Source organism: Bradyrhizobium sp. LMG 9283, from assembly GCF_045571415.1.
Classification (GTDB): domain Bacteria; phylum Pseudomonadota; class Alphaproteobacteria; order Rhizobiales; family Xanthobacteraceae; genus Bradyrhizobium.
The window spans coordinates 3,971,141-4,026,086 of record NZ_CP120691.1 but is presented as its reverse complement, the minus strand read 5'-3'; the positions used below and the strand labels follow the sequence as shown (position 1 = coordinate 4,026,086).

Below are 54,946 nucleotides of genomic sequence, written 5' to 3'. Positions count from 1 at the left end.
GCGCGCCCTGCTCGACAGCCGTGTCCATTACGACAGCGCCATCGCCTCGCTCTCGGTCATCCTCGGCACCGACGCCTCCGGCTTCGATCCCGACGGCCCTCTCCCCGAAATTCCCGAGACCAATGCCAGCAAGAGCGGCCGCCAGCGCATGGTCGATCTCGCTGCCCGCGAAAAGCTCACCGTACGCCAGCTCGCCCAGCGCGTCGGCGGCTATGGCGGGCTGTCCTTCGTCGGCACCGCCAAAACCATAGCCGACCAGATGGAGGAATGGCTGGTCGGACGCGGCTCCGACGGTTTCAACATCATGTTCCCGTTCCTCCCGGCCGGCCTCGACGATTTCGTCGACAAGGTCGTCCCGGAGCTGCAGCGGCGCGGGATTTTCCGCAAAGAGTATGAAGGGGCCACTTTGAGGGAGAATCTGGGCCTGCCGCGGCCGAAAAACCGCTTCTTCGAGGCCTAATGGGCCCGATTTGAGCGGTTTTCCGGGCCTAAATCCTTGACTTCCAGCCGTTTCTGGCTAGGTTGCCGGCCAACGCGGGCCGTTTGGCCGGCTCCAGATTCCCCAATTCTCTGAGGTTCAGAACATGGCCAAAGCGGTCACCATCAAGGTCAAGCTCGTGTCCTCGGCCGACACCGGCTTCTACTACGTCGCCAAGAAGAATTCGCGCACCATGACCGACAAGCTGGTCAAGAAGAAGTACGATCCGGTCGCGCGCAAGCACGTCGAATTCCGCGAAGCCAAAATCAAGTAAGATCGGCGAAGCGTCGAAGAGTTTTGCGGGGCCCTCACGGGCCCCGTTTTTTTGCCCCTCCTCTCGTGTCCCGGACGTGCAGCAGCGTGCAACGCTGCTGCACCGAGCCGGGACCCATAAAGCGACACGACACGCTGCGGAGAAACATGGGCCCCGGCTCTGCAGCGCACCGCTGAAGGAGCGCTGCGCTGCGTCCGCGGCATGAGACTGGGATTGACGCGCTAATCTTTCCCCACACCGTCCTTGCGAGGAGCTCTTGTTACGAAGCATCCAGAGTCGTTCCACAGAGACACTTTGAATTGCTTCGCGAAGCTGTCATCAAGCCGCGCTTTGCGCGACCCCGGTGGCTCGCAACAACAGAGCGTGGGTGACAGCCCTTCTCGTGTCCCGGACGCTGCGTGCTCTGGCCGCCACGTCGATGGCGCGCTTATGGGCAATACCATCGCAACCCTCGGTTGCACAATCCGGAACATGTTACCGTGCACTTACCGGCACGGCTTTTCCGTCCCGGATTTGGAAGGACATGGTCATGAGATCGTCACCGAGCCTTGTCGTGCCTTCAGTCACCGCCGCCTTGTCAATAGTCTTGTTCTGCGCCCCGGCAGCATCGCAAATCCCAACAGGCTCCGCCGCCACGCTTCCCCCTGTCACGGTCGATGCGCCGAAACAGGTGGCAAAACCGCACGTGTCGGAGCGGGAAGCAAACACAGCGGCGCCGCGTCGGACTGCGTCAACCGCTCGAACGTCAACCGCGCGCGCGCCTTCGTATGCGCCAGGTTCTGTGATGGGGCGGATTGCCAGCCTGGAGAGAGTCGCCAGCAGCTGCAACGGGGGCTGTGCATCAAGCTTCCCACACGGCAAAGAGCCCTGGGTTGGGTGCAGCGAGTCGGGCGGCGGTCTGAACTATGGACCTCTCTCGCCAACGTGCCGAGACACCATCACCCATGCATCCTACGAGAATTGCGTCGAGACGAAGGTGTTCCTGGGCGAGTTTCGAAACAGAGCCCACTGGTTTTGCAGCAGCCTGCAGGCCGGCAACAGGTTTAAGGTCGCCGATCTCAAGCGGTCAAAACGTCCGCAATAAAGCATGAGCCGACCCCGAAGGGCCGTGCCAGCGCAAAGTCCGAAGCCGTTTTCCGAAAAGATCTGCGCGTACAACAACCTGAAGCGCGATGGCGATTGATCCAAATCTCATCGCGCTTTGGTCTATCCGGCTAGGGTTTGCCGAGATGCCGGTCGCCCTTCAAGACCTCTCCCCGCGGTACATTGCGGGACGAGCGGCCTCAGGTCGGGCGAACCGGCAGCGCGGAAAATGCTCTCTCCGACCACCGCTACGGCGTACCGCCTCCAGGTTTAGCTATGAAGTTGCGAGTTGAGGCCGTCCCAATTTGCTGCGCGCCTGCTTGCTTCAAGAGCACCGCTCTGGGAGTTGCGTCGAAATAAGAGCCCCTTTTGACCCGAGAGTTCTCTCGCTTTCACCACTCGACCATCTTCCAAAAGAATGCGGGCGCCTGCAGTGACATAGCAGCCTGCTTCGACCACACAATCGTCACCCAGTGAAATGCCAATGCCGGCGTTGGCTCCGATCAAGCAGCGCTCGCCGACCGTAATCCTCTCTTTCCCTCCTCCTGACAGCATCCCCATGATCGACGCTCCGCCCCCAACGTCGCTGCCGCTACCCACAACCACACCGGCACTTATCCGACCTTCGACCATGCAATGACCAAGCGTGCCTGCGTTAAAATTGCAAAAGCCTTCGTGCATAACGGTTGTGCCGGGTGCCAAGTAGGCTCCCAGCCTCACACGATCCGCATCTGCAATTCTCACGTCCGCGAGCGTCACATAGTCGGTCATGCGCGGAAATTTATCCACGCCGGTCACCTCGAAAGTCAGGCCGCGCTTTCGTGCCTCCATTCGCGCTTCTGGCACACGAGTGCATTCGCACGGACCGAGAGTGGTCCAGGCAACGCTGGGTAATAGGCCAAAAATTCCTTCAAGATTCAGGCGATTCGGCTCGACAAGCCGATGGCTAAGCAGGTGAAGCCGAAGGTATGCGTCGTGCACGTCAACGGGCGCGGACGTTAGGGACCCGATTTCGGTACGGATCGGAACGATGTCGACGTTGCGAATATCGTCGTGCCGCGCATATCCCGCTGCCGGCTCGCCCAATAGTTTTTCGATCTCCCGTTCCATCAACCGCGTCGTTGCCGGCCCATCAGCCTCCGCACTTAAGCGCAGCTGAAGAAACCAGCAATCCAGGACGCGGCCGTCAGTCGAGATGGTCGCAAATCCCTCGCCTTTCGCCCCACTCTGCTCCATCGCCATTTGATTGCTCGCGCTTTGATCCACCGAATACTGACAGTCTAAGAAATGTCGCGGATGCTGACTAGCGCGGTCTCGAGCGATTTTCGGTCGGTGGTCGTGTCACGCATTAGGACGCGGACGCATAACGCGCGGCCAGCCATAACCGGATAGATGCGAGTTGGACGAAGGCAAGATAGTTGGCGGCGAGCCTGTCATAGCAACGCTTCCGGGCGGGCCCCCTACTGGACGCATTCGTCGGCCTCGTCCAAAAGCCATGCAACGAATGCCTTCACCCGAGCATCACTTGCCAAGACCGCGGGCCAGCGCACGAGGTGTACCTTCGTCGACGGCATGTCCCAGGTCTCAGGCAGCACGCGCACAAGGCGGCCGTCGATGAGCGCGTCGCGCGCGAGGAGTGAGCGCGTTAGCACGACGCCGTTGCCTTGAAGTGCGGCACCGATCGCTGTCGCCATGTTGGCGTAACGTAGTCCAACCGGCGGCGGCGCGTTGAGGCCAAGTCGCGCGAACCACGTCGACCAGGACCACTCGGTTCCCGCGTTCGCGTCTGCGCCGGCCCCCTTATGGATCAGCGGCAGGGCGGCGATGCGCGTCGGGTCGTCGAGCGGCGCGGACGGCAATAGTCGCGCGTGGCAAACGGGGAAGACCTGCTCGCGGAACAACACGCGCTGCGTTGAGGTCTCGCGTGCCTCCCCCTCGAGGAGCCAATGGATCGTGATGTCGAGATCGAGGTGGATCGCTTGCGCCGTGCTCTCGACGATGATCAGTTCGATCGGCGTCGATGGGACCTTGAACATCGGCAGGCGCGCGACAAGCCAATAGTCCGCAAGCGCCGCGCTGACGCCGACGCGCAGTGGGCCATTGCTGGCCGCAGCGCGGCATCGCGCGCGTAGCTCTCCGAGGCCGGTGAGGAGTTCCGCGAGGCCGGATGCAAGCGCTTCACCGGCGGGCGTCGGCCGCATGCCGCCCGAAGTCCGCGTCAGCAGTGGCAAACCCATAAAGTCTTCCAGCCGGCGCAACCGGTGGCTCACTGCGCTCTGCGTCACGCCGAGGTCGCTTGCTGCGGCGGTGACGCTGCCGAGACGGTGCACGGCTTCGAAGGCAATCAGGGCATCGAATGGAGGTTGGGCGGTCATGCCGGCATTATGAAGGAGATTCATGCTGAGTTGAACACTCGGCATACGCCACGAGCGCAAACCGATGATAACTAGCGGGCATCGCAGCGCTTCTGCGCGGCACTTTCCCAGTACGGCAGAGGATTTGTGAAGACGGCACCCTCCCTATGCGCTCGTGACCTTTCCGTTGCTTTGACACTCGGCCTCGGTGCGTTCTTCACGAATCTCGACGTCACCGCCGTCGTCGTCGCGCTGCCTGCGATGGAGCGTACTCTCAACTTCGGCATGGCCGCGACGGCGTGGGTGATCGATGCGTATTCGCTCGCTTTCACGGGCATGCTGCTGGGGGCTGGGGCAATCGCCGACCGCTTCGGTCGCCGCCGCGCTTTGCTGACCGGCAATGTGATCTTCCTTGTCGCTTCCCTTGCCTGCGGCCTTGCCTGGGACGGTCCGTCGTTGTGGCTCGCCCGTGGTCTGCAAGGCGTTGGCGCAGCGTTCGTCGTCACAGGCGCCTTGGCGCTCGTCGCCAGCGCGTTCCCGGATGCGGCCGTCAGAGCGCGTGTGTTCGCCTTGATGGGCGTCGTCTCCGGTGTTGGGATGGCCGTGGGGCCGACGCTCGGTGGTGTGATCACGGCTTGGATCGGGTGGCGCTGGATCTTCTTCATCAACGTGCCGTTCTGCGTGGCTCTGATCATTGCGGTGCCGCAGTTCGTCGCCGAGAGCCAAGCCGCGGAGAAGCGCTCGCTCGATATTGTCGGCGTCGCCCTGTTGACGATGGCACTCGCGCTACTGATTGACGCGACGTTGCGCGTACGTGCCGACATGATCGGTGCCGCGAGCCTCGGCGGCGCGGCGCTTCTGCTGATGGCAGGCTTCGCCCTTCAACAGCGTCGGCGCGCTGTGCCGCTCCTGGACCGTACCGTGTTCGGGACACCCGCGATGATCGGTGTCGGTCTGCTGCTGATTGCGGTCTCCGTCAGCTACTGGGCCATCCTTGTCTATCTGCCGCCAGCGATGCAGAGCGCATTCGGGTGGCACGCCAATCGTACTGGCCTCGCGCTGCTCGCTGCAACGGCGCCGATGCTAATCGTGCCGCCAATTGGCGGCCACCTCGTAATGCGCATCGGTTGGCGCTGGCACTTCGCGCATTCTCTCGCGATACTCGCGGTCGGTAATCTCCTTTTACTTGCATCCCTCGGGCGTACAGACACGGCCGAGACCCTCGGCCTTATGCTCGCGGGCATGGCAGTGATCGGCAGCGGCGCGGCGCTCGCCCACCCGCAACTTTCGGGTGCCCTGCTTGCGCTCGCCCCGCCAGACCGTTCCGGCATGGCCTCTGCCATGACGATCGTGGCGCGGCAGGGTGGCTTCGCGCTTGGGATCGCTGCGCTGGCCGTAGTTGGTGGCGGGCAGGCCTTCGAGGCCATTTTTGCTGCCGCTGCGTCAACAGCAGTCTTGGGCATTCTTGCAGCAATTTTCCTGCTTCCCGCCGATCGGTGAGCGCATGAAATGTGGGTCTGGTTTGGCCCGCGACCGTCGGCGATCGGGCTGCCGCGCTCGTAGACGCCCAGAGATGACATGCTTTCCGGCTCAATGTCCCGAACCTATGCGTCGCCTCTTGTATCCGATGCGTTTGCGGATCGGTAGCTTCTTGCATTATTTTGACTGTTAGCTGCCTTGATCTGCGCTGCCGCACGTACTTGGTGGCTATTGGAACAAAGCGGACCTAGTCACCAGTTACGTGACGCGGCTGGGTTTATAGGTACACGGTCTAGCGCGGCCTCAAGTGATTTTCGGTCGATGGTCGTGTCACGCATTAGTTGAAAAGTACAATTATCGACGTAAACCTCCTGGGCGGATGCGGACATCAGTCCGATGGGTCACAAGCGGCCCATCACGGACCAACCAACGCGGCGTCCGCTCGAAGCTCGCAAGCTGACGATAGCAAGCGCACGCTCGCCTTACGCCGTCCGCAATACCGGCGGCTGCGACGGCCTGACAAGCGCGAACGCCACCTGCACGATGCCGCCGGCAAGGCCGAGCGCGACGCCGATGCGCCAGGCCATGGTGTAGGAGCCGAGCGCGTCGTAGAGCAGCCCGCCTCCATAGGCGCCGAGGAAGCTGCCGATCTGATGGCTCATGAAGGCGAGGCCCTGGATCATCGCCTGCCAGCGCAGCCCGAACATCTCGGCCACCGCGCCCGCGACCAGCGGGCCGACGCCCATCCACAAAAAGCCCATGATCGCGCCGAACAGCAGCGTCGAGAAGGGCGTGGCCGGCAGCATGAAGTACCAGGCGAGCGCGAGCGAGCGCAGGATGTAGATCGCGCCCAAGAGCGCCAGCTTGTTCCAGCGCTGGCCGGCCCAGCCGAAGAACAGCGAGCCCAGCACGTTGAAGCCGCCGATCATGCCGAGCGTCTGCGCGCTCAGCATCGGATCGAGGCCGCAGATTGCAAGGTATGACGGCAGATGCGTGGTGAGAAACACGAGCTGCATGCCGCAGACGAGATAGGCGCAGGTCATCACCACGAAGGACACGTTGCCGAACGCGGTCTTCGCAGCCTTCGCGGCCGTAGCGTCGTCGATCTCGTCAGCCGACGGCTTGGGCAGCGGGATCTTGTCAACGCGGCCGGCGTACCAGGCGGCGGGGATCATCAGCGCCGACATGATGACGAAGCCGGCAAGCCCGATGCGCCAGCCAAAGCCCTCGTTGAGCATCTGCCCGATCGGCGCCGACAGCAGCGCGCCGAGCGAGCCCGCACCGGAGACGATGCCGAGCACGGTGGAGCGCACCGTCCCGGGGACCGCGCGCGCCGCCACCGACATCGCGATCGCCGCTGCGGTGCAGGCGAGCGAGGTGCCGATCAGCACGCCGGCGCCGATCATGATGCTGATCATGCCGTTTGCGGTCGCCATCAGCGCGAGCCCCGCGATGTACATCAGCGCGCCGGCGATCATGATCGGGCGGAAACCGTAGCGCACCGTCAGCGCGCCGGCGGGCGGCTGGAGGAAGCCCCAGGCGAGGTTTTGCACGGCCAGCGCCAGCGTGAAATCCGAGATCGAAATGTGAATGTCATGCGTCAGCGGCTGCATGAAGATGCCGAGCGACTGCCGCAGCCCCATGCTCAGCGTCAGCATGATCGAGGCGCCGATCAGGATCGGCAATGTCGGACGCAGGACCTGCAACAGGGGCATTCTTCTTCTCCCTTTTGGGCGCGGCACACGTGCCGATTTCTGCTTTTGCCGTTGATTTTGGGTACACAGACCTGTGTACTTAGGCTATAGATAGCCGCAGCTGTCAAGCGAACAGGACGCGCGCTATCGCATGGCTCCCCCGCCCAACCCACAGACGATGAAAGAGCGGATCCTTCAGACCGCCGACAAGCTGTTCTATCTGCAAGGCATTCGCGCGATCGGCGTCGACACCATCGCGGCCGAGATCGGCATCAGTAAGCGCACGCTCTACAACCACTTCCCGTCCAAGGACGCACTGATCGCGGCTTACCTCGAGCGCCGCTTCGTAAGCGCCCGCCCCTCGGACAAGCCGCCGGCCGAGCAGATCCTCGCCACCTTCGATTCGCTGGAGCGCCGCTTTGCGGCCAAGGATTTTCGCGGCTGCCCGTTCGTGAATGCGGTCGCTGAGCTCGGACCTTCCGACCGCGCCGTGAAGAAGATCGCAATCGCCTTCAAGGAAAGCCGCCGCATCTGGTTTCGCGACCGCCTGACCGAGCTCGGCGTTGCGAATGCGGATGCGCTGGCGACGCAGCTTGTGCTGCTGGTCGACGGCTCGATCGCGCAGGACCTCGTCCGCGACGATCCTGCGATGGCCCGCGCTGCGAAGGAAGCGGCGAAGGTGTTGTTGCGCAATGCGGGGGTGGATGTGGATGGAGTTGCAGAGCAGCCGGCGAAGGAGCGCAAGCCCGTGCCGCGATAACCGAGCGCACGCCGATCCGGGCCCCCTAGCCATAGTGAGACGTTAGGCGAAGACTCGTGGTGACCCGCTTTCATCAGTGTCAGTGACATTGTCAATGACACTAGCGCGCCGATCTCAAGTTCAAGTGTTGCAGAGGTCAACCGTATGGAGCCTAGGATCGGCCGCGCGCGGGAGGGCGATCGAGCAAGCTCTCGGCCAGAATCTTCCTGGAAACTACCCGGTCATTGATAGCTACGTGAACGGTGTCGCAACTAGTATTAAGAGCATTGATCTCAATGCAGCTACTTACCAGAATGCAATGGCTCTAACGAACACACTGAATGGATATGCAAACTCGATCGCGAACTTCATCCCAGTGAACTGGGGGGCGGCACAACTCGCTGGCTCCCCGATCACTGCAAGAATACTTACATTAGCCAATGCCATCTGCGGGAACAGCAGCACGGCAGAATGCCATAGGCCAAGTTATTCAATCCGCGGCTACGCGCGGCGTCATCGTCAATCCAGTGATATTCCCGTGAGGCACGCTTGAGGAAAGTTGCTGCCTACCTGAGGCGAAACAAAGTCATCATTTGTCCAGTCTCGGAAACCACGAACGGAGTGGGAGTGGTTTCCGCGCCCGTTTTCCGTCTCGACGCGAACGACGTGTCGGGTCTAGGGAAGATCACACTAGAAGCGTTGCAGCTTTCAAAAAAGGGGATTCCACATCCAGCCCCCGGGGAATGGAATAGACTATTTGAGCCTGTTCTAGAGGCCGCGGGAGTCAGATCGTGGAATACGTTCGTTCGATCCGCAAAGGATGTTATCGTTGAGTTTGAAACAAACCGCGTAGTGTACACTCCCACTAGAAACCTTGGTCCGAGGGATGGTTTCGTTCCCCTTCCGGAAAGGGAACGATCGAGTGCTCCGACGGTCGCAGAAGTTGGACCGGCTCTGCTGGCTGCCTTCGGCGACGCTGAATAGCGAGTCAGTTGAGTTACGGCGACAGTACTGGACTGCACCCCTGAAGTGAGACACGATAATTGCAGTGACAGTTCGCAGGGACGACAGCAGAGTATGTGGCGAGAGCGACGGCACCTGACTACTCGTCAGGACCAATTCGCGATCCTACCAACATGCTCCTGTTTTGCCCGACGAGTCAAACGACGCTGCCTCCCACGCAAGCCATCTCGCCACCCGCATAAGCCATTGATCCGGCTCGCGCCGGCTACTGTGCATGGGGTTGTTTTCGCAACTTTTGTGTCGCGGCAGCCTCACGCCGCCTGCGACACCACGCGATTCCGGCCGTCGTGCTTGGCCCGGTAGAGCGCGGTGTCGGCGCGCTTGAGGACGTCGGCGACCGCCTCGCCCTTTCTCTCCAACGTGGTGAGGCCAATCGAGATCGTGACCTCGATGCGCTTTGTCCCTTTGTGGATCGCGAACGGCTCGCCCGCGATCGCGCGGCGCAGGCGCTCGGCGACCATGCCGGCGACGTGGAGATCGGTCTCCGGCATCACGATGACGAACTCCTCGCCGCCATAACGGCAGGCAAGGTCAATGCCGCGGATCGACTTGCGCACGCGCACCGCGAACTCGCGCAGCACGTCGTCGCCGGCATCGTGACCGTAATTGTCGTTGATCGACTTGAAGTAGTCGATGTCCAGGATCATCAGCGCCAGTGGCTTGCCGCGTATCGCGGCCTGCTCGGCCAGGGTCGCCAGGTGGCTCTCCATGTAGCGGCGATTGTGCAGACCGGTGAGCGCATCGGTGATCGCCATCTCGATCGAGTTCTGCACATTGTCGCGCAGATGATCGGTGTAGCGGCGGCGGCGGATCTGGGTGCGGGCGCGCGCCAGGAGCTCGGTCTTGTCGATCGGGCGCAGCAGATAATCGTTGACGCCGATCTCGAGGCCGCGCAGCAGCCGCGTCGAGTTTTCGGGGTCGGCGATCGCCAGGATCGGCACGTGGCGCGTGCGCTCCAGCGAGCGCGCCTGGCTGCACAGGCGGAGGCCGTCGAAATTGTTGAGGTCGAGCGAGACGATGAGGAGGTCGTAATTGCCCTCGGCGGCGTGGAACAGCGCCTCCGTCGGATTCGGCTCGACGTCGATGGTGTGCTCGGCGGCGAGGATCGTCGCCAGCCGCTCATAGGAGGACTCGCGGTCATCGACCAGAAGGATGCGGCCGCCCTTGCCGGTATCGGCCACGGCGCTGCGTTCGGGCGCCTGCATGCCGATCTCGAGCGAAGTGATGGCGCGCATGCGCAGCTCATCCGTCATCATCTTCAGCCGCGTCAGCGAGCGCACCCGCGCGATCAGCACGACATCGGAGACGGGTTTGGTGAGGAAATCGTCGGCGCCGGCTTCCAGCCCGCGATTGCGATCGGCGGGGCTGTCCAGCGCCGTCACCATGACGACGGGAATGTGATGCGTGGCCGGATCGGTCTTGAGGCGGCGGCAAACCTCGAAACCGTCCATGTCCGGCATCATCACGTCGAGCAGGATGATGTCGCATTCGGCGCGACGACAGATCGCCAGCGCCTCGGTGCCGTTCGAAGCGGTCATCACGTCGAAATATTCGGCGGACAGGCGGGCCTCGAGGAGCTTGACGTTGGCGGGGACGTCGTCGACGACCAGGATACGCGCGGACACTGTGAACTCACTTCCTATCCGATGAAACGCCGGACCGTCTCAATGAATTTTCCGACCGAGATCGGCTTGGACAAATAGGCCTCGCAGCCGCCCTCGCGGATGCGCTCTTCGTCGCCCTTCATCGCGAACGCCGTGACCGCGACGACGGGAATGCTGCGCAGCTCCGGATCGTCCTTGATCCAGCGCGTCACCTCGAGCCCGGAGACCTGCGGCAATTGGATGTCCATCAGCACGAGGTCGGGCCGCATCTTGCGCACGAGGTCGAGCGCCTCGTAGCCGTTGCTGGTGCCGGAGGTCTGGTAGCCGTGCGCCTCCAACAGGTCGCGGAAGAGCTTCATGTTGAGCTCGTTGTCTTCCACGATCAGGACGGTCTTAGCCATCCCGCCCTCCTGATTGGTCCGCAGACCGGTACATGTGACGCCTCAGACGCCGCTTCCCGGCGTTTCGAAAACTGGATTCAAACTAGCCTCAGATTCGCTTGAGTTTCGTTAAACCCGAGGGTCGACTTTCGGCGGTGTGGTTTCCAGTTGCTTGCCTGGGGCCGGAAGACTTGAGGCCGAGACTCGGGCATGATGATTCCAAATTAGAGACCGAAAGTTAACGGAAAGGCAAACCGACTCCGTGAAAAAGCCTGTTCACAACCCCCGCGAAGTCGCTGAAATCGTTGCGATTCAAGCCCTGTCCTTCGTCGCCGGCGAGCCCGAGCGGCTGGGCCTGTTCCTGGCCGAGACGGGGGTCGGTCCGGAGACCCTCCGCAATGCCGCCGCGGACCCGAACTTCCTGCTGAGCGTGCTCGATTTCGTGCTGCGCGATGATGCCACGGTGAAGGCTTTTGCCAGCTCCGCGGAATTGCATCCGACCAACGTTGCCGCAGCGCGGCAAGTCCTCGGCGACGCGCTCGGCGACCCCTCCTGGGAGCGCGACGTGCCGTGAGCACCCCTGAGGCGGCCGGGCCCCGCTGCTTCTGCCGGGATTGTCTGGCCGACCTGGATATGGGGGTGCGGCGCTGTTCCGCCTGCGGATCCCCTCGCCTCGTCCGCCACCGCGCACTGGCAGGCCTAACCATCGCCCATATCGACTGCGACGCCTTCTACGCAACGGTCGAGAAGCGGGACAACCCTGACATCGCCGACAAGCCCGTCATCATCGGCGGAGGCAAGCGCGGCGTGGTGTCGGCCGCCTGCTACATCGCACGCACCTATGGCGTGCGCTCGGCCATGCCGATGTTCAGGGCGTTGGAGGCCTGCCCGCATGCGACCGTGATCCGCCCGGACATGGCGAAGTATGTCCGGGTCGGCCGCGAGGTGCGGCAGGCCATGCAGGCGCTGACGCCGCTGGTCGAGCCGCTCTCGATCGACGAGGCCTTCCTCGATCTCTCCGGCACCGAGCGCGTGCACGGCATGATGCCCGCAAAGGTGCTGGCGCGCTTTGCCCGCGACGTCGAGCGCGACATCGGCATCACCGTCTCAGTCGGCCTGTCCTGTAACAAGTTTTTGGCCAAGATCGCCTCGGACCTCGACAAGCCGCGCGGCTTTGCCGCGCTCGATCAGGACGAAGCGCGTTCGATGCTGGCGGAAAAGCCGGTCGGCTTCATCTTCGGCGTCGGCCCCGCCACGCAGGAGCGCCTCATGCAGCGCGGCTTCCGCGTCATCGCCGACCTGCAGAAGGCCGACGAGATCGAGATGATGCGGCAGTTTCCGAGCGACGGCCGCAGACTGTGGCGGCTCGCGCGCGGCATCGACGACCGCCGCGTAGAGCCTGATCGCGGCGCCAAGACCATTTCCAGCGAGACCACGTTCGAGACCGACATCCGCGATTTCGCAACGCTGGAGAAGATCTTGTGGCGGCTGTGCGAGAAGACGTCGTCGCGGCTCAAGAACAGCGAGCTTGCGGGCTCGACCGTCACGCTGAAGCTGAAGACCGCCGATTTCCGCCAGCGCACCCGCTCGCAATCGATCGCAGGCCCGACGCAGCTTGCCGCAAAGATCTTCTCGATTTGCCGCGAGATGCTGGCGAAAGAGATCGACGGCACCGCCTTCCGCCTGATGGGCGCTGGCGTCAGCGCGCTGCGCGAGGGATCAGCGAGCGACGACACCGACATGCTCGACCGCCGCGCCGCGCACGCCGAACGTGCTGTCGACAGCCTGCGCAAGAAGTTCGGCAGCGCCGCGGTGATCCGCGGCATTGCGTATGAGGGGCCGGAGAAGGCGCAGGAGTGAACTAGTCCTGCTCTATTCAGTCGCGTTCGAAGATCCGTGCACCCGGATAGGCGCGTCGGGCATACTGAACGACCAGCTGCCGATCCTGAGTTTCCAGGAACGGCGTTCGGATATGACAAGACCCGACGACGAGGTGCCACAAGCCGTTGAGCTTCCGAATGACGACGTTCATTTGAGCCTCTTCGCAGTGACCCGAGCGGACTCGAATTGTAAGAATCTGCCGCCGCCGCTCAATTGTACCAGCGTTAGGTCAGCACATGAGAAGGATTAGAGGAGATATACGAAGGTATGTTGGTTGTGACTTCAACAGCCGGCGCCGATAGCTTCGCAGGCGCTCAAACCATGTTACCGATTCGGGAACTGACACCGTGACAGGCGAGCGCGATCTCGACGCGTTGCTGAGCAGTATGAAGCCGGAGATCGTGGATGGCATCTTCGTGTTTTGCACGCTTGCATACGATGAGCCCATGCCCGCTGCCATCTGCCCACTGCTGGCGTTCCGCGAGCGTGAAGGCACGACACTCGTGACGCGGCGTGAAGAGGCCGAAGCGGCCGGCCTACGCTACGAATTCGCCTCGCGTCTGATCACTCTGACTGTTCACTCCGCACTCGATGCGATCGGCTTTCTGGCGGCGATCACGGCGCGCCTAGCCGGAGCCGGCATCAGCGTGAATGCCGTTTCGGCCTTCTACCACGATCATCTCTTCGTGCCGGCGGATAGAGCCGATGAAGCGCTGGTGCTGCTACAAGAGATGTCAGAGGCGAAGCACCTGTAGCCCGGATGGAGCGCAGCGCAATCCGGGACAGTGCCTCCGTAGCGACAGGCTTCCCGGATTACGCTTGCGCTCCATCCGGGCTACAGGAAAACCTCAATCCGCGACAGCCACCGCCTCGATCTCAATCAGCCATTCCGGCGCGGCGAGCGCGGAGACGCCGACGAGCGTCGATGCCGGCGGCTCCATGCCTTCGAAGAAGGCCGAGCGGGCCTTGCCGATGATCGGACGCAGCTCCGGCTTGTAGTTCACCACGAAAGTCGTGATCTTGACGATATTGGAATAGCTCGCGCCGGCCGCCTTCAGCGCCAGGCCGAGATTCTGCATCACCTGCGTCGTCTGCGCCGCGATGTCGCCTTCGCCGACGATCCGCCCCTCCTCGTCCACCGACACCTGGCCGGAGATGTAGATCGTGCGCGCACCCGTGGCAGTGACGACGTGGGAATAGGCGGGATTGTGATGCAGACCGCTGGGGCGGAGATGGTCGAGCTTGGGCATTGGGTTTCCTCCCTGAGTTTGTGGTTGGGAGGAGCGTAGCTGGAGAGCGCGCGGAGAGCCAGCCCCGTCATTGCGAGGAGCTCTTGCGACGATGCAATCCAGACTGCTCCGCGGAGGGATTCTGGATTGCTTCGCTACGCTCGCAATGACGGAAGAGAGACTGCCCCTCAATTACAGGGCTTGCTGTCCTTGACGTCGAACTTGCCCATCGCGCCGGAGATGACGAAATCGTTGTAATCCAACACGAGCTGGCGCGAGACGCCGTTCTCGTAGAGCTCGAACGACATCGCGTAGACCGGGGTCTGCTCGCCCTCCTTCTGCTGGGCGTCGCGATCGAAATAGCTGACGGTGACAGGCCAGCGCTTCAGCGATTTCATATGCTCGTCCGAGATCGACGGATCGGACGGGGTGACGCGGTCGGCGGGGATCGGCTGGCCGATCACGGTCAGCGTGTTGTAGACCTTCTGGCCGTCGTCGGAGCCGTCATAGACGGAGAGCTCGAGCAGCGACTTGCCCTCCTTGGCTGCGGCGATGATGCGCTGGATCTGCTCGGTCGGGAACACGATCTTGCCGTCGAGGGTGAAGGTCTTCGGCGCCGGCAGCTTCAGCTTGACGTTGATGTGGTCGCCGTCGCGCTCGGCCGAGCCGTCGACGCGTCCGGCATCCGCCTCGTTCATACGCGTCTCGATCTTAAAGTGGTAGCTCTTGCCGGCGGCATCCTCCCAGGAATTGGAGCGAAGGTCGCTAAGCGTGACCTTTCCTTCGCCGCTGTCGAGCTCGGAGACCTGACGGAACTCGGAAGTGTAGCCCTCGCAGGCGCTGCCGGTGAAGTTGTAAAGGATGCGGCCACGCGCGCTGTTGACCGAATTGGAGCGCGATTTGACCAGGCTGAGGTCATAGAGCGCCTGGTGCGCGAGAAACGGACCGTTGGCGGCCTGAGCCCCGCCACCAAGGCCGACACTGGCCGCGGCGAGCGCCATCACACCGAGCGAAGTCCGGAAAAGGTGCACCATGTCTGGTCCTTGAGGAATGCGCAGATTCGACATTTTAATGACCGTTCCATTGCGTCGCAACTGAGGCCGTTTCACGTAAAGTTGCGGCACTCGCGCTGAACCTGCTGCTTCGCCTCAACAAAACGCGGCCCCGGTTTGGTCCGCCTGGGTTGCTTGCATGTGGCGGCACGATGGGCGAAACAGGGCGCGCCCGGCCTTCGAGCGGACGTGCCGGGGCGAATGATTTTTGGACAACGAGGTCGGACATGGCGGGCACGGTCGAACAGAAACTGGCGGAACAGGGCATCAAGCTGCATGAGGCCCCCACCCCCGTCGCCAATTACGTGCCGTTCGTGCGCACCGGCAATTTGCTGTTCGTCTCCGGCCAGGTCTGCTTCGATCCCGCCGGCAAGCTGATCGCCAAGGGCAAGCTCGGCGCCGGCGTCTCGATCGAGGACGGCGCCGCCGCCGCGCGCGGCTGCGCCGTCAATCTGCTGGCCCAGGTCAAGGCGGCGCTCGGCGATCTCGACAAGGTCGTGCGCGTGGTGCGCCTCGGCGGCTTCATCAACTCGGCGCCGGATTTCCTGGACGGGCCGAAGGTGCTCAACGGCGCCTCCGACCTGATGGTTGCCGCCTTCGGTGACAAGGGTCGCCATGCCCGCACCACCGTCGGGGTGGCCTCGCTGCCCGCGGATGCGGCGGTCGAGGTCGAAGGCGTGTTCGAGGTCGCCTGACGCGCATGCGCGCTCCCGATTGGCTGACAGCCCGGCCGGTCGCCCATCGCGGCCTGCATGACATTTCGCGCGGCATCATCGAGAACATGCCGGGCGCGGTGCAGGCTGCGATTGCGGGCAATTTCTCCATCGAGGTCGATATCCAGCTCTCGGCCGACGGCGAGGCCATGGTGCATCATGATCATGCCCTCGGCCGCCTTACCGAGGCCTCCGGTGACGTGATCTCAAAAACCGCGGCGGAGCTGAAGACAATCAAGTTCAAGGACACGGACGAGCGAATGATGTCGCTGTCCGACCTCTGCGCCCTCGTCGCCGGCCGCGTGCCGCTGGTGATCGAGGTGAAGAGCCATTTTGGCGGCGACCGCAAGCTGGTGAAGCGAATGGCGGAGGTGCTAGCGTCCTATGATGGCCCGGCGGTCGGCATGTCCTTCGATCCCGACCAGGTGCTGGCGCTGCGCGAATTGCTCCCCTCCCGTCCGCGCGGCATCGTCGCGCAGCGGACCTATGAGGACGAGTACTGGGCCAAGCTCACCAAGGAGCAGCGCGACAGCATGCTCTACCTGCGCCACGGCTTGCAGACCCAGCCACATTTCGTCGCCTTCAAGATCGACCACCTTCCGGCCCCCGCCCCCTGGATCGCCCGCAATGTGTTTGGCTGCGCCCTGCTCGGCTGGACCATCCGCACACCGGAGCAGCGGACCCGGGTCGGGCAATATGCGGACCAGATGATCTTCGAGGGGTTCGTGCCGTAAGGGACAGTGGCATTCGTGTGTCCCGACGCGCTGCAGCGCGTAAGCGTTGCTGCGCAGAGCCGGGACCCAGAAGGCGGCACGCTCGGCAGCGAGATAGGCCCCGGCTCTGCAGCGCACCGCACCGGATAATGCTTCACATCGTCGGGAGCGCTGCGCTGCGTCCGGGGCACGAGAGCCTGCCGTGTTCCCGCCCCTTGAAGTCGCTGCCGCAATGCACGATCTTGGGCGCGATGGCATCATCCGAAATTACGCTCGAGGCCGTACCATCCATTGGCGAAATCTCGCCCGAGGATTGGGACGCCTGCGCCAATCCCGGCAAGACCTTTGACGAGAAGGCTTGCAACGGTCATGGCGCGGGAACCTCATCCGCCCCTCCAGGCGATTCTCTCGGGCTCTCAAGACCCACCTATAACCCGTTCGTCTCGCATGCGTTTCTTTCCGCCGCCGAGAAATCGGGGTCGGCAACAATCCGCACCGGATGGGGGCCGCGTCACCTAGTGGCCAAGCTCGACGGCCGCGTCGCCGGCGTCGTGCCCTGCTATCTGAAATCGCACTCTCAGGGCGAATACGTTTTTGACCGCGGCTGGGCGGACGCCTATGAGCGCGCCGGCGGACGCTACTATCCGAAGCTCCAGGTCTCGGTCCCCTTCACTCCGGCCACCGGACCGCGGCTGCTGGTTCGCGACGGTGTCGACCGCGACCGCATCACAGAGGCGCTGGCGAGCGGGCTGGTGGCGCTGTGCGGCGTCAGCAAGGCGTCCTCGGTCCACGTCACCTTCGCGCGCGAGGACGAGTGGAAGCTGCTCGCCGAGCACGGCTTCCTCCAGCGCACCGACCAGCAGTTCCACTGGCACAACGAGGGTTTTGCGAGTTTCGACGAATTCCTGGCGACGCTGAACTCCCGCCACCGCAAATCGATCAAGCGCGAGCGGCGCGATGCGCTGGCCGCCGGCATCACTATCCACTGGCTTACGGGAAAAGACATCAGCGAGGATGCCTGGGATGCCTTCTTCGAATTCTACATGGAGACCGGCTCGCGCAAATGGGGGCGGCCGTACCTCACGCGCGAATTCTTTTCGCTGATCGGCGAGACCATGAGCGAGGACGTGCTGCTGGTGATGGCCCGCCGCAACAATCGCTGGATCGCGGGCGCCATTAACTTCATCGGCTCGGACACGCTGTTCGGCCGCAACTGGGGCGCGGTCGAACATCATCCGTTCCTACATTTCGAGGTCTGCTACTATCAGGCGATCGACTTCGCGATCAAACACGGCCTCAAGCATGTCGAGGCCGGCGCGCAGGGCGAGCACAAGATCGCGCGCGGTTACCTGCCGCGTACCACCCATTCCGCCCACTTCATCGCCGATCCCGGCCTGCGCCGCGCCATCGATGATTACCTCAAGCGCGAACGCGCCTATGTCGCGGAGGCCGGGCGGGAGCTCGCCGAGCTCGGCCCGTTCCGCAAAGGCGCCGACGAGGCGCCTTGACGCCTCGCCGTTGCTGGTGACAGTAAGCGCAAAACTCTTGAGGAGCCGCCGAGGAGTTATCATGACCGCCTACGACACCAACAACATTTTCGCAAAGATCCTGCGCGGTGAGCTGCCCTGCAACAAGGTGTACGAGGACGAGCACGTCTTCGCCTTCCTCGACATCATGCCGCGCGTGCCCGGCCACACGCTGGTGATCCCGAAGGCCCCTGCCCGCAACATCCTCGACATCAAGCCCGACGACTACGCCCATGTCGCCCGCGGCGCACACAAGATCGCAGCGGCCGCGATGAAGGCGTTCGAGGCCGACGGCATCACCGTGCAGCAGTTCAACGAGCCCGCCGGCGGACAGGTCGTGTTTCATCTGCACATGCACGTGATGCCGCGCCACGACGGCGTCGCCATGCTGCCGCCGGCGAGCCGCAAGGAAGACGCCAAGGTGCTGGAAGAGCACGCGGCGAAGCTGATCGCGGCGTTGAAGGCGGGGTAGCGCCACACACTGCGTCATTGCGAGCGAAGCGAAGCAATCCAGAATTTCTCCGCGGAGGCAGTCTGGATTGCTCACATGGGGATTTGATGTGTCAAGATTGATGGTCAGCTCTTTGTTCGATTGCAGGCCAGCTCTTCGTCCCGACCGCGGAACTTTTCGGATGGCGCGCGCAGATCAGGTCAAGACCGGCCCGTGAGGGCCGCCGCGAAGCGGCTTGGTCTTGACCTGAGCGAGCACGCCTTCAGGCTCGTTAGGTCGGGAAGTGCGGCGTGAACTACTCCTATGGTTGGCGATCCAAGGGTCGAGCCGGTTTTGGCAATCTGGTTTGCATGCCAGATCAAACTCACATTCGGTCGTTGCGCGGTGGCGACTGCACCAACATTCCGCTTGCGGCGGGCAGGCTCGAGAGGACGAGACCCTTCTTCGTTACGGCGTTTGAAGCCATGCAATCCATCGGTTCGTCCACCCGGATCGGCCGAGGCTGATCAACCTCGGCGGATTGGTTTTGAGGCTGAGAGGCGTGGTGTCAGGCGCCGGGCTTCACCACGGCTCCCTCGATCACGACGCCGGCGGTCACGTATTTCCACAGGGCCACGAGCAGCTTGCGCGCCAGCGCCACGATTGTGCGCTTGCGGCCGCGCTGGCTGTTGGCCTTGAACCACTGGGTCAGAGCCGATTGAGGCTGGTGACGTATCCACAGCCAGGCGAGCTGGATCATCGTGGTTCTCAGGCGCGGATTGCCGGCCTTCGACACGCCCTGCTCACGCTCAATGCCGCCACTGCGCCATGGCGTGGCCGCAAGACCGGCATAGGACGCAACCTGGCGGCGGTTGGTGAACTGACGGTGGAAGGCCTCCGACCAGAGAATGGCAGCAAAGTTCGGGCCCAGGCCCTTCAAGTCGAGCAGCATCGCGACCGGGTTCGATGCAGCCTTCTCGCCTGCTGGTCGGCTTGCAGCCAGCAATGCATCCTGCTCGCGCTCTACCGCCGCGATCTGGTCGAGCAGAAGTTCGAGCCGGTCGAGCTCGCGGCTGATCTGCGCCTTCAAATGCGCCGGCAGCAGCCGCCCGTCCCCCGTGCGCAAGGCCTCGAGCCGCGTCCGTCGATCGCGCCGCAGCGGCACGTAGTCGAATATCCCTTGCGCAAACAGAACACCCTTGATCCGGTTCACATGCACGATCCGCTCCGCGATCAAGGTCCGCCGCTCCCGGCAAAGCCTGCGGCGGTCCTCTTCTTCCGGAGAGGGGCAACGACCATCGCGCAGACCCGTGGCTCGCCGCGCTTGTAGGCCAGAAGCGACCGCAACAGCGTCTCGCCGTCCAACCGGTCCGTCTTGGCCCGCCGGCGCCGGCGCGGCGTCGCGATCGAGGCCGGATCGACCACGTAGCTCTCGACGCCCTCCGACTGCAGAGTGCGGTGAAGCCAGAACCCATCCAGCCCCGCCTCCTGGATGGTGATGATCGGATAACTCGCCCGTTCGCGCCTGTGCCTTACGCTTCAGCGCTGCAAAGAGCTTCAAAAGCTCCGCAATAGCGCCGGCCTTCACGCTGTGTTTGGACATCTTCTCGCCCTTGCCGGGCGACAGCGATGTAACCAGCCAGGTCGAACGGCTCAGTTCCAATGACACAAAAATTGCGCCAATCTGCGTCCGGATAGCGGCCAGTCCGTCGGAAAGATGATCGAGCAACATCGTTGTCTCCAGATTGAGTGCTTCAGCAACCTCAGTCTGGCCTCAGACCCGGTCGCTATCCACTCCCCATGGAATCTTCGTCGCAAGGGCTCCTCGCAATGACGGAGGAGAGACCTCACTCCGTCTCGAAATCGCCCTTCTGCGGTGCGGCCAATGGGGTGAACTCGCAACGATCCGGCTTGATGTCGATCAGCGGCGTGTTGTCGATGCAATCGAGGCCGCGCACCAGGATCGCATTGCCCTCGATACCGACCAGCTTCACGATCGACGTGCCGATCGGGTTGGGCCGCACCGGCGAGCGCAGCGAGAACGTGCCGCGGGTCTTCTCGTTGTTCTTCGGGCTCTGCAGGATGATGTCCCGGCGCGACTTGTCGAGCCAATAGAGCACTTCGAGATTGCTGTAGAAATCGACGCCCTTGATTGCCGGCACGAACGGCTCGAAGATCTCGAGGCGGCATATCGGGCCGTCCTGACGCCCCTGCCGCGGCGTCTCCAGCCGCGACGTCCAGGGCGTGCGGATACGACCAATGAAGACGAGGCCGGCATCTTGCGTCGGCGGCAGCTCGATAGCGACCTCGCCCTCGCGGAGCTCCTGTTCGCGAACCATATATCCATTCCTTGCTGTTCGCCGGCGGTTTTAGCCCAACCACCACTTGCCGGCCAGCATGAAGACTTCGCCCGTGACCACGCCCGCAAAGATCGAGCGGCGGCTCAACAGGAAGACGACGAGCCCGGCAGCGACCGCGCCGTAGCGCAGGACATCAGGCACGCTGGCCAGCGCCCCCGGTGGCTCGACCACGATCTGGGCGATGACGCCGGCCAGGATCGCGGTGGCGACCGCCCTCACCCACACCAATAGCTCGGAGCCCTCGTCGATGCCGCCGCCGAACCACAGGCCCAGCATGCGCCAGATCTGGTTGGGAACGACGCCGGCGACGAACAGCACGGCGAGCGCGTGCCAGTCCCCGATCGCTTGCGCAAAACTCACGCGCGCACCTCTCGCCACCAATGCACACTATAGGCGATCGTGCCCGCCACCACGCCGCTCACGAGGATGTCGAGACCCGAGTTCATCTTCGCCGCCAGCGGATAAAGCAGTATCCCGAGCGTCAGCGCCACGACATCAGCGACCTCGCGGCTGTTGCGTGCGGTCGAGAACAGGAATGACAGCGGTGTCAGCAGCAGGATCGCCGCACCAAGCGTCTGCGTCAGGTTGGCGGCGAGGAAATAGCCGACCGTATTGGCGGTGAGGCACAACGAGACCAGGCCGCAGCCGAGCCCGTGGACGAAGGCGATGCGCCGCTCGCGCGGCACAAGCGGCAGGAAGCGATGACACTCGACCCACAGCGTCACCGCTGTGAGGTGCGCAGCGAAGACCAGCTCGCGCCGTTTCGTCGTCGGCGTGCGCATCAGCGGCAGCACCGAGACCACCATCGGAAACAGGCGGATCGCACTCACGGTCACCGCGATCGCCGACTGGATAATGGTGGCGCCCGAGCCGAGCGTGGTGATCAGGATGATCTGTGCCGGCCCCGCCCAGACGAACAGCGTCGAACACAGCGCCCAGAGCAGGCTGAAATGGGTGTCGTGGGCCAGCGCGCCGATGCCGAGATAAGTCACGAACAGCACGACGGTGAGGATCGTCTGCGTGATCGAGCGCAGTCCCCACGCAAAGGCGCGCCAGGGACTTTGCCATTGAGGGGAATCGAGCGGAGGAAGCGCCACGGAACGGCCGGCTGAGTTGCGGAATCGTGCGCGCATAACGGGCAATGCAGTGGGCCGCGTCAAGGAAGCGCGCGGCGGGGCTGGCATGCGCATGGAGAGACGCCCTACCCCCTCGCCCCCTTGTTTCTGAGCACGAAGCAGGCGCCACCCGCCTTGCGGATGCGGTTGCACAGATCATCGGCCTCGGCTCGGGTATCCGCGCCAATGCGAACCTGGTAAAAGGCGCGCGTGCCGCGGCTGCGCATCACCGAGCTTAGCAGGCTCGGATCACGCTCGCCGATCACGACGCTCAGTTTCGTGACGGCCCGGGAATACATCGCCAGCGCCTTGTTGCGGTCGAAGCCGGCCGCGAGCTGCACACCCCAGACTTTTGCGGCGGCAAGCTCCACATGTTGCTCGAGCTCGGCGACGAACGGGTTGGGAGCACGCTTGAGCAACGCCATCAGATCACGGCAGCTCGTCGGCGGCGAACTCGGCGGTCCCTTGCCGGCGCTGCCTGCCTTGGCCCAGGCATCCACGCTGGTGCCGGTGATGGCGAGAACGTAGTTGCGGGTCTGCTCCGGCATCGGCCCGGTGCCGGCGAGCCATTCCTGCACGCGGCGCGGTCCGGCGTTATAGGCGGCCGCGGCAAGGCCGAGATTGCCGAACTGATTGCGCAGCTCGTTCAGGAATTCGGCGGACTTGGGCAGCGCCTGAACCGGGTTGAAAGGATTGAGCAGCCCGCGCTCGCTCGCGGTGCCCGGCATGAACTGCGCGATCCCCTGCGCATGCTCGCCGCTGCGCGTCATGGGGCCGACCGCGTCGGCCTGGAAGCGGCTTTCCTGCCAGATCACGCGGGCGAAGAATTCCAGCGGCAGGTTGGCATCGCGTGCGGCCGCCTCCACGATCAGGCAGATCGATTCCCGCGTGTCGCTCTCGCGGGCGTCTTCGGGCTTTTCCGCCGGCTTGGCAGGTTCCTCGGCCTTCGCAGGCACGTCGGGGGGCGACGTCTCCTCTGCTAGCGCCGACGACAGCACGAGGGCCTGGCACATGACAGCGATAACCCGAGCTATTCGCATGGCATCGACGTTACGGGACAAATCGGACCTTGACTTGGAATCCCAGCCAACTAGCAACAAACGGCAGTATCAACGCAGGTCCCGCCTGATGGTGACAATCTTTTTTGATCTCGACGGAACGCTGACCGACCCTAAGCCCGGGATCACGCGCTCGATCCAGTATGCGCTGGAGCGGCTCGGCGTTTCGGTGCCGAGCGAGGACGAACTGACCTGGTGCATCGGGCCTCCGCTGCTTGCGAGCCTCAGAAAGCTCACCGGAACCAATGAGCTCGCCGACCGTGCGCTCCTGCTCTATCGCGAGCGCTTCAGCGATATCGGCCTGTTCGAGAACGAGGCATACAGCGGAATTGCAGACACACTGTCCTCACTCGCAGCGACACGTCAGCGCATGTTCGTGGCGACCAGCAAGCCCGCCGTCTACGCCACCCGCATCGTCGATCATTTCGGCCTGAAGCCGTATTTCGAGCGCGTGTTCGGCTCCGAGCTCGATGGTACGCACGTCGACAAGCGCGACCTGCTGCGCTACGCGCTCGACGAAGCCAGGGTCGATGCGAGCAGCGCGATCATGATTGGCGACCGCAGCCATGATGTGGTCGGCGCGCGCACCAACGGCATGACTGCCATCGGCGTGCTCTACGGCTATGGCAGCGAGGCCGAGCTGCGGGACGCCGGCGCGCATCACATCTGCGCCGCGCATCCCGAGTTGCTCGGCCATTGCATGACCTAGTCGATCAGGCTCCGACGGTCTCCACCGCAGCGAGCATGCCCGTCTTTGGGTGACAGTTCAGATATTCGAAAAACTGTTCGTCCGCGGCTGCCACCGTCACCTCGTGATAGAGCCGCAGCTTGGCCGACGGCCCGAGCGTCGACAGATATTTCATAGCGGCGCCGAAGATCTTGACGTGGGTCGAATGCGACTCCGCCCAGCGCTCCAGCGCGGCGAGACTTTTCCACCAGCTTTGACCGTAAGACTTTTCGCTCGCGCTGCCGTCGGCGGTGAGCACGCGCATGTAGCGGTTGGCATAGCAGCCGATCCCAAGACCCTCATCACGCAGAAAGTCCATGCCCTCGCGTAGCACCGGCTCGACGTCGTCGAGATAGAGCTTTCGCTCGGACGCCTCGGTATCGCTCCAGTCCTGCCCGGAGCGGATCAGGCAGAGATTGTCGTGCGCTTTCACACGAAGCCGTGCACCATCGCAGATCAGCTCGGGATTGCCATCCGGTGACATCGGATCGGTCTGCGACAGCGGGATACGGTCACGCATCCCGCCCCAATAGGCGTGCTCCTGCACCTCGCCGCTCATGCCTTCCGCAACGACGGCGACACCTTCCGGCCGATCGGGCGAGGAGAACAGCGTTTCATGACGCGACACAGTGGGACGCAGCACCTCAATGAAGGTGCCGATGCCGTCACGCACCCGGCCGGTCCACGCCTCCCTCGCCGGTGTAAACCAGGCATCGAAGCGTGCGACGTCGTCCCAATAGGCAACGGAGACGATATTCTCCTGGCCGGCCTGGTCGACGTAGTGCGCGCGGTCCCAATGCGACGGGCCGCCCACACCCGCGAAGAGACCTGCGATTTCCTTTAGCGCGCCCGCCGCCGCCGGCGGCGCCTCGCCGTGATACTGGATGCCCAAATAGGCCATCACGACGCGGCTCACGGCCGGCTTGTAGCGAGCCACGAAGGACGGATACGGCGGCTGGTAATCGTCGGGCACGCGCTTGTGGCGCGTCCGCTGGGTCTCCAGATGCGCAGGAATTGCGGATTCCATGACCAAGCCCTCCCCGTGATCGTGGCGATCAACTCGCCGCTGCGGCGATGTCGGTCGGTTCGACCGTATCCACCGGCAACGCGAACTGCTCGACGCGCTTGTATGGCTTCTTGTTGAGCAGCAGCCGCGTGACGTCGGGCCGCGAATAATGGCCGGCGGGATCGGCGGCGTTCTTGGCGACGCCGATGGCGCCGAGATCGATCTGGGCGATCAGCAGGCCTTCCTGATCCGGCGCGAGCTTCTCGCCAATCTGGCTGCCGTCGGGGCCGTAGATGGCAGCAAAACCGCCGCCGGCGTGCAGCAGCGCGTGCTTGTCCGGCCGGTCGCAGAGCTCGTCGATCATGGCCTGCGACACCGTCGCGCAAGGCGCGAGCACGAAGCATGAGCCCTCCACGGCATAGACGCGCGAAGCGGCGTTGTTCACCTCGGCGCCCAGCGCCGGCGCGAAGGGATCATAGAGCGAGAAGCTCGGCCAGGCCGCGACATGGACCTGCTCGTTCTGGGCGTACATCGCGTATTTCGACAGCGGCTGGAGATGCTCCCAGCAGCACAGCGCGCCGAGACGGCCGATGTCGGGCCGCGCATGCACGGCGAGATCGCTGCCGTCGCCTTCGCCATAGACGGTGCGCTCGGCATGGGTCGGCCGCAGCTTGCGGCGCTTTGCGATCGTCTCGCCATCAGGGCCGATCAGCCATTGCGCCAGGTATAGGCTTCCGCCGTCCCGCTCGGACAGGCCGATCACTGCGGTGAGCTTTGCCCTGCGTACGGCCTCGCGTAGCCGCTCGGCCTGCGGGCTGTCATAGGATAGCGAGTTGTCGAAATAGCGCTGCACGAAGCCGCGTCCGATCGCCCAGGCCGGCGAGTCCATCCAGATGTGCCAGGGGTAGCCTGGGATGAAAGCCTCGGGAAAAGCGATCAGCTTTGCTCCCTTCTCGGCCGCCTCTTTAATCAGCGCAATCGATTTGTCGATCGAGGCATCGAGATCGAGCCAGGCGGGCGCCGCCTGCACCACTGCCACCTTGTATTTCGGATGTTCGATGCCCATTCCCGCCTCCATTGCCGGTTGATCGGAAGCCCCGTCCGATGCAGTCTATTGGGCCAAGCCGCACGGCCGGGCGCTCGACCGCGGCGGAACGAAAACTCGACTGGACACGGCTTTCCGACCGGTACGGGATTTGCCTCCGGTCAGGCTGGATCCAGGCGACTTTGCTGGGTGTGAAAGGGAGGCTCTCCAGATGCCAATCCAGTTCACGACGGACGGCAGCCCCGGCTATCGGCGGCTCGCCCTCTGGCAGGACATCGTCTGCGACGTCTTCGTCGGGCTCGACTGCAAGTCGGACCTCGGCAGCGCCTTTCGCGGCTCGGTCACGCAGGCGTCGCTCGGCAAAGCGGTATGCTCCGAGGTCTGCTCCGACCGCCAGCACGTATTCCGCACGCCCTCGCGCATCGCGCGCTCGGACCAGGATTTTGTTCTCATTGCGCTCGGCAATCGCGGCATCGGTGGCGTTGTCCAGGACGGCCGCGAGACCGTGATTCATCCCGGCGAGTTCGCGCTCTATGACACCACGCGTCCGTACGAGTTGAAGTTCAACGACAGCTTCACGCAGACCATCTTCAAGGTGCCGCGTGAGATGTTGCAGCGTCGGCTCGGCGGCACCGAGACACTGACTGCAATGTCGTTCGGCGCCGACGCACCGCTCGAGCGGCTCGCCTATGATTTCATCTTCCGGCTTTGCCAGAACGCGGACGGGCTGGCTCCGGACACCGCCGCCGCTCTGTCAGAGCAGGCGGTCGATCTGCTTGCGATGGCGTTGAGCGAGCGGCTCGGCAAGACATCGCTGCCGTCCTCGACCCACCGCTCGGCCCTGCTCTACCGATTGAAGGCGCACATCCGCGCGCATCTCGCTGATCCCGATCTCTCGCTCGCGGAGACCGCGGCCGCGCTCGGCATCTCGCCCCGCTATGTCAACGATCTCCTCGCCGATGAGGACACCTCTTTCCAGCGCCATGTCCTTGCCGAACGCCTCGCCCGATGCCGTCGTGATCTCGCCTCACCCGTGCTCGCCCATCGCCACATCAGCGAGATCGCCTTTGCCTGGGGCTTCAACGACCTCTCCCATTTCGGCCGGGTCTTCCGCGAGCATTTTGGAATGTCGCCGCGCGACTTCCGGCAGAGCCAGTTGCGGCATTGAGATCTCATTCCAGTCAGCTATCACCTCGAGCCTTCGCGTCCAACGAAGGCGATGCTCGCCAATTCCAGATTGTCTTGGCTGGTGGCCTGCATCAGGCTGGCGCACATGAGGACTCGTCACACCATAAGCGGATCGGAGCTGCTATTGGGTGTGATCGCGATCCGGCTCGCGATGCTGGTCCTGGTGGGCTGGAGCCTGACACTGCTGCCGCGCCAAACGCGTGACAGCGAATCCGCATGCTTCCGCTTGCCCGCAGCAAGGCTCGAAGCTCAATCTTTGGTGAAGACGCCCGGCTTGCACGTTGCCGATGCAGCATTCGAAGACATGCGCCTGCACGACTAGGCCACTCCCAAGCAAGGCCGCTATGTGAGCACGTGATAGGACGCGGGCGCCTGCTTGCAGTATCCTTTGTCACCGAGCCGCAGTGATCAATCAGCGGCCAGCCAGGGAGCCAATCGATGGAATACCGACGCTTGGGCCGGTCAGGTCTCATGGTGCCCGCCTTGAGTCTTGGCACCGGCACCTTCGGCGGCGTCGGCCGCCTTGCGGCTTGGGGCTCGACCGACGCCACCGAAGCGCGGCGCCTTCTGGACATCTGCCTCGAGGCCGGCGTGTCGATGTTCGACACCGCGAACGTCTATTCACTCGGCGAATCCGAGCGGGTGCTCGGCGAAGCCATCAAAGGTCGCCGCGACAAGGTCCTGATCTCGACCAAGGCGACCTTCCGCTTCGGTGACGGCCCCAATGACATCGGCTCGTCGCGGCAGCATCTGCTCGCAGCCATCGACGGTTCGCTGAGCCGGCTCGGCACCGACTACATCGACCTATTCCAGCTCCATGGCTTCGACGCTTTCACCCCGCCCGAGGAAGTGCTTGCCACTCTCGACGTGCTCGTGCGCGCCGGCAAGATCCGCTATGTCGGCGTTTCGAACTTTTCGGGCTGGCACCTGATGAAGTCGCTCGCCGTCGCCGACAAGCACGGCTTCCCGCGCTATGTCGCCAACCAGACCTACTATTCACTGATCGGGCGCGATTACGAATGGGAGCTGATGCCGCTCGGCCTCGACCAAGGCCTCGGCGCGGTGGTCTGGTCGCCGCTCGGGTGGGGACGCCTCACCGGCAAGATCCGCCGCGGTCAGCCGAAGCCGGAGGTCAGCCGGCTGCCCAAGACCGCCGAGTTCGGACCGCCCGTACCCGACGAGCACGTCTATCGTGTGGTCGACGCGATCGACGAGGTCGCGAAGGAGACGGGCAAGAGCGTCTCGCAGATCGCGCTGAACTGGCTGCTCCAGCGCCCCACCGTCTCGACGCTGATCATCGGCGCGCGCAACGAAACCCAGCTGCGCGAAAATCTCGGCGCGGTCGGCTGGTCCTTGACCAAGGACCAGGTCGCAAAGCTCGATGCCGCCAGCACTGTGACGCTGCCCTATCCCCATTGGCACCAGCGCACGACCTTCATCGACCGCAATCCGCCGGCGGTGTAGGACACTTGAGCTGCCTCAAGCCCGCTTCCGCCGGCCGTGGTACCCTGCGGCCCTCGTGAGGCTGCCGATGCGCCGATTTGCCATGAAGGCCTGTTCATGGTGCTCAATCTCAACCGCACAGAATGGACCGGATCGACTGGGATGGCACCGTCCTGGTCTTCTCGCGGCGGTGACGCTCGGGCTCATCGCCCTCTATGTCTGGGCAAGGCGACCGCGCGCTGGTAACGGCGGTTCCGGAACTATCGCGGTCCTGCCCTGTTGGCGCAATACGTGGCCAACCAGCAGAGTCCGATTCGCCAACAATACGCCGCTCACAATGTCGACAGTCACCATCGAGCAGGCGGATGGCCTGCCGCTGCCGCAGCGTCGATGGGCCATCCTCACCATTGCGCTCGGCATCACCATGTCCGTGATCGACGGCGCCATCGCCAATGTGGCGCTGCCGACGATCGCGGCCGACCTCGATGCAAGCCCCGCCTTCTCGATCTGGATCGTCAACGGCTATCAGCTCGCGATCACCATCTCGCTGCTGCCGCTGGCCTCGCTCGGCGAGATCGTCGGCTATCGGCGTGTCTATCTGGCGGGACTTGCGCTGTTCACCCTAGCTTCCGCACTTTGCGCCGTGGCGCACTCGCTGCCGCTGCTGACCGTCGCACGCATCGTCCAGGGTTTTGGCGCGGCCGGTATCATGAGCGTCAACACCGCGCTGGTGCGCTTCACTTATCCGCATGCGCTGCTTGGGCGCGGCATCGCGCGCAACGCCCTCGTCGTGGCGGTATCGGCCGCGATCGGGCCGACGTTGGCCTCGGGCATCCTGGCCGTGGGAAGCTGGCCCTGGCTGTTCGCGATCAACGTGCCGATCGGTGCGGCCGCGGTTGCGCTCGGCGCGCGCTGCCTGCCGCACACGCGTCTGGCGGCGCATTCATTCGACTGGCAAAGCGCGGGCCTAAGCGCCGTCACCTTCGGCGTCGGCATTTTCGCCGTCGACAGCGTCGGCCATGGCGAGCCGCTCCTCACCTGCATGATCGAATTCGCCGTCGCCGCGATCGCGGGCGCCGCCCTGATCTGGCGCGAGACGCATATGGCTGTGCCGCTGCTGCCGGTCGATCTCCTGCGCATCCCGATCTTCGCCCTGTCGCTCGCGACCTCGATCGCCTCGTTCTGCGCCCAGATGCTCGCCTTCGTCGCGATCCCGTTCTACCTCCAAAGTCGCTTCGGCTATTCAGCTGTGCATATGGGCCTTCTGATCACGCCCTGGCCGATCACGGTGGCGTTCGCCGCCCCGCTTGCCGGGCGCCTCGTCGAGCATTATCCGGCCGGCTTGCTCGGCGGCATTGGCCTTTTGCTGTTCGCAGGGGGGCTCGCCTCGCTCGCGATGCTGCCAGATCTGCCCGGGGCCTTCGACATCGCCTGGCGCATGGCACTCGCCGGCTTTGGCTTCGGCCTGTTCCAAACACCGAACAACCGCACGATGATCGCGGCCGCCCCGCGCGAGCGCTCCGGCGGCGCCAGCGGCATGCTGGGCACCGCCCGCCTGCTCGGCCAGACCACTGGCGCGGCGCTGGTCGCACTGTTCCTCGGCCGCTACCCGCAGGAGGGCACCAGGATCGCGCTGCTCGCCGGCGTCGGTTTTGCCCTGTGCGGCGCGCTGCTCAGCATGCTGCGTCTGTCCCCCGCGGGCGCGCGCGGCGCCGAGCATGTCCGAATTCAGGAAGGACAGCGGATGAAGGGAGAGTAAATCGGTCCCTATCGCCGGTCACAAAAAAGGCCGGCTTTTCAGCCGGCCTTTTCAAATCGTCACTCGCCGATCAAACCTTGACCAGCGGCCCCTTGGAGGTCGGCCCCTTCGAGCCGCCAGGACCGCCCGGCTTCGACTTGCCCGGCGGGCGCTTGCGGGCGCCCGGGAGCTTCTCCTGCTTCGGCGTAACCGGGCCCTCGACAAACTCGAAGCCGATCTTCTCCTTGGTCTCGTCGGACTCGTCCTTGACCAGAACGACGCGAACGTGACCGCCACCTTTCAGCTTGCCGAACAGCACCTCGTCAGCCAGCGGCTTCTTGATGTGCTCCTGGATCACGCGGGCCATGGGACGTGCCCCCATCTGCTCGTCATAGCCGTGCTGGATCAGCCAGGCCTTGGCCTCCTCGGACAGCTCGATTGTGACGTCGCGGTCGCCGAGCTGCGCCTCGAGCTGAAGCACGAACTTCTCCACGACCGTACCAATCACCTCGACGCTGAGATGGCCGAACGAGACGATGGCATCGAGGCGATTGCGGAATTCCGGCGCGAACTGCCGGTTGATCGCCTCGTGGTCGTCGCCTTCGCGCTTGGAGCGGGTGAACCCGAACGCCTGCTTGGCGAGATCCGCTGCGCCCGCATTGGTGGTCATGATCAGGATCACGTTGCGGAAGTTAACCTGCTTGCCGTTGTGGTCGGTGAGCCGACCATGATCCATGATCTGGAGCAGCACGTTGTAGAGGTCTGGATGCGCCTTCTCGATTTCGTCGAGCAGCACCACGCAATGCGGATGCTGGTCGACGCCATCGGTGAGCAGGCCGCCCTGGTCGAAGCCGACATAGCCGGGAGGCGCGCCGATCAGGCGCGACACGGTGTGCCGCTCCATATATTCGGACATGTCGAAGCGCAGGAGTTCGACGCCCAGCGCGGCCGCGAGTTGCTTGGCGACCTCGGTCTTGCCGACGCCGGTGGGGCCCGAGAACAGGTAGCAGCCGATCGGCTTCTCCGGCTCGCGTAGGCCCGCGCGTGCGAGCTTGATCGAGGCGGCGAGCGACTCGATCGCCTTGTCCTGGCCGAACACGGTGCGCTTCAGGGTCTGCTCGAGATGCTTGAGCACCTCGGCATCGTCCTTCGACACGCTCTTCGGCGGAATCCGCGCCATCGAAGCGATCGTGGTCTCGATCTCCTTGATGCCGATGGTCTTCTTGCGCTTGTTCTCGGCGACCAGCATCTGCGCCGCACCGGACTCGTCGATCACGTCGATCGCCTTGTCCGGCAGCTTGCGGTCGTGGATGTAGCGCGAGGAGAGCTGCACCGCGGCCTCGATCGCCTCATTGGTGTACTTCAGCCGGTGGTAGTCCTCGAAATACGGCTTGAGGCCCTTGAGGATCGCGATGGCGTCCTCGACCGTCGGCTCGTTAATGTCGATCTTCTGGAAGCGCCGCACCAGCGCGCGGTCCTTCTCGAAGTGCTGGCGATATTCCTTGTAGGTGGTCGAGCCCATGCAGCGGATCGTGCCCGAGGCAAGCGCCGGCTTGAGCAGGTTCGAAGCGTCCATCGCCCCGCCCGACGTCGCGCCCGCACCGATCACGGTGTGGATCTCGTCGATGAACAGGATCGCGTTGGGATGCGCCTCGAGCTCCTTGAGCACCTGCTTCAAGCGTTCCTCGAAGTCGCCGCGATAGCGCGTGCCCGCGAGCAGCGTGCCCATGTCCAGCGAGAACACGGTCGCGGCCGCCAGCACCTCCGGCACCTCGCTGTCGACGATGCGCTTGGCGAGGCCTTCCGCGATCGCGGTCTTGCCGACGCCGGCCTCGCCCACGAACAGCGGATTGTTCTTCTGCCGGCGGCACAGCACCTGGATCGCGCGGTTGATCTCGGAGTTGCGTCCGATCACCGGATCGATCTTGCCGTCGCGCGCCTTCTTGTTGAGGTTGACGCAATAGGTCTCGAGCGCCTCGCCCTTCTTCTTGGCGTCCTCGTTGCCCTTGGCCTCGGTCTCCTCGTCGACGCCGCGCACGGGCCGCGCTTCGGAGACGCCCGGCCGCTTGGCGATGCCGTGGCTGATGTAGTTGACCGCGTCATACCGCGTCATGTCCTGCTCCTGCAGGAAGTACGCGGCATGGCTCTCGCGCTCGGCGAAGATCGCGATCAGGACGTTGGCGCCGGTCACCTCTTCGCGTCCGGACGATTGCACATGGATCACCGCGCGCTGGATCACGCGCTGGAAACCGGCAGTCGGCTTGGCGTCGTCGGCGCCATCCGTCACCAGGTTCTCGAATTCTGTCTCAAGGTAGTTGACGAGGCTCGTACGGAGCTTGTCGAGATCGACGCTACAGGCGCGCATGACGGCGGCTGCATCGGAGTCGTCGATCAAGGAGAGCAAAAGATGCTCGAGCGTCGCGTATTGGTGATGACGCTCGTTTGCGATCGCCAGCGCACGATGCAGGGATTGTTCAAGGCTTTGGGAAAAAGTCGGCATTCGCGTCCTCTATGGCCCCCACCATCATGATCGTCATCGCCCGGTCAGGCAACAACAACCTTTGTCACATATAGTTATACAAGATCGCGGCGAAAGACCGGTTCCGCGGCAGCTAGCCACCTGGGCTATTTTCGATGCAAAACCCGTTCCGATTTGGGCGGGATTGGAGCCGGTGCAGAAGTCCGTAATCTTGCCGACTGCAACGGTCATCGCGCGCGCAGCCGTCACGGCTTACACAAGAGCCGGCTTCAAACGCGTCGCAAGGCGTCTTACTTCTTTTCCATCACGCATTGCAGCGGATGCTGGTGCTTGCGGGCGAAATCCATCACCTGCGTCACCTTGGTCTCCGCGATCTCGTAGGTGAACACGCCGCACTCCCCGATGCCATGATGATGGACGTGCAGCATGATCTTGGTCGCCGCCTCGACGTCCTTGTTGAAGAACTTCTCCAGCACATGGACGACGAATTCCATCGGCGTGTAGTCGTCGTTCAGGATCAGCACGCGGTACAGGTTGGGCCGTTTGGTCTTGGGCTTGACCTTGGTGATGACCGAAGTGTTCGGACCCGACGGGGTGCCCGAACGGTTCTCGTCATTGCTCATGCGAGGAACGTCGGCAGCGGCTGGCGCGGAGAGGTCGAGTCTGGAAGTCAATTGCGGCATGGCTCAGGCGTTCAAATTCCCCACGGAAGCGAATGGCGGTCGCCGCGCGACCCCGCCCTTCGGAGCCTGGCGCAGGCGCGCCGCCTTGTTGGATCGCCGCTCCCGACAAATCCGGTTCAAGCCGGACCGTTCACCGGCAATATGGGCCTGCCCCCGGCTGGCCGCAAGCATGTGAGGTTCGGCCGATGCGGCAGCGGCAGTCCCGATTCCCGGTCCGGGCGATCCTGATCAGGTTAATCAATCCGGACCGATTTGACAAAAATTTCTGCCCGGCGCGTTTGGAACGTATTGACCAGGAACCTGGCCGTTGACCCGCCTGCGACGGATGGCTCCGGTTTTGTACGGTCCAGTTTACCTACCATTCAATGGCGTGGCGCGAAATCAGGCAAAACACAGATTTCGGGGATCGCCATGTCTCACCTGTCCCTCGTCAGCCGCCTTGGTCGACAGCTCGCCCGCTTTGCAGCAGCCGAGCAAGGCAATATCGCTGTAATCTTCGCCATCGCGCTGGTGCCGGTGCTCACCTTCGTCGGTGCCGCGATCGATTATAGCCGGGCCACCCGCGCGCGCTCGTCGATGCAGGCCGCCCTGGATTCGACCGCACTGATGGTATCCAAGGACCTGACAGCCGGGACTATCTCCCAGTCCGAGATCAACCAGAAGGCGGCGGACTATTTCCGTGGCCTGTTCACCGACAACGAGGCCGCCGATACGGTAGCGAAGACCAGAGTCCAGCTATCGGTCACCTACACTGCAGCAACCACGAGCGCGGCGGCGAAGATCCTTCTGCAAGGGTCCAGCTACATCGATTCCATGTTCATGCAAATCGCCGGCTACCCGACGCTGGGCTTCAGCACCTCGTCGGCCGCGACCTGGGGCAACGCCAAGATGCGCGTGGCGCTCGCGCTCGACAATACAGGGTCGATGGCCCAGAACGGGAAGATCACCGCCTTGAAAAATGCAGTCGCGGGTTCCGGCGGTCTCATCGATCAGCTCAGCAAGCTCAGCAAGAACGATGGCGATGTCTATATTTCGCTCATTCCATTCGCCAAGACGATCAATGTCGGCGCGACCAACTACGGCCAGAGCTGGATTGATTGGACCGACTGGCTCAATCCGCCCACCGCACAGCCTGCGAACACAATCGGGAATTACCAGGCCAGTCTTCCGATGAATTGGCATGCGGTGGGTCCCGGCGCGCGATGCCCCTGGTCGAACAGCAGCGGCGGCTTCTACTGCACAAGCGGTTCGGCAAACAACAGCTCGAAATACACGGTCAACGGCGTCAACGTTGTTCCGTCAAGCGGTTACATCTGCCCGAGCGTCGACGCCAATTCCCACACGATGTACAATGGCTGCTGGGAGAGCAAATCTGCAGGCAACGGAACGTTCTGCTCCGGCAGCTCAAGCTGCAGCTGCCCGTTGGACGCCTATGGCAATAGCGTCTCCGGCTGCAGTTGCTCAGGGAGCGGCAGCAGCAAGTCATGCACCGGCCCGCTCTATACCCATGATTGGACGCAACCTGGGCCGAATGACATCACACACAATCTGAATCAGCCCCGGGTCAGCGCCGTCGTCGGATTCAGCAACAACAAGTGGACTGCCACCAATTCGACCCCTACCGTTCAAAACAATTGGCAGCAGGCCTCCACCAACCCGATCAGCACTTGGACCGGCTGTATCGCCGACCGCACCCAGCCCAATGACGCGACAGGTACGTCCCCGTCGTCGTCCAACACCGCTACATTGTTTCCGGCCAACCAATACTTCGAGAACGGCACGGCCTATTGCAGCGACAGCGCTTCGCCTCAGCTCGAACCAATCATGCCGCTCACCTACAACTGGAGCACCCTGAAAGCGGCAGTCAACGCCATGCAACCTACCGGCGGCACGAACCAAGCGGTCGGACTGGCTTGGGCCTGGCAATCTCTGCTTCAGGGTAATCCGCTGAACGCCCCCGCCGAGAGCGGAACCGTCAGCACCACCTACAATCGCGTGATCATCCTGCTGTCTGACGGCCTCAATACCGAAGACCGCTGGCCGGCCTACGGCAACGGCAGCAATCAGACTACCACCTACGGCAACGCCACATTCCCCGGCTCGATTGACGCCCGACAGCAAGCGCTGTGCGACAACTTGCACAATGCCAAGGATTCCAACGGCGCATCGATGTACACGATCTATACGATCCAAGTGAACACCAGCGGCGATCCGAGCTCGGCCATCTTGAAATATTGCGCGAGCACCCCGGACAAGTTCTACGAGATCAAGAGCTCGACCGAGATCGCGACCATTTTCAATACAATCGGAACCGCGCTCAGCAAGCTGCGCATCGCGAACTGATCGACATTTCGACCAGCAAAAAAGCCCAGCTGATCAGCTGGGCTTTTTCGATTCCAGGAGGTAACGGAAAGATCAGTTCGCGGCGGGGGTGAACTTCGACACGATGGTCTCGACCGGCTTGAACGCCTGCTTGGCGAGGTCGCCATAGAGGCCGGCGATCTTCTGCGATTCCGCAACGAAGGTCTCGTAGGCGGAACGGGCAAAATCGGTCTGTGCTTCCATGGCCTTATCCAGCGACTTCACGCCGGAAAGCTTCTCGACGAAGGACTTGGTGTCTTCGAACGACTTCTTCGTATAGTCGCCATAGGCGCTGGCGATCGCCTGGAGGCCGTGCTGCACCGAGGTCGCGGAGGCAACGCACTGCTCGAACTGCTCTTTCCCGTAGTTCTGAAAGTCTTCAACCTTGAACATGTCGGAATCCTTTTCCCTGGCTCACGTCGGGAAGCCCCGGCTCCCTGACTTCGCCCAAAATTAGTGCAACGCACAAAAAAGTCAAGAATCTTGTGCGTCGCACAAAACTCGATGCAAATGGCAGAGATTCCTAGGGTTTCCCGCAAGGGTTCCTTAAGCTTTTGGAAACCGCGGCCCCCTACCCTGATTCCCTGGACGTGTTCACTTCCGCGAGCGGCCAAAAGCCGTTTGAGAACATCACCTTAGCCAGAACAGCGGCTCGGGTCCAACTGTCCCCCGCGGCGAACACCAGCGGAGGAACAGCCTGAGCAGGTAATGATCCCGGTCTATTGGGCACAATTTCGCCTCACGGGCCGGTGATCAAGTCAGAAACGGGGACGGGGTTCCATGCTTCGTAAAAACTTGTCTTCCTCGCGCTTGGCGCGGGTTGGCGTTTTCGGGCTTCTTACGGTCACCACCGCAGTCATCTTCACCACCGATGCAGCCGAAGCACGGCGCCATCGCCGACACTACGCGCACCACCGGGTCCAGCGCGATGTGTCCGAGAGCTCCAGCCCGAAATTCGCGTCCATCATCGTCGACGGCAATTCCGGCGCGGTGCTGCAGGCGACCAGTCCTGACGGGATTCGCCACCCGGCCTCGCTAACCAAGATCATGACGCTCTATCTGCTGTTCGAGCGCCTTGAGTCCGGCAAGATGAAGCTCGACACTGAGATGCCGGTGTCCCAGCACGCCGCCGACCAGGATCCGACCAAGCTGAATCTGCGTGCCGGCCAGACCATTCGCGTCGAGGACGCGATCAAGGGCCTCGTCACCCGCTCAGCCAACGACGCAGCCGTGGTGATCGCGGAAGCGATCGCCGGTAACGAGGACGACTTCGCCCAGATGATGACGCGCAAGGCGCGCTCGCTCGGCATGTCCCGGACGATCTACCGCAACGCCAATGGCCTTCCCAACGACGAGCAGGTCACGACCGCGCGCGACCAGGCTACGCTGGGTCGCGCCATCCAGGAGCGCTTCCCGCGCTACTATCGCTATTTCGCGACCTCGACCTTCAATTGGCGGGGACAGTCGATCCGCAACCACAACCACCTGCTCGGCAGCGTCGAGGGCGTGGACGGCATCAAGACCGGCTACACCCGCGCCTCCGGCTTCAACCTCGTCACCTCGATGCGCCGCGGCAACCGCCACCTGATCGGCGTCGTGCTCGGCGGCCGCAGCGGCGGCTCGCGCGACGCCATCATGCGCAACCTGCTCGCCGAAAATCTCGAGAAGGGTGCAACCGTCCACACCGTCGCCGCGGTCACGGAGCGAAACGGCGCCGAGGCCAATATCGAGGTCGCCGACGCGTCGGATGCTCCCCGCTCCGCCCCGCAGGTCCAGGCCGCTGCAGCGCCTGCTCCCGAGGCTGCCCCGTCGCGCCTTGCCGCGCGTCTGTCGACACTGGCCGCCGCGACTGCCGCGATGCCGCCCGCTCAGCCCAAACCCGAAGTTCGGCCGACGGAGTCCAAGGTCGAGCCTGCGCCGCTCACCAATGGCGTGATCTCAACCCAGCCGCTCTCCATCATCCCCGGCTCGTCCGAGCCGATGAAGCCGGTTCGGGTCAAGACGGTTCAGGTCAAGGCCGGCGCCGTAAAGGTCGCCTCCGCGGCCCCGGCTCAGGTCGCGCCGCCGGTCACCAGCACCATCCCGCCCCGTTCGGACGTCGCGGAAACCTCCGGCGCCGTCGTCGCCAGGGCGGATCTCGTCAACAAGCCGGAGGCGGTGACCCAGCCGGAAGCGCCGAAGGCCGAGATTGCCCGCACCGAACTGCCGCGGCAGCCGGCCGGCTTCGGCACCGGCAACGGCATTCTCGGGGTGCTGCCGGCCGCAACCGCCGCAGCGCCTGCTTCCGCCGCTCCGAAGCTCGCGTCCGCCGAGCCGGCGCCGCAGCCGATCCAGATGAGCGCCACCACGAGACCAGCCGTCACCCACAGCGGCTGGATCGTTCAGGTCGGCGCGCTCGAGAGCGAGAACGAAGCTCAGCAGCGCATCGATGCCGCCCGCAACTCGGCGCGCGGCTTGCTCAGCAAGGCCGACCCGTTCACCGAGCCCGTTGTCGCCAAGGACAATCGCAAGCTCTACCGCGCCCGCTTCGCCGGGCTCGAGCGCGACCAGGCCGAAGCAGTCTGCCGCACCTTGAAGCGCGCCGAGATCTCCTGCATCACCGTCCGCAACTGATCTCCTTCTCCATTGCAGACCAAATGCCCGCGCCTTGCGCGGGCATTTTCGTTTTGGGGCTGTGGTAATGCCGACGCGGTTCACGACAAGGGTTGTTCCACGACAACCTCTCGTCAAGGATTTACGGTTAAAACTTTGATTAGGGGATCGACCACGCCGACACAGGCGGGCGACGGCGACACAGAGCAAACGGAGCTCACGCGGTACGGGCGTTTGTAGCGTGGTGCCGGAGTTAGCCGTTATGCGTGCGAAGCAAAGTATCCTTGGCCTCGTTTACCCGGGCAGCGAGATACGTCGAGCCCCCCTGGTCGGGATGGAGTTTCTTCATCAGGGCCTTGTGGGCCCGGCTGATGTCGTCGCGCCCCGCGCCCGGCTGCAGGCCAAGGATCTGATAGGCTTCCTCCGCCGTCATTTTGCCGCTCGCCGCCGTGCGGCGCTGCCGCCCTGCCGCATCGCCCTGCGCGTTCTGACGCCAAGCGGGAAACCGGCGGTCCAGATAGCTTTCAAGTAAGGCCACGCTCTCGGCGTCGAAGGTCGGGACCATCGCCAGCAGGCCAGCGAGATCGAACTCATCGAGACTGCGCCCGGCGTGAGGCCCCGCGACGATCTGGCCTGAAAGCTGGCCAGAGTCGTGGTCGAGCCGCATGTCCAGGAATTGCGAACGCACCCGCGAGGCCTGCCCGGACGGGCGCGTCGCGCCGCCGCCGAACAGCCCTCCGACATTGCCGAAGCCGGCGTTCGCCAACGGCGTCCAGCCGAGCAGCCCGGCGCCAAAAATTCCGAGCGGGATCGCAACCGCCAGCTCGCCACGCAAGCCCGTGAAGGCCGCGGCCGCCAGCGCCAGCACGCCGCCGCCGAATTTGATGGTGCGCGCCAGCACCGCCGGATTGGCGGAGCGGAACATCTGGAGCAGCATGTAAAGCGTGATAACGGCGACAGCGCCGGCAAGCAGGGTCATGGCCGGAATATAGTCGTCCTCTTGTCAAAAAGCATGGCGTTCACTGCCGCCGGCCTGACCGCTATTTCATCTGGCTGATCAGATTCGCCGCGCCGCTCACACTTCCGGCCAATTTCAACAACGCCTCACGTCCGCCGGCGGCATAGGCCGCAGCTGCCCGCAACAGCTCGCGCAGCTGCGCCGCCGCACCGGGATCGAACCGGCACCAGGCACCGCCAGTCAGGCGTGCGATCTCGCGGAAGGCCCGCTCGGCGACGGCGTCATGACCTTCCTGAAACACGAACACCGGCACCTTGAGCAGGCCGAGCTCGCCAGCTTTGGTGCAGAGCTCGTCGATTTCTTCCTCCATGGCATCGCCGACGAAAACCACGGCCCGCACGCCGGATGCAACCGCCTCGCGCCGGGCCTCGCTCAGCACCTTGCCGATCTGGGTGTCGCCGCCGCGGCAATCGATCTTGCTCATCAGCGTCGCCAGCTTGGCGCTGTCGGAGATCCAACCCGTGGCGCGGCACTCGTTGAAGCCGCGATAATAAACCAGCCGGACGTCGAGACTGCCGAGCGCCGCGGCCTCGCGAAACATGTCGGCCTGGAGCGCGCAGGCCATGTCCCAGGTCGGCTGCCGGCTCATCGTCGCATCCAGCGCAAAGATCAGCCGTCCCTTCGCGCCCGGTGCATGCGGTGACAGGGCCCGCGCCTTGGCGACGAAGGCGGCGATGTCTTCCGAGGTGGAGGTCCCCGCTTGCGGCAACGCGCCGTCTGCTTGCGCCGAGACGGCATCGCGACCGCGCGGTTTGTTGGGTTCGCCCGACATCGCTTGCACCTTGCGTGAACGCTAATGTGGTCGGCGCATGCGGCCCGGTCAATGCGCAAAGCCTCCGCGGGCGGGCGCCGGCGGAGGCTTTGACGGTCGTTACAGTCGAGCGGCGATGTCAGCCCTTGTACGTCAGCTCTTGGCAGGTGCCATCAGCGCGACCGGGCCAGGCTCGAGGATCTTGGGCGGGGCCGATTGCGTGTCGACCGGCGCCACCTCGCTGTCCGTCGCGCTCAGGAACTTGTCGAGCATGCTCTGGATCGAGCTTTTGGCCGCATCCGGACCGGTGTCGCGCATGTCATTGTGCTGGAATTCGGTCTTCACGACCTGGATGCCCGCCTTCTCGCATTCCTCGTCGGTCGGGAGCACGCCTGCGTCGGTCTTGAACTGTGGATCCTGCGAGCGGAACGAGAGGATCTTGAACTTGCCGGCGGTGACGAAGGGCACGCGCAGATTGTCGAGCGTGACGACCTTCTTGACCTCGTCCGGATACTGCTTGGCGAAGTACATCGTGATGTCGCCGCCCATGGAGTGACCGACCATGGTCACCTTGTCATAATCGGCGTTGGGCTGAACCTTCTTCATCTCCTGCATGGCGAGATGGATGTTGGCGACGCCGCGCAGGATCTGCGGCAGCCGGCCGACGTAGAGTTCGCCGGGCTTGGTGACCATCGGAGGATCGGTCGGCAAATCATGCTGCGGGCTCACGACCATGTAGCCGCGCGCGGCGAAGATATTGGCGAGGAAGCCGTACTCGGTGTTCTTGACGGTGTTGCCGTGGTTGATCACGGCGACCGGCAGCGTGATCATGCCGGCATTGGCCTGCAATTCCTTGTCGCGGCGCACCGCGATGTCAACGGGAACCGGGCGGTTATCGCGGGAGGCATCGTAAAAGGTGATGGTCTCGTGCTTGATCGCCCACTTGCTCGCCGTGAAATAGGCGATGCCGCAGAGGGCACTGACCGAAACCAGAACGGCAATTCCACGCTTCATTTTCGTCCTCAGCCTCAGGCTTAGCGGCCTGAATCCCTGTTGAAAATCGTGTTCTTCCGGGGCTCTTCGGCCCCTGGTCGCCTATTCCCTAATATATGTCACAGGAGCGTGACAGGAAGGCTAAATATTGTGAGCCGGCCGCCCTTTCATTGTGCGTCGCACACTTTTGTTGAGCACCCCATTCTATACCGCTACGTCAGGGTGCAGGTCACCATTCGACGCAACCGGTTTCGATTCGGTTCGATTTCGAAGTAGCTGCAGGATGAGAACGCGCCGGCGCCGGCCGGGTTCCCGCGATAGGCGGTCGTCCCGAACAGCTGGAACCGGCGCCATACCGAGGCGTCAGGCGCCGAGGATGTCGTGGACCTCAAGCGGCTTGTCGACCTGGCTGAACCACTCGGCCCGGTTGGCCGCGCGACGGCGGCCGCGCTCGTCGAGCGGCAGCTTGAGCTGGCGGAGCAGGCTCGTCACCTCTTCCCGCGCGGTGAGATGGCCGAGATTAGGCCGCATGCCGAGCGTGGCCTCATCGATCTCGTCGAGGGCGGTCAGGCCGCGCGGAAAAAATTCGCGGTAGACGACGCGCTCGGCAAAGCCATCGACATAGCGGAAGCCGAGCCGCAGCGACAGATCCTTCAGCCCCTCGGCGACCAACTGCTTGTTGCGGGAGCCGAGCATGGACAGGCGGTTGCGCACGACGATCCAGTCGGTGGTCGCGCCGTCGACCTGGCGGCGCTTGCGCCTGACGTCGCGCACCATCTCGGCATAGTGGCTTTCGCCCGTCACCGCGTAGCTCGCGGGATCGACGGTGCCGAGCACGTCGAAATCGAGGAAGCTGTCGTTGATCGGCGTGACCAGGGTGTCGGCCATCGAATGCGCAAGCCGCATCAGATAGCTGTCGGTGCCGGGCGTATCGATGACGATGAAGTCGAAGCTGCTCTCGACCGCGGAGACTGCCTCCATGAACTGCTGGAACTCGGAATTCTCGTTCTCGGCAATCTGCATGGTCTCGCCGAGCTTGATGCAGCGATGCACCGGCAGTTCGAGGTCGAGCTTGGTGCGACGGGCCCAGGCGGCGCGGTTGTCGATATAGCGGGTGAAGCTTCGCTGGCGGCAGTCGAGGTCGATGGTGGCGACCCGCTGGCCGGCCTTCAGGAGCGCAACGGCAATGTGCAAGGCGGTGGTCGATTTGCCGGAGCCGCCCTTCTCGTTGCCGAGCACGACGACATGCGCCGCGCCGGATTGGCCTTGGCTAGCCTGCACAAGCATAGCGATCCTCAACACCCCTAACAAATATCTTCGAGTTGGCCGCCGCTGCGGTCAAGTGAAATGCGTGACAGGTAATGCAAATCGCAGCGCGCCCTGCTTCATCGTGAATCGCGCCACCTTCTTTCGTCTATGATCCAGCCCACAACGTCGCGACGTGCTGCGCCGGCTTGCGCGGGATGCTGTGCCGCATCCGGATGCATGGCGTCCACGAGCGCCACTTGTTAAGGTTAGCCGGCCGGGCGCTGCGCCCGCACCCTTCGCCGATTTCCAATCCGTCGAGTCCTGATGTCAGCAAGCCCATTGATCGCCCGCACGGTCCCCGCCCTGCGACGCGCCGTCGACAATCTCCGCAAGCGAAAGGCCACGATCGCGCTGGTCCCGACGATGGGGGCCCTCCATGACGGGCATGTGTCGCTGGTTCGCCTTGCCAAGCGGCGCGCCACTCGCGTCGTGGTGTCGATCTTCGTCAACCCGACTCAGTTTGCCCCGACCGAGGACTTTGGCGCCTACCCGCGAACCTGGAAGGCCGATATCGCCAAGCTCGTCGCCGAGGACGTCGATATCGTCTGGCACCCGGGCGTCGCGGCCATGTATCCGGAGGGCTTTGCCACCCGCATCGTGCCGGAAGGGCCGGCGCTGGCCGGGCTCGAGGACCGCTTCCGCCCGCACTTCTTCGGCGGCGTCGCCACCGTCGTCGGCAAGCTGTTCACGCAGTGCCGGCCTGATGTGGCGATCTTCGGCGAAAAGGACTTTCAGCAGTTGCGGGTGGTGACACAGATGGCGCGCGACCTCGACCTCGGCGTCAACGTGATCGGCTCCCGCACCGTGCGCGAGCGCGACGGGCTCGCGATGTCCTCGCGCAACGTCTACCTCTCGCCCGAGGAGCGTCAGACCGCCACCGTCCTCTACCGCGCCATGAAAGAGAGCGCCGGGCGCATCCGTGCCGGCGATGCGATCGCGCCCGCGATGGCCGGCGGCTCCGAGATGATCAAGGCGGCAGGCTTGGCGCTCGACTATTACGAGGTCCGCCATGCCGAGACGCTGGCACCGGTCACCTCGCGCAAGGACGGCCCCCTGCGGATCCTGGTCGCGGCCAAGCTCGGCACCACCCGGCTGATCGACAATATCGCGGTTTAGAGCAGCCCGAGATCACGCAGCTCGCGCCGCATCGGCTCCGGCATCGCCGCGATCGAGCCGGCCGCGGACTTGCCGAGATCGGCCGGCACGGAATCGTCGGTCAGATAGCGCCAGCCCTGGAACGGGCGCATCGGCCGCGGCGAGACCGAGATCACCTTCGGCTGCATCACGATCCGGCAGCGCCCGATGCCGTCCTTGTCGCGGAACGGCTCGATGCCGATGATCTTTTCGCGCGCGGCGATCTCGCCCTTGATCACCCAATAGAGCGAACCGCCGGCGAGGATTTCGGCGTCGCGCTTGGGCACCATCCGGGTGATGTGGATGTGATGTTGCGGCAGACCCTTCTTCTTGGCGGTCTGCATCCGTTCGGCCACCCACTCCTTCAATTCCTTGACGGAGTCGCAGCCGACGGCGAGCTTGATCAGATGGAGTGGCATGCCCAAGCATTAGCCGGGCAGCCACGCATTGGGAATGCCGATCTACTCGTTATCCGCAGCCGGAGCAGCGGCCGATGCCGGCGGCGGCGCGAGCGGAACCGGTGCGGCTGCCGGCGCACGCGCAGCTTTTGGCGCCGGCGGCTTCTTCGCGGCCGGCGCTGCGGCCTGTGGAGAGTTCGCGGCCGGCGCACGCGGTGCCGCCGCTGCATTTGCGGCTGGCGTTGCCTGGCGCGTCGCCGCAGTCGACGGCTCCGGATTCATGATGCTCACCGGCGGCGTCGACGAAGCGCTCGGGAACTCGGCATTGGTCGGCTTGCCCGTCGGCACCGATGGCGGCACCCCGGCAAGCGCAGCAGTGGCCGGCATCGCCGGCGCTGCTGCAGGCGTGTTCCAGGTCGGCGCATAGCGCGCGACCAGCGTGTCATAGAAATGGGAGTCCATGTTGGCAGCGACCTGCCGCTGGTCGGTCAGCGAACGGAACGCGGCGCAATCGAACTGCGTGCAGCCGTCGCGCATCACCAGCACATGCGCAACAAGGCCGTAGCGATCACGCTCCAGCGACTTGCGCAGCACCTTCATGTCGACAGTCAGGCTCTTCTCGGCCGAGGCGGTGTCGCCGAGCGCGGTCAGCCGGTCGATCCTGGCGGCCGTGTAGGAGACCGCCGCAGCCGCTGCGTCAGGCGCGCCGAACAGCGCCTTCTCGCAGCCAGCGGCGACAACATCGCCGGCGAGATCGTCGAGACAGGACAAGGCCGGCAGGCTCGCGGTCACCGCACCGTGCGCGCGCGCTTCGGCTGGAGCGGACTGCGCTTCCGGTCCATAGACGCGCACGGTGGCAGCGCCGGCGATCGCGATGGATAACAGCGTAATGACGGTCAGCGCACCGTTGGCGACCGATCTGTCGGCGCGCAGCAGCGTGATCAGGAGGATCAATCCGAAGAATCCGGCAGCCGCCAGCGTCATCCACATCGGGAAGGCCGGCGAACGCCAGATTTGGTCGAGCGAAGTGGCCCATGCCCAGTTCATGCGCGACGTCCCCTCACGCGAGCAAACAGCGGATGATCAAAGCGAGCACCGCGAGTCGGCAACTGCCCCCGCTCACCTTGTGAAGGTGAAGCAGGCCTTTTGACGGCGGCAGAATGCAATTCCCGGGGGCGCCAATGCGCTGACGGCGTCAGCCTTCAGGAGAGCGCGAGCTGGCTTTCCTTGGCAACGCGCTCGAAAGCTTCGGTCGAGCTCTTGATCCGGTACTGGCAATCGTCGCCTTCGGTCGGCAGCAGGCGGATGACCTCATAGGCGCCGCTGGCGGCCGGACGCGCAACATTGCTAGCCGTGAACAGGACGCGCGTTCCCACGGGGAATTTGTGCTTCAACACCCTCTCCATTACTCAAACAGCGCCTGCCTCGCCCAGTGTCCCACTGCGATGGCCGGCCGGAAACCCGGGCCGCTGTATAGCATGCGTCCCGTCGTTTTGGCCAGCGCCATGCCGGCATGATCCGCGCTCAAATTTTCCAGCCATTTCAGAATGATAGGGGCCAACCGGCGGGCCAATGATACCGTCGGAGCGGCTCATTCTGCCGACCTGTCGCAGGCGAGTGTCGCACCTTCCCGATCCCTCGGCCCTCGCCCATTGCGGCCTGAGGGCCGCCGGCCGGCAGACGGTCAGCTGCCCCCGTCAGGCCTGCCGATCAGGCATCCTCGAATTTTGCGATCCGAAGCGTCTCGGCCAGCCCGTCGCGCGTCCATTCCTGGAACGCCGGCAACGCCATCATTGTCTCCATGTAGCCCTTGGTGTCCGGCGCCACCTCGATCGCATAGGTACGGAAGCGGTGCACGACCGGGGCATACATGGCGTCCGCCGCGCCGAAGCGGCCGAACAGGAACGGTCCCTTCGCGCCATAGCGGGTGCGGCACTCGCGCCAGATCTCCTCGATCCGCGCGATGTTGGCCTTGGCGTCCGCCGACAGCGTCACGGAGCGGATCGGCCGATGCAGGTTCATGCCGCATTCGTTGCGCAGCGCCACGAAGCCGGAATGCATCTCGGCGCACACCGAACGGGCATGCGCGCGCGCAGCGACATCGTCGGGCCACAGCTTCTTCTCGGGATAGCGCTCGGCGATGTATTCGATGATGGCAAGCGAGTCCCACACCGTGATGTCACCGTCGACCAGCACCGGCACCTTGCCCGCGCGGCTGAAGGACAGGATCTGCTCCTTGTCCGCGGGATTGTCGGTATAGAGCGGGATCAGCGTCTCCACGAACGGGATGTCGTTGGCGCGAAGCGCGAGCCAGGGCCGCATCGACCATGACGAGTAGTTCTTGTTGCCGATCGCGAGTTTCAGCGCAGCCATGTCACCAGTCCTTCTCGAGACGTCCTAGAGCGAGCTGCTTTTAACGCCATCGCCTGCCGCCAATCAATCGTTGCTGCGCCCCGTCATGCGTGGCAATTGTTGCGGTCCTTGCCAGGAGACAGACATGAGCAGGCATTGGGTCGACATCGCCGCCGTCGGCTTCTTCATCATCGAATGGCTGGTCTATGCCCTGACGCTGGAGCACTCGGCCTACGGCCGCGACAGCCTGTCGGCGCGCATGAATCGCTATCGCGAGGTCTGGGTGCGACGGATGCTCGATCGAGATACCCGCATGGTCGACATGCAGATCATGGCCTCGCTCCAGAACGGCACCGCCTTCTTTGCCTCCACCAGCCTGTTCGCGCTCGGCGGCGCTCTGGCGCTGCTGCACGCTACCAACGACGCGATCACGATTCTGAGCAAGCTGCCGATCGACCTCAGCACCTCGCCCGCGATGTGGGAGCTGAAATGCGTCGGCCTCGTGCTGATCTGCGTCTACGCCTTCTTCAAGTTCGCCTGGGCCTACCGCCTATTCAACTATGTCGCGATCCTGTTCGGCGGCATGCCGCCGGCCGACCGGCGCGACACGCCGGAGGCCGAAGCTCATGTCATCCGCACCTCGCGCCTGTTCGAATCCGCCGGCCGCCATTTCAACCGCGGCCAGCGCGCCTTCTTCTTCGCGCTCGGCTATCTCGGCTGGTTCGTCAGCCCTTGGGTGCTGTTCGTGACCACCGCAGCCGTGGTGGTCGTGACCTGGCGCAGGCAGTTCGCGTCGAGCGCCTGGGCCGCGATGGCGCCGGAGGTGAACGGTGATGAGGGGATGAAGCGCAGTCATTGAGGCACGTGTCCCGGACAGGCTGCAATGCGTAAAGCATTGCAGCTTAGAGCCGGGACCCAGGGCAACGCGGCACGGCGCAGATAGATAGACGGGCCCCGGCTCTGCAGCGCATCGTCGAAGTGACGCTGCGCTGCGTCCGGGGCACGCGAGCGAAGCGTGGCGCGCGCACTCTCCTCCTCGCAATGACGGAATATGAGTCGACGGCTCGCCCTCCAAATATCACTGTCATTCCCCGCGCAGGCGGGAATCCAGTACGCCGCTGCGCCGCGCCGGTTGACACGACTGCCGCTCCGCTCCATCCGGGCTACGGGAGCGCTACGACCCAAAATCCTTCGGGCTGAACGGCAGGTCCAGCACCTTCCATTCCCCGTACAAATTGGCCGGCAGCATCTTGTAGGGCTGGCAGTTCTGGAGCGCGCTCATTGCCGACTTGACGATGGCCACGCCCTTCGCGGACGGCGGAGCTTCGATCAGGATGGGCTCGCGCGCCAGCGTGCCGTCGGTGGCGAACACCGTGCGCAGCTTGATGTGGACGTTGTCGGTCGGCGCGACCCCGGCGGGCAGCTTGGCGCAGCTTCGCAAATGACGACGAAGCGCGGCGATGACTTCGGCCGGCAGTTTGGCTGCGATCGAATCCTTGGCGTCGCCGCCATCGTCCTTGGTCGCGCCTTTCGGCTCGACCGGCAATTCGGGCGGCAGGCCCAGCATGACTCCGTATTTGACGGTGACGTCCGGCTGGGGCGCCTGATAGGCCGGCGGCGCCGCCTGCTGCTGCGGCATCGCCTGAGGCGGCGGTTGTGGCATCGGCTGAGGCTGAGCTTGCTGCGGTGGCTGAGGCTGCGGTTGCAGGTCGGCCTCACGCTGCTTCGACGCCTGTGCGGGTTGCGGCTGTTTCTGCTGTGGCTCGGGCGAGACCTGCGGTGATGGCGATGGTGCAGCAGCCTGCTGGTTGGCTGCGGGCTTCGACGCTGCGTCCGCCTTGTCGGTAACATCGAGCTTGGGCAGCTTCAGGTCGGGAAGCGGCTCCGGCGGCTTCTCCTTCGCCGCTTCCTTCTCCTCGGCCTTGGCTTCCTCCTGCTTCACCTGCTCCGGCGTGACGATGTCGACCGTGACAGTCTCAGGCGGCGCGGCGTGAAACGGATGGACCTCGCTGATCACAATGATCAGCGCCACCAGCGTCAGATGCGCGATTGCCGAGGCCGCAATGTCCGTCCGTATGATCTTCCGCAGTTCCATCGACCGATCTTGGGTTGCCATCGCGGTCCTAGCATACCCCGGGTCCCTCTCAATCCCATTTCGGGGCGAAGCCAAAGTCGGTCAGGCGTCCCCTGGGATTGGCGAGCGCGGCGATCCGGCTCATCTCCTCCTCCGACAGCTCGAAATCGAAGATCTCGACGTTTTCCGACAGGCGCTCGACGCGCGAGGTGCGCGGGATCGCAGCGACATTCTGTTGCACCAGCCAGCGCAGGCAGACCTGCGCCGGCGTCTTGCGGTGGATGCGCCCGATCCCGGCAAGCGTCTGGTCGGTCTTGATGCGACCCTTGGCGATAGGGCTGTAGGCGACCAGCGCGAGGCCGTGCTGGTCGCAGGCCGCCCTCACCTTCGCCTGGTCGAGATAAGGGTGATATTCGACCTGGTTGCAGACGAGCGGCTCCGGCGAGGCCGCCACCGCCTGCTCGATCAACGCCACCGTGAAATTGGAGACACCGATGTGCCGGGTCAGGCCCATCGTCTTTGCATGCGACAGTGCGCCAAGCGTCTCCGCCAGCGGCACGTGGGGATTGGGCCAGTGCAGCAGCAACAGATCGACGGAGGAAAGCCGCAGGCGTGCGAGGCTCTCCTTGACCGAGCGTTCGAGATCGTAGGGCGCGAAATGGTTGGTCCAGACCTTCGTCGTGAGGAAGACGTCGTCGCGGCGCACGCCGGAGGCGCGCAAGCCATCGCCGACCTCGCGCTCATTGTCGTAGACCTGCGCGGTGTCGAGGTGGCGATAGCCGAGCCGCAGCGCCTGCTCGACCACGCGCGCGCAGGTGCGCCCTTCCAGCTCCCAGGTCCCGAGCCCGATCGCCGGAATCCTTGCGTCATTGGCCTCGACGAACAGCATGAGGAATCCTCTCTGTTGCGGCAGCCCAAATGTCATTATGGACCCGGCCGATGATGCTGCCAACGGAAGGCGCAGCGGCCAGGCCTGGATATTCAATGCAAGACTAACGCGAGGTGTGCGTCAGACCTTGGCGAGCGCCTGGAACACCATGTCCGGCGCGTGCGCGATCACGGCGAGCAGCGCGCGGGCCGGGCCGCGAGGGGCGCGCTTGCCCTGCTCCCAATTGCGGATGGTCTCGACGGGGACACCAAGCTTGGCGGCGAACTCCATCTGGGTCAGGCAGGCGCGGCGGCGCAAATCGCGCACCGCGAGTGGGCCGGTATCAGTCGGCGCGGCATTGGCCGCAGGCTGGACCGGAAATTCCTGCCCATCCCGCAACTCCACGACCCGCCCATCCGCCTTCAGTCGCAACCGCATGTCCAGTCCCCCACGCGCGGGTGATGATGCGGCAGGTCGCTTAAGTTCGGATTAAAGATACGAGGTCTCGTGCCCCGGACGCAGCGCAGCGCGCCGCGTTTGCGGCGTGGTGCGCTGCTGAGCCGGGGCCCATATGCCGCAGGACCGTGCCGCCTTCTGGGTCCCGGTTCTGCGCAGCAGCGCTACGCGCCGCAGCGCGCCCGGGACACGTGAGTGAGGGTGAAATCTACTTCAACCCGAACCAGAGCGTCGCGATGCCGAGGAAGGAGAAGAAGCCGACCACATCGGTCACGGTGGTCACAAACGTGCCCGACGCCACCGCGGGGTCCGCCCGCACGCGCTCCAGCGCCATCGGGATCAGGATGCCGCCAAGCGCGCCGGCGACGAGGTTGCAGATGATGGCGAGCCCGATGACGATGCCAAGGCCCGGGATCTTGAACCAGGCGACCGCAGCAATGCCCGTGATCACGGCGAAGGCGAGCCCATTGACGAGGCCGACCAGCGCCTCGCGCAGCACCACGCGCCAGGCATTGGAGGAGCCGAGCTCGCGCGTCGCCAGTGCCCGCACCGCGACCGTCATGGTCTGGGTCGCTGCATTGCCGCCCTGGCTCGCCACGATCGGCGCCAGCACCGCGAGCGCAACCATCTTCTCGAGCTGCCCCTCGAACAGGCCGAGCACGGAGGACGCGAGGAACGCGGTGGCGAGATTGACCAACAGCCAGTTGAAACGGCCGCGGGCAATCGTCAGGAACGTGTCCGACAGCTCTTCGTCGCTGGTGACGCCGCCGAGCGCCTTGAGGTCCTCGTCCGCCTCCTCCTCGATGACGTCGACGACGTCGTCGACGGTGATGACGCCGACGAGGCGGTCCTGGGTGTCGAGCACGGGGGCGGCGACGAGATTGTATTTGCCGAACATGCGCGCCACCTCTTCCTGGTCCTCCAGGACGGAGACGCGCCGACGGTCCTCGTCGGTGAGCTCGGTCAGCGCCACCGGCCGGCGCGTGCGCAAGAGCACGTCGAGCGGCACGGCGCCCTGCCAGTGCTGGTCCTTGTCGACGACGTAGATCTCGTAAAAGCGGTCGGGCAGATCCGGCGTCTCGCGCATGTAGTCGATCGCCTGGCCCACGGTGAAATCCTGGGGCACGGCGATGAACTCGGTCTGCATACGGCGGCCGGCGGAGTTCTCCGGATACAGCAGGCTGCGCTCGAGCGCGACGCGCTCCTTGAGCGGCAGCTTCTCGAGAATCTCCTCCTGCTCCTCGGCGTCGAGGGTCTCCAGGAGTTCGACCGCATCGTCGGATTCGAGCTCGCGGACACCCTCGGCGACCGTCTCCGGCGGCAGCTCCTCGAGGATCTCCTCGCGCACGGTCTCGTCGACCTCGTTCAGCGCAGAGAAGTCGAAATCACGGCCGGTGAGCTCGACGAGGCGGACGCGGTCGTCGGGCTGCAATGCCCCGATCAAATCGCCGAGATCGGCCTCGTGCAGCTCCGCGACACAGGCGCGCAGCGCCGCACTGTCGCCGGCTTCGATTGCACGGGCAATTTCTTCGACGAATTCGTGACGAATTTCGCCGTCTTCATTGCGCATCGGCACGTGGTCGAGTACCGAATCCGCAGCGGATGGGGCAACGTCCATATGTTCATCCATGGCGCGCCTCGCCGTTTGACAGGTTGGAACGAGTGATCTGGGCTGACGCTCAGGCAATACCCACAAGGCAACTGCGAGCGCAATGGCTAAGATGCTTGGACCGAGGTGGATCTCGATGATGGCGGGCGCGCTCGTCGCGGCCGTCCTCGGCATCGCCTCGACGGATGCCGCCGAGTGCCCGCGCAAGGACGCGCTCGGCACCTCGCGTATCCTGAGCGTCGATGCCAAGACCTATCCACGCATCGGCTTGAAGAGCTTTCCGCAGACGCTGCCGCTGGCCAATCACGAGGTGGTGCTGACCTTCGACGACGGGCCGAACCCGCCGACCACATCGAAGGTGCTGGCGGCGCTGGCGCAGGAGTGCGTGCGCGCAACCTTCTTCCTGATCGGCCTGCACGCCTCCCAGCATCCCGATATGGTCAAGCGCATCGCGCGCGAGGGCCACACCATCGGCCACCACACCTTCTCGCATCCGTTCATGGCGCGAATCCCGTTCGACAAGGCTAGGAGCGAGATCGACCGCGGCATCGCGGCCGACGAGACGGCGCTGCACGGGGTGTCGACGACGACACCGTCGACGCCGTTCTTCCGCTTCCCCTATTTCGAGGGGACGCAAGCGCAGCTCGACCTGCTCCAGTCGCGCGGCATCGTCGTGTTCGGTGCCGATCTCTGGGCCAGCGACTGGAACGAGATGACGCCGGAGCAGGAGTTGAAGCTCGTCACCGAGCGCTTAGCTGCGGCCGGAAAGGGTATCATCCTCTTCCACGACCCCAAGGCGCGCACGGCGGCGATCATGCCGGCCTTCCTGCGGTATCTGAGAGAGAACGGATTTCGCGTGGTTCACGTCGTAGCGGCCGGCGCTCCGCAGAAGAGCGCTGATTCGCGCTGATGCCGGAATGTCACGCCGGCGCAAAACGGGGTGATTTGGGACCCATTAACACTCTGTTCATGCTATCCCGTGCAAGTTGAGGGCGGCTGCGGCTGAACCGTTTTGGGGCATCTCCGACCTATTTAGGCGCCAATTGCATGAGGGCAGACCGGGTTCATGATCGGAAGTAGCGTTGTCTTGCGGACGCGATCGTGGATCGTCCTCTGTCTGGGAATGCTGAGCGTCGGTTCGCCGGCGGCGCTTGCGGCCGACTGCCCCGGCCACCCGGACGCGCTTGGGACGTCCCGCACCCTCGTGGTCGATCCGCGCGAGCATCCGCGCATCGGCACGATGCAGTACCGCGAGACGCTGCCGTTGAAGGATCATGAGGTCGTCCTGACCTTCGACGACGGTCCGTTGCCAAAATATTCCAACCAGGTGCTGAAGATCCTCGCCGACGAGTGCATCAAGGCGACCTTCTTCATCATCGGCAATCAGGCCAAGGCCAATCCGGAAGGCGTGCGCAAGCTGGTCGCGGCGGGCCACACGGTCGGCACGCACAGCATGGACCATCCGCTGACCTTCGACCGGATGCCGATCGAAAAGGCCGAGGCCGAGATCAACGGCGGCATCGAATGGACCTCGGCCGCGATGACCGATCCATCCCAACTCGCCCCGTTCTTCCGCATTCCGGGCCTGATGCGCGCCGAGGGCGTCGAGAACCTTCTGATCTCGCGCGGCATCCAGGTGTGGAGCGCCGACTTCCCGGCCGACGACTGGCGGCACGTGTCGTCCGACCGCGTCTATCAGCTCGCGATCCAGCGGCTGGAGGCCAAGGGCAAGGGCATTTTGCTGCTGCACGACATCCAGGCCCGCACCGTGGCGGCGCTGCCGAAGATCATCCGCGACCTCAAGGCGCGCGGCTATCGCATCGTGCATGTGGTGCCCGCGACTGCCGAGCGGCCGGCGACGCCGACCACGGCGGTCGAATGGCTGCTGCATCCGCCGACCGAGACGACGCCGATCGCGCGCTGGCCGCGCGTGCCGAATTTCGTATTCACGCAGACCCGGATGCTGCCGGCGCCCGCGCTTGCCGACCTCAATGCGCGGGCCGAGCATCAGCCGCTGCTGCCGCGCCGGACCAAGGGGCAGATGGACATCGCATCCACCCTGCCCGTCCCCGACCGCGATCTGTTCGCGATTCCGGAAGGCTCGGTCGAGGTGCTGTTATCGACGACCTTGTCGCGGCGTGCCGCGACGCGGCTGGCGATGGCAGCCGAGACACCTCATGCGGCCAGGGGCAAGGCAGCACAGGGCAACGCAGCAAAGGGCAAGACAGCCAGGCTGCAAGGGCGGCGTACAGCGCATGCAGCGGCGGCACCGGATCATGCCGCGCAACCCATCGACATTGCACCCAAGAGCACTGCAGCCAAGAGAACTGCAGCCAAGGGCGCGGCCTCCAAGAGCGCTACACCCCGCCCGACCCGCGTCGCCAGTCTGAAGAAGCGCGCTTAAGCCCTCACTGCCGCATGATTGCGGCGACGCAGAGCAGCACGATCAGTGCCAAGAAAAACAGGTCCATATAGGACTTGAGCTCGCCGTCACGCCGCAGCCGTGCAACGTCGGCGACGACTTGCTTGCGTGCCGTGGTTCCGCCCGAACCGTCGTTGATCGGAGCCTGAAGGCGCTTGGTCTCTGCCTCCAGCTTCTCGATTTTCTGGAAGAAGTAGAACGCGCGCAACGTCGAGGCCGCGCGCATGGCGGCATAGACCAGCACCAGGATCGCGATGATCGCCCGGTTCTGATATTTCTCCATGAAGTTCAGGCTGAAATAGACCATCGCCATGAAGGCGAAGTTGGTGAAGAAGCGATAGACGAAGCTGAGAAAGACCATGCGCGCTCGAGCCTTGAGGGTAGCGCAATCGGATCGTTGCGCGTACGGGATCAGGGGCCAAACCGGACTGGCCGGCCTGGATGCCGTCCAGGCCCGTCTACGCCAAGTCTATTTCAACAAAGATACGATCGCCCCGCACCCGCCGCCTTTTAGCCACACCCGGCCATAATGCAAGCCGGAGCACGCCGCCGGTCCATGGCGACACCGGCGGCCGCAACGGCTCAATGGCGATTTGGCTGAAGTCGCGATAGACTGGGGACCGGCCGCCACATCTGGGGTCTGCCGATGCCGAAGAAGGGAATCACGGGCCACGACGAGTGGGTGCTGACGGAGGCGCTCGCAACCGCCCTGGTCGCGCTGGAGCAGCTCGAGCCGAAGCACCGGCCGAACGCACACATGGACGACATCCGCAAACTGCTCGCGAACGGCAAGGAGCCGGCGGCGGTGAGGCTGCACCTGGCTCAGGCCAAATGCCGCCTGTTTCCCGGGCTCGACCCGCTGGAGATCTACCGGGAATACGGCATCGGCGAGGAGTATGGCTAAGGGCGCCGGTCGACCATCGAGCTAAGGCCCGCCGGCGACTGATCCCGCGATCACCATGACCAGCGCGCCAAGATCGATCTTGCCGTTGACGATCAGCTCCTCCGAGCCTTTCGCATCTCCCGCGCCCTGGACCTTGAGCGATTGCGGCCGGTCGGCGGCCTGACGCTGCAACTCGCCGACGATCGCTTCCTTGAGCTTTTCTTCCAGCATGG

Annotated in this window: 57 protein-coding genes and 1 pseudogene (1 of these 58 only partly in view); 24 read left to right on the top strand and 34 right to left on the bottom strand. The window is 64.1% G+C overall.

Annotated elements, in window-relative coordinates; translation table 11 throughout:
- A protein-coding gene (locus P6U29_RS18990; protein ID WP_407118950.1) for an LLM class flavin-dependent oxidoreductase crosses the window boundary here: on the top strand, nt 1-460 show its 3' portion. Its footprint begins 866 nt before the window's first position; the window shows 460 of its 1,326 coding nt (coding positions 867-1,326); the start codon falls outside the window, past its left edge; its stop codon occupies nt 458-460.
- Between the two features lie 124 nt (nt 461-584).
- On the top strand, nt 585-752 hold the full coding sequence (gene rpmG, locus P6U29_RS18985) for a 50S ribosomal protein L33 (protein ID WP_007603295.1): 168 nt from the start codon (nt 585-587) through the stop codon (nt 750-752).
- A gap of 1,353 nt (nt 753-2,105) precedes the next feature.
- Here rpmG and dapD read toward each other — a convergent pair.
- The 3 genes and pseudogenes from dapD to P6U29_RS18970 form a co-directional block, all read right to left on the bottom strand.
- Nucleotides 2,106-3,077: a 2,3,4,5-tetrahydropyridine-2,6-dicarboxylate N-succinyltransferase gene (gene dapD, locus P6U29_RS18980; protein WP_407118949.1), complete on the bottom strand. Its 972-nt coding sequence runs from the start codon at nt 3,075-3,077 to the stop codon at nt 2,106-2,108.
- Between the two features lie 106 nt (nt 3,078-3,183).
- A pseudogene (locus tag P6U29_RS18975) lies at nt 3,184-3,273 on the bottom strand (IS5/IS1182 family transposase); the annotation flags it as partial.
- 22 nt (nt 3,274-3,295) lie between these two features.
- Complete coding sequence (locus P6U29_RS18970) at nt 3,296-4,210, bottom strand: LysR family transcriptional regulator (protein ID WP_407118948.1); 915 nt, start codon at nt 4,208-4,210, stop codon at nt 3,296-3,298.
- A 126-nt stretch (nt 4,211-4,336) separates the two neighbouring features.
- On the opposite strand from P6U29_RS18970, the gene P6U29_RS18965 reads away from it, so the two are divergent.
- The gene (locus P6U29_RS18965; RefSeq protein WP_407118947.1) at nt 4,337-5,689 is read left to right on the top strand and encodes an MFS transporter; all 1,353 of its coding nucleotides are present in this window, start codon (nt 4,337-4,339) and stop codon (nt 5,687-5,689) included.
- Nucleotides 5,690-6,150: 461 nt separating this feature from the next.
- Here P6U29_RS18965 and P6U29_RS18960 read toward each other — a convergent pair whose 3' ends face one another.
- A complete protein-coding gene (locus tag P6U29_RS18960) occupies nt 6,151-7,383 on the bottom strand; it encodes an MFS transporter (RefSeq protein ID WP_407118946.1) in 1,233 nt (410 codons plus the stop codon).
- A gap of 130 nt (nt 7,384-7,513) precedes the next feature.
- On the opposite strand from P6U29_RS18960, the gene P6U29_RS18955 reads away from it, so the two are divergent.
- Both P6U29_RS18955 and P6U29_RS18950 read left to right on the top strand, forming a co-directional pair.
- Nucleotides 7,514-8,122, top strand: coding sequence for a TetR/AcrR family transcriptional regulator (locus P6U29_RS18955; RefSeq protein WP_407118945.1), 609 nt, complete (start codon nt 7,514-7,516; stop codon nt 8,120-8,122).
- A 94-nt stretch (nt 8,123-8,216) separates the two neighbouring features.
- On the top strand, nt 8,217-8,654 hold the full coding sequence (locus tag P6U29_RS18950; protein ID WP_407118944.1) for a hypothetical protein: 438 nt from the start codon (nt 8,217-8,219) through the stop codon (nt 8,652-8,654).
- Between the two features lie 721 nt (nt 8,655-9,375).
- Here the strand turns inward: P6U29_RS18950 and P6U29_RS18945 are convergent.
- Complete coding sequence (locus P6U29_RS18945) at nt 9,376-10,749, bottom strand: PleD family two-component system response regulator (protein WP_407118942.1); 1,374 nt, start codon at nt 10,747-10,749, stop codon at nt 9,376-9,378.
- Between the two features lie 14 nt (nt 10,750-10,763).
- Nucleotides 10,764-11,129, bottom strand: a complete 366-nt coding sequence (locus tag P6U29_RS18940) for a response regulator (RefSeq protein ID WP_008130064.1) — start codon at nt 11,127-11,129, stop codon at nt 10,764-10,766.
- A gap of 241 nt (nt 11,130-11,370) precedes the next feature.
- On the opposite strand from P6U29_RS18940, the gene P6U29_RS18935 reads away from it, so the two are divergent.
- Together P6U29_RS18935 and P6U29_RS18930 are read left to right on the top strand one after the other, a co-directional pair.
- Complete coding sequence (locus tag P6U29_RS18935; RefSeq protein WP_407118941.1) at nt 11,371-11,682, top strand: DUF3572 domain-containing protein; 312 nt, start codon at nt 11,371-11,373, stop codon at nt 11,680-11,682.
- A 59-nt stretch (nt 11,683-11,741) separates the two neighbouring features.
- Nucleotides 11,742-12,968, top strand: a complete 1,227-nt coding sequence (locus P6U29_RS18930; RefSeq protein WP_407119357.1) for a DNA polymerase IV — start codon at nt 11,742-11,744, stop codon at nt 12,966-12,968.
- 16 nt (nt 12,969-12,984) lie between these two features.
- On the opposite strand, the gene P6U29_RS18925 is transcribed toward P6U29_RS18930, so the two are convergent.
- On the bottom strand, nt 12,985-13,140 hold the full coding sequence (locus P6U29_RS18925) for a hypothetical protein (protein WP_407118940.1): 156 nt from the start codon (nt 13,138-13,140) through the stop codon (nt 12,985-12,987).
- Nucleotides 13,141-13,336: 196 nt separating this feature from the next.
- On the opposite strand from P6U29_RS18925, the gene P6U29_RS18920 reads away from it, so the two are divergent.
- On the top strand, nt 13,337-13,744 hold the full coding sequence (locus tag P6U29_RS18920) for an ACT domain-containing protein (RefSeq protein ID WP_407118939.1): 408 nt from the start codon (nt 13,337-13,339) through the stop codon (nt 13,742-13,744).
- A gap of 93 nt (nt 13,745-13,837) precedes the next feature.
- Here the strand turns inward: P6U29_RS18920 and P6U29_RS18915 are convergent, their stop codons facing one another.
- Both P6U29_RS18915 and P6U29_RS18910 read right to left on the bottom strand, forming a co-directional pair.
- Nucleotides 13,838-14,239, bottom strand: coding sequence for a RidA family protein (locus P6U29_RS18915; RefSeq protein ID WP_260370945.1), 402 nt, complete (start codon nt 14,237-14,239; stop codon nt 13,838-13,840).
- Between the two features lie 167 nt (nt 14,240-14,406).
- Nucleotides 14,407-15,252 carry a cell envelope integrity EipB family protein gene (locus P6U29_RS18910; protein ID WP_407118938.1) on the bottom strand — a complete coding sequence of 282 codons (846 nt, stop codon included), beginning with the start codon at nt 15,250-15,252 and terminating at the stop codon, nt 14,407-14,409.
- Between the two features lie 245 nt (nt 15,253-15,497).
- Between P6U29_RS18910 and P6U29_RS18905 the strand changes: the two genes are divergently transcribed.
- The 4 genes from P6U29_RS18905 to P6U29_RS18890 all read left to right on the top strand — a co-directional run bounded on the left by P6U29_RS18905 (nt 15,498) and on the right by P6U29_RS18890 (nt 18,694).
- A complete protein-coding gene (locus tag P6U29_RS18905; RefSeq protein WP_014494672.1) occupies nt 15,498-15,965 on the top strand; it encodes a RidA family protein in 468 nt (155 codons plus the stop codon).
- A gap of 5 nt (nt 15,966-15,970) precedes the next feature.
- Nucleotides 15,971-16,717 carry a glycerophosphodiester phosphodiesterase gene (locus P6U29_RS18900; RefSeq protein ID WP_407118937.1) on the top strand — a complete coding sequence of 249 codons (747 nt, stop codon included), beginning with the start codon at nt 15,971-15,973 and terminating at the stop codon, nt 16,715-16,717.
- Between the two features lie 230 nt (nt 16,718-16,947).
- Entirely contained in the window at nt 16,948-18,204 is a 1,257-nt protein-coding gene (locus P6U29_RS18895) for a GNAT family N-acetyltransferase (protein WP_407118936.1), read from the top strand.
- Between the two features lie 61 nt (nt 18,205-18,265).
- The gene (locus P6U29_RS18890; protein WP_407118935.1) at nt 18,266-18,694 is read left to right on the top strand and encodes an HIT family protein; all 429 of its coding nucleotides are present in this window, start codon (nt 18,266-18,268) and stop codon (nt 18,692-18,694) included.
- A 526-nt stretch (nt 18,695-19,220) separates the two neighbouring features.
- Here the strand turns inward: P6U29_RS18890 and P6U29_RS18885 are convergent.
- The 6 genes from P6U29_RS18885 to P6U29_RS18860 form a co-directional block, all read right to left on the bottom strand.
- On the bottom strand, nt 19,221-19,958 hold the full coding sequence (locus P6U29_RS18885) for an IS110 family transposase (RefSeq protein WP_407119356.1): 738 nt from the start codon (nt 19,956-19,958) through the stop codon (nt 19,221-19,223).
- On the bottom strand, nt 19,886-20,077 hold the full coding sequence (locus P6U29_RS18880) for a hypothetical protein (RefSeq protein ID WP_407119630.1): 192 nt from the start codon (nt 20,075-20,077) through the stop codon (nt 19,886-19,888). Before P6U29_RS18880 ends, P6U29_RS18885 begins: the two co-directional genes overlap by 73 nt.
- Nucleotides 20,078-20,499: 422 nt before the next feature.
- Nucleotides 20,500-20,991 (bottom strand): tRNA (N6-threonylcarbamoyladenosine(37)-N6)-methyltransferase TrmO, encoded by a 492-nt coding sequence (gene tsaA / locus P6U29_RS18875; protein WP_129143237.1) that lies wholly within the window; start codon nt 20,989-20,991, stop codon nt 20,500-20,502.
- Between the two features lie 30 nt (nt 20,992-21,021).
- Entirely contained in the window at nt 21,022-21,372 is a 351-nt protein-coding gene (locus tag P6U29_RS18870) for an AzlD domain-containing protein (RefSeq protein ID WP_407118934.1), read from the bottom strand.
- Nucleotides 21,369-22,109 (bottom strand): AzlC family ABC transporter permease, encoded by a 741-nt coding sequence (locus tag P6U29_RS18865; protein ID WP_407118933.1) that lies wholly within the window; start codon nt 22,107-22,109, stop codon nt 21,369-21,371. The genes P6U29_RS18870 and P6U29_RS18865 overlap by 4 nt, the downstream gene beginning before the upstream one ends.
- Nucleotides 22,110-22,213: 104 nt before the next feature.
- Complete coding sequence (locus P6U29_RS18860; protein ID WP_407118932.1) at nt 22,214-23,140, bottom strand: lytic transglycosylase domain-containing protein; 927 nt, start codon at nt 23,138-23,140, stop codon at nt 22,214-22,216.
- A 115-nt stretch (nt 23,141-23,255) separates the two neighbouring features.
- Between P6U29_RS18860 and P6U29_RS18855 the strand changes: the two genes are divergently transcribed.
- Nucleotides 23,256-23,894: an HAD family hydrolase gene (locus P6U29_RS18855; RefSeq protein WP_407118931.1), complete on the top strand. Its 639-nt coding sequence runs from the start codon at nt 23,256-23,258 to the stop codon at nt 23,892-23,894.
- Between the two features lie 4 nt (nt 23,895-23,898).
- On the opposite strand, the gene P6U29_RS18850 is transcribed toward P6U29_RS18855, so the two are convergent.
- Nucleotides 23,899-24,939, bottom strand: a complete 1,041-nt coding sequence (locus P6U29_RS18850) for a phenylacetaldoxime dehydratase family protein (protein WP_407118930.1) — start codon at nt 24,937-24,939, stop codon at nt 23,899-23,901.
- A gap of 28 nt (nt 24,940-24,967) precedes the next feature.
- Nucleotides 24,968-25,984 (bottom strand): carbon-nitrogen hydrolase family protein, encoded by a 1,017-nt coding sequence (locus tag P6U29_RS18845; RefSeq protein ID WP_407118929.1) that lies wholly within the window; start codon nt 25,982-25,984, stop codon nt 24,968-24,970.
- A 190-nt stretch (nt 25,985-26,174) separates the two neighbouring features.
- On the opposite strand from P6U29_RS18845, the gene P6U29_RS18840 reads away from it, so the two are divergent.
- The 4 genes from P6U29_RS18840 (at nt 26,175) to P6U29_RS18825 (ending at nt 30,353) form a co-directional block, all read left to right on the top strand.
- Nucleotides 26,175-27,131 carry a helix-turn-helix domain-containing protein gene (locus P6U29_RS18840; RefSeq protein WP_407118928.1) on the top strand — a complete coding sequence of 319 codons (957 nt, stop codon included), beginning with the start codon at nt 26,175-26,177 and terminating at the stop codon, nt 27,129-27,131.
- A 150-nt stretch (nt 27,132-27,281) separates the two neighbouring features.
- The gene (locus P6U29_RS18835; RefSeq protein WP_407119355.1) at nt 27,282-27,473 is read left to right on the top strand and encodes a hypothetical protein; all 192 of its coding nucleotides are present in this window, start codon (nt 27,282-27,284) and stop codon (nt 27,471-27,473) included.
- A gap of 116 nt (nt 27,474-27,589) precedes the next feature.
- Nucleotides 27,590-28,615, top strand: a complete 1,026-nt coding sequence (locus P6U29_RS18830; protein ID WP_407118927.1) for an aldo/keto reductase — start codon at nt 27,590-27,592, stop codon at nt 28,613-28,615.
- 316 nt (nt 28,616-28,931) lie between these two features.
- Nucleotides 28,932-30,353, top strand: coding sequence for an MFS transporter (locus P6U29_RS18825; RefSeq protein ID WP_407118926.1), 1,422 nt, complete (start codon nt 28,932-28,934; stop codon nt 30,351-30,353).
- A gap of 70 nt (nt 30,354-30,423) precedes the next feature.
- On the opposite strand, the gene clpA is transcribed toward P6U29_RS18825, so the two are convergent.
- Complete coding sequence (clpA, locus tag P6U29_RS18820) at nt 30,424-32,832, bottom strand: ATP-dependent Clp protease ATP-binding subunit ClpA (RefSeq protein ID WP_407118925.1); 2,409 nt, start codon at nt 32,830-32,832, stop codon at nt 30,424-30,426.
- A gap of 269 nt (nt 32,833-33,101) precedes the next feature.
- Complete coding sequence (gene clpS / locus P6U29_RS18815; protein ID WP_212377472.1) at nt 33,102-33,434, bottom strand: ATP-dependent Clp protease adapter ClpS; 333 nt, start codon at nt 33,432-33,434, stop codon at nt 33,102-33,104.
- 471 nt (nt 33,435-33,905) lie between these two features.
- Between clpS and P6U29_RS18810 the strand changes: the two genes are divergently transcribed.
- A complete protein-coding gene (locus P6U29_RS18810; RefSeq protein WP_407118924.1) occupies nt 33,906-35,837 on the top strand; it encodes a pilus assembly protein TadG-related protein in 1,932 nt (643 codons plus the stop codon).
- 72 nt (nt 35,838-35,909) lie between these two features.
- On the opposite strand, the gene P6U29_RS18805 is transcribed toward P6U29_RS18810, so the two are convergent.
- Nucleotides 35,910-36,248, bottom strand: a complete 339-nt coding sequence (locus tag P6U29_RS18805) for a phasin family protein (RefSeq protein ID WP_035709745.1) — start codon at nt 36,246-36,248, stop codon at nt 35,910-35,912.
- A 387-nt stretch (nt 36,249-36,635) separates the two neighbouring features.
- On the opposite strand from P6U29_RS18805, the gene P6U29_RS18800 reads away from it, so the two are divergent.
- Nucleotides 36,636-38,468 (top strand): serine hydrolase, encoded by a 1,833-nt coding sequence (locus tag P6U29_RS18800; RefSeq protein WP_407118923.1) that lies wholly within the window; start codon nt 36,636-36,638, stop codon nt 38,466-38,468.
- A gap of 232 nt (nt 38,469-38,700) precedes the next feature.
- Here P6U29_RS18800 and P6U29_RS18795 read toward each other — a convergent pair whose 3' ends face one another.
- The 4 genes from P6U29_RS18795 to P6U29_RS18780 form a co-directional block, all read right to left on the bottom strand.
- The gene (locus P6U29_RS18795; protein WP_407118922.1) at nt 38,701-39,426 is read right to left on the bottom strand and encodes a DnaJ domain-containing protein; all 726 of its coding nucleotides are present in this window, start codon (nt 39,424-39,426) and stop codon (nt 38,701-38,703) included.
- Nucleotides 39,427-39,487: 61 nt separating this feature from the next.
- Nucleotides 39,488-40,237: a VWA domain-containing protein gene (locus tag P6U29_RS18790; RefSeq protein WP_407118921.1), complete on the bottom strand. Its 750-nt coding sequence runs from the start codon at nt 40,235-40,237 to the stop codon at nt 39,488-39,490.
- A 132-nt stretch (nt 40,238-40,369) separates the two neighbouring features.
- The gene (locus P6U29_RS18785) at nt 40,370-41,230 is read right to left on the bottom strand and encodes an alpha/beta fold hydrolase (protein ID WP_407118920.1); all 861 of its coding nucleotides are present in this window, start codon (nt 41,228-41,230) and stop codon (nt 40,370-40,372) included.
- Nucleotides 41,231-41,572: 342 nt separating this feature from the next.
- Entirely contained in the window at nt 41,573-42,496 is a 924-nt protein-coding gene (locus tag P6U29_RS18780; RefSeq protein ID WP_407118919.1) for a division plane positioning ATPase MipZ, read from the bottom strand.
- A 285-nt stretch (nt 42,497-42,781) separates the two neighbouring features.
- Here P6U29_RS18780 and panC point away from each other — a divergent pair, with 285 nt between their 5' ends.
- A complete protein-coding gene (gene panC / locus P6U29_RS18775) occupies nt 42,782-43,633 on the top strand; it encodes a pantoate--beta-alanine ligase (protein ID WP_407118918.1) in 852 nt (283 codons plus the stop codon).
- On the opposite strand, the gene P6U29_RS18770 is transcribed toward panC, so the two are convergent.
- The 4 genes from P6U29_RS18770 to P6U29_RS18755 form a co-directional block, all read right to left on the bottom strand.
- A complete protein-coding gene (locus P6U29_RS18770; RefSeq protein WP_036015220.1) occupies nt 43,630-44,070 on the bottom strand; it encodes a DUF1489 family protein in 441 nt (146 codons plus the stop codon). The genes panC and P6U29_RS18770 overlap by 4 nt on opposite strands.
- 42 nt (nt 44,071-44,112) lie before the next feature.
- Nucleotides 44,113-45,096, bottom strand: a complete 984-nt coding sequence (locus tag P6U29_RS18765; RefSeq protein WP_407118917.1) for a hypothetical protein — start codon at nt 45,094-45,096, stop codon at nt 44,113-44,115.
- A 155-nt stretch (nt 45,097-45,251) separates the two neighbouring features.
- Nucleotides 45,252-45,455 (bottom strand): hypothetical protein, encoded by a 204-nt coding sequence (locus P6U29_RS18760; RefSeq protein ID WP_085969273.1) that lies wholly within the window; start codon nt 45,453-45,455, stop codon nt 45,252-45,254.
- A gap of 304 nt (nt 45,456-45,759) precedes the next feature.
- Nucleotides 45,760-46,422, bottom strand: a complete 663-nt coding sequence (locus P6U29_RS18755) for a glutathione S-transferase family protein (RefSeq protein WP_407118916.1) — start codon at nt 46,420-46,422, stop codon at nt 45,760-45,762.
- A 124-nt stretch (nt 46,423-46,546) separates the two neighbouring features.
- Between P6U29_RS18755 and P6U29_RS18750 the strand changes: the two genes are divergently transcribed.
- The gene (locus P6U29_RS18750) at nt 46,547-47,260 is read left to right on the top strand and encodes a DUF599 domain-containing protein (protein WP_407118915.1); all 714 of its coding nucleotides are present in this window, start codon (nt 46,547-46,549) and stop codon (nt 47,258-47,260) included.
- Between the two features lie 315 nt (nt 47,261-47,575).
- Here the strand turns inward: P6U29_RS18750 and P6U29_RS18745 are convergent, their stop codons facing one another.
- From P6U29_RS18745 to mgtE, 4 genes are all read right to left on the bottom strand, one after another.
- Entirely contained in the window at nt 47,576-48,496 is a 921-nt protein-coding gene (locus P6U29_RS18745) for a hypothetical protein (RefSeq protein ID WP_407118914.1), read from the bottom strand.
- Between the two features lie 49 nt (nt 48,497-48,545).
- Nucleotides 48,546-49,364: an aldo/keto reductase gene (locus tag P6U29_RS18740; RefSeq protein ID WP_407118913.1), complete on the bottom strand. Its 819-nt coding sequence runs from the start codon at nt 49,362-49,364 to the stop codon at nt 48,546-48,548.
- Between the two features lie 120 nt (nt 49,365-49,484).
- Complete coding sequence (locus P6U29_RS18735; RefSeq protein WP_407118912.1) at nt 49,485-49,781, bottom strand: helix-turn-helix domain-containing protein; 297 nt, start codon at nt 49,779-49,781, stop codon at nt 49,485-49,487.
- A gap of 226 nt (nt 49,782-50,007) precedes the next feature.
- Nucleotides 50,008-51,429, bottom strand: a complete 1,422-nt coding sequence (mgtE, locus tag P6U29_RS18730) for a magnesium transporter (RefSeq protein WP_407118910.1) — start codon at nt 51,427-51,429, stop codon at nt 50,008-50,010.
- 115 nt (nt 51,430-51,544) lie between these two features.
- Between mgtE and P6U29_RS18725 the strand changes: the two genes are divergently transcribed.
- Both P6U29_RS18725 and P6U29_RS18720 read left to right on the top strand, forming a co-directional pair.
- The gene (locus tag P6U29_RS18725; RefSeq protein ID WP_407119354.1) at nt 51,545-52,318 is read left to right on the top strand and encodes a polysaccharide deacetylase family protein; all 774 of its coding nucleotides are present in this window, start codon (nt 51,545-51,547) and stop codon (nt 52,316-52,318) included.
- A gap of 156 nt (nt 52,319-52,474) precedes the next feature.
- Nucleotides 52,475-53,812, top strand: a complete 1,338-nt coding sequence (locus tag P6U29_RS18720) for a polysaccharide deacetylase family protein (protein WP_407118909.1) — start codon at nt 52,475-52,477, stop codon at nt 53,810-53,812.
- Between the two features lie 4 nt (nt 53,813-53,816).
- Here the strand turns inward: P6U29_RS18720 and P6U29_RS18715 are convergent, their stop codons facing one another.
- The gene (locus P6U29_RS18715) at nt 53,817-54,191 is read right to left on the bottom strand and encodes a hypothetical protein (RefSeq protein ID WP_122402829.1); all 375 of its coding nucleotides are present in this window, start codon (nt 54,189-54,191) and stop codon (nt 53,817-53,819) included.
- Between the two features lie 285 nt (nt 54,192-54,476).
- On the opposite strand from P6U29_RS18715, the gene P6U29_RS18710 reads away from it, so the two are divergent.
- Entirely contained in the window at nt 54,477-54,734 is a 258-nt protein-coding gene (locus tag P6U29_RS18710) for a hypothetical protein (protein ID WP_407118908.1), read from the top strand.
- Between the two features lie 21 nt (nt 54,735-54,755).
- Here P6U29_RS18710 and P6U29_RS18705 read toward each other — a convergent pair whose 3' ends face one another.
- On the bottom strand, nt 54,756-54,944 hold the full coding sequence (locus P6U29_RS18705; protein ID WP_407118907.1) for a hypothetical protein: 189 nt from the start codon (nt 54,942-54,944) through the stop codon (nt 54,756-54,758).
- Nucleotides 54,945-54,946: the final 2 nt, after the last annotated feature.

What these genes read in the sequence shown, in the direction of transcription:
- rpmG (WP_007603295.1), top strand. Translation starts at nt 585, where the DNA reads ATGGCCAAAGCGGTCACCATCAAGGTCAAGCTCGTGTCCTCGGCCGAC.
- dapD (WP_407118949.1), bottom strand. Translation starts at nt 3,077, where the DNA reads ATGGCGATGGAGCAGAGTGGGGCGAAAGGCGAGGGATTTGCGACCATC.
- P6U29_RS18970 (WP_407118948.1), bottom strand. Translation starts at nt 4,210, where the DNA reads ATGACCGCCCAACCTCCATTCGATGCCCTGATTGCCTTCGAAGCCGTG.
- P6U29_RS18960 (WP_407118946.1), bottom strand. Translation starts at nt 7,383, where the DNA reads ATGCCCCTGTTGCAGGTCCTGCGTCCGACATTGCCGATCCTGATCGGC.
- P6U29_RS18955 (WP_407118945.1), top strand. Translation starts at nt 7,514, where the DNA reads ATGGCTCCCCCGCCCAACCCACAGACGATGAAAGAGCGGATCCTTCAG.
- P6U29_RS18950 (WP_407118944.1), top strand. Translation starts at nt 8,217, where the DNA reads ATGACACTAGCGCGCCGATCTCAAGTTCAAGTGTTGCAGAGGTCAACC.
- P6U29_RS18940 (WP_008130064.1), bottom strand. Translation starts at nt 11,129, where the DNA reads ATGGCTAAGACCGTCCTGATCGTGGAAGACAACGAGCTCAACATGAAG.
- P6U29_RS18930 (WP_407119357.1), top strand. Translation starts at nt 11,742, where the DNA reads ATGGGGGTGCGGCGCTGTTCCGCCTGCGGATCCCCTCGCCTCGTCCGC.
- P6U29_RS18925 (WP_407118940.1), bottom strand. Translation starts at nt 13,140, where the DNA reads ATGAACGTCGTCATTCGGAAGCTCAACGGCTTGTGGCACCTCGTCGTC.
- P6U29_RS18915 (WP_260370945.1), bottom strand. Translation starts at nt 14,239, where the DNA reads ATGCCCAAGCTCGACCATCTCCGCCCCAGCGGTCTGCATCACAATCCC.
- P6U29_RS18910 (WP_407118938.1), bottom strand. Translation starts at nt 15,252, where the DNA reads ATGGTGCACCTTTTCCGGACTTCGCTCGGTGTGATGGCGCTCGCCGCG.
- P6U29_RS18905 (WP_014494672.1), top strand. Translation starts at nt 15,498, where the DNA reads ATGGCGGGCACGGTCGAACAGAAACTGGCGGAACAGGGCATCAAGCTG.
- P6U29_RS18900 (WP_407118937.1), top strand. Translation starts at nt 15,971, where the DNA reads ATGCGCGCTCCCGATTGGCTGACAGCCCGGCCGGTCGCCCATCGCGGC.
- P6U29_RS18895 (WP_407118936.1), top strand. Translation starts at nt 16,948, where the DNA reads ATGGCATCATCCGAAATTACGCTCGAGGCCGTACCATCCATTGGCGAA.
- P6U29_RS18890 (WP_407118935.1), top strand. Translation starts at nt 18,266, where the DNA reads ATGACCGCCTACGACACCAACAACATTTTCGCAAAGATCCTGCGCGGT.
- tsaA (WP_129143237.1), bottom strand. Translation starts at nt 20,991, where the DNA reads ATGGTTCGCGAACAGGAGCTCCGCGAGGGCGAGGTCGCTATCGAGCTG.
- P6U29_RS18860 (WP_407118932.1), bottom strand. Translation starts at nt 23,140, where the DNA reads ATGTGCCAGGCCCTCGTGCTGTCGTCGGCGCTAGCAGAGGAGACGTCG.
- P6U29_RS18855 (WP_407118931.1), top strand. Translation starts at nt 23,256, where the DNA reads ATGGTGACAATCTTTTTTGATCTCGACGGAACGCTGACCGACCCTAAG.
- P6U29_RS18850 (WP_407118930.1), bottom strand. Translation starts at nt 24,939, where the DNA reads ATGGAATCCGCAATTCCTGCGCATCTGGAGACCCAGCGGACGCGCCAC.
- P6U29_RS18845 (WP_407118929.1), bottom strand. Translation starts at nt 25,984, where the DNA reads ATGGGCATCGAACATCCGAAATACAAGGTGGCAGTGGTGCAGGCGGCG.
- P6U29_RS18840 (WP_407118928.1), top strand. Translation starts at nt 26,175, where the DNA reads ATGCCAATCCAGTTCACGACGGACGGCAGCCCCGGCTATCGGCGGCTC.
- P6U29_RS18830 (WP_407118927.1), top strand. Translation starts at nt 27,590, where the DNA reads ATGGAATACCGACGCTTGGGCCGGTCAGGTCTCATGGTGCCCGCCTTG.
- P6U29_RS18825 (WP_407118926.1), top strand. Translation starts at nt 28,932, where the DNA reads ATGTCGACAGTCACCATCGAGCAGGCGGATGGCCTGCCGCTGCCGCAG.
- clpA (WP_407118925.1), bottom strand. Translation starts at nt 32,832, where the DNA reads ATGCCGACTTTTTCCCAAAGCCTTGAACAATCCCTGCATCGTGCGCTG.
- clpS (WP_212377472.1), bottom strand. Translation starts at nt 33,434, where the DNA reads ATGAGCAATGACGAGAACCGTTCGGGCACCCCGTCGGGTCCGAACACT.
- P6U29_RS18810 (WP_407118924.1), top strand. Translation starts at nt 33,906, where the DNA reads ATGTCTCACCTGTCCCTCGTCAGCCGCCTTGGTCGACAGCTCGCCCGC.
- P6U29_RS18805 (WP_035709745.1), bottom strand. Translation starts at nt 36,248, where the DNA reads ATGTTCAAGGTTGAAGACTTTCAGAACTACGGGAAAGAGCAGTTCGAG.
- P6U29_RS18800 (WP_407118923.1), top strand. Translation starts at nt 36,636, where the DNA reads ATGCTTCGTAAAAACTTGTCTTCCTCGCGCTTGGCGCGGGTTGGCGTT.
- P6U29_RS18795 (WP_407118922.1), bottom strand. Translation starts at nt 39,426, where the DNA reads ATGACCCTGCTTGCCGGCGCTGTCGCCGTTATCACGCTTTACATGCTG.
- P6U29_RS18790 (WP_407118921.1), bottom strand. Translation starts at nt 40,237, where the DNA reads ATGTCGGGCGAACCCAACAAACCGCGCGGTCGCGATGCCGTCTCGGCG.
- P6U29_RS18785 (WP_407118920.1), bottom strand. Translation starts at nt 41,230, where the DNA reads ATGAAGCGTGGAATTGCCGTTCTGGTTTCGGTCAGTGCCCTCTGCGGC.
- P6U29_RS18780 (WP_407118919.1), bottom strand. Translation starts at nt 42,496, where the DNA reads ATGCTTGTGCAGGCTAGCCAAGGCCAATCCGGCGCGGCGCATGTCGTC.
- panC (WP_407118918.1), top strand. Translation starts at nt 42,782, where the DNA reads ATGTCAGCAAGCCCATTGATCGCCCGCACGGTCCCCGCCCTGCGACGC.
- P6U29_RS18770 (WP_036015220.1), bottom strand. Translation starts at nt 44,070, where the DNA reads ATGCCACTCCATCTGATCAAGCTCGCCGTCGGCTGCGACTCCGTCAAG.
- P6U29_RS18765 (WP_407118917.1), bottom strand. Translation starts at nt 45,096, where the DNA reads ATGAACTGGGCATGGGCCACTTCGCTCGACCAAATCTGGCGTTCGCCG.
- P6U29_RS18760 (WP_085969273.1), bottom strand. Translation starts at nt 45,455, where the DNA reads ATGGAGAGGGTGTTGAAGCACAAATTCCCCGTGGGAACGCGCGTCCTG.
- P6U29_RS18755 (WP_407118916.1), bottom strand. Translation starts at nt 46,422, where the DNA reads ATGGCTGCGCTGAAACTCGCGATCGGCAACAAGAACTACTCGTCATGG.
- P6U29_RS18750 (WP_407118915.1), top strand. Translation starts at nt 46,547, where the DNA reads ATGAGCAGGCATTGGGTCGACATCGCCGCCGTCGGCTTCTTCATCATC.
- P6U29_RS18745 (WP_407118914.1), bottom strand. Translation starts at nt 48,496, where the DNA reads ATGGAACTGCGGAAGATCATACGGACGGACATTGCGGCCTCGGCAATC.
- P6U29_RS18740 (WP_407118913.1), bottom strand. Translation starts at nt 49,364, where the DNA reads ATGCTGTTCGTCGAGGCCAATGACGCAAGGATTCCGGCGATCGGGCTC.
- P6U29_RS18735 (WP_407118912.1), bottom strand. Translation starts at nt 49,781, where the DNA reads ATGCGGTTGCGACTGAAGGCGGATGGGCGGGTCGTGGAGTTGCGGGAT.
- mgtE (WP_407118910.1), bottom strand. Translation starts at nt 51,429, where the DNA reads ATGGATGAACATATGGACGTTGCCCCATCCGCTGCGGATTCGGTACTC.
- P6U29_RS18725 (WP_407119354.1), top strand. Translation starts at nt 51,545, where the DNA reads ATGATGGCGGGCGCGCTCGTCGCGGCCGTCCTCGGCATCGCCTCGACG.
- P6U29_RS18720 (WP_407118909.1), top strand. Translation starts at nt 52,475, where the DNA reads ATGATCGGAAGTAGCGTTGTCTTGCGGACGCGATCGTGGATCGTCCTC.
- P6U29_RS18715 (WP_122402829.1), bottom strand. Translation starts at nt 54,191, where the DNA reads ATGGTCTTTCTCAGCTTCGTCTATCGCTTCTTCACCAACTTCGCCTTC.
- P6U29_RS18710 (WP_407118908.1), top strand. Translation starts at nt 54,477, where the DNA reads ATGCCGAAGAAGGGAATCACGGGCCACGACGAGTGGGTGCTGACGGAG.
- P6U29_RS18705 (WP_407118907.1), bottom strand. Translation starts at nt 54,944, where the DNA reads ATGCTGGAAGAAAAGCTCAAGGAAGCGATCGTCGGCGAGTTGCAGCGT.